Origin of the sequence: Shewanella sp. S23-S33 (assembly GCF_043359565.1) — a bacterium.
In the GTDB taxonomy this organism is placed as follows: domain Bacteria; phylum Pseudomonadota; class Gammaproteobacteria; order Enterobacterales; family Shewanellaceae; genus Shewanella; species Shewanella oncorhynchi.
The window spans coordinates 1-57,671 of sequence record NZ_JBHFFD010000076.1 but is presented as its reverse complement, the minus strand read 5'-3'; the positions used below and the strand labels follow the sequence as shown (position 1 = coordinate 57,671).

General features: G+C 47.1%; 50 protein-coding genes (1 of these 50 running past the window's edge). 38 read left to right on the top strand and 12 right to left on the bottom strand.

Features of this window, described 5'->3' with window-relative positions; all coding sequences use genetic code 11:
- The 3 genes from ACHA99_RS21830 to ACHA99_RS21820 all read left to right on the top strand — a co-directional run.
- Positions 1-780: the end of a hypothetical protein gene (locus ACHA99_RS21830; RefSeq protein WP_393944926.1), read on the top strand. 933 nt of this gene lie to the left of the window's left edge; only the last 780 of its 1,713 coding nucleotides appear in the window; the start codon falls outside the window, past its left edge; the stop codon is at positions 778-780.
- Between the two features lie 166 nt (positions 781-946).
- On the top strand, positions 947-1,819 hold the full coding sequence (locus ACHA99_RS21825; RefSeq protein ID WP_393944924.1) for an NTP transferase domain-containing protein: 873 nt from the start codon (positions 947-949) through the stop codon (positions 1,817-1,819).
- Positions 1,812-2,876 carry a phosphotransferase enzyme family protein gene (locus ACHA99_RS21820; RefSeq protein ID WP_393944922.1) on the top strand — a complete coding sequence of 355 codons (1,065 nt, stop codon included), beginning with the start codon at positions 1,812-1,814 and terminating at the stop codon, positions 2,874-2,876. Before ACHA99_RS21825 ends, ACHA99_RS21820 begins: the two co-directional genes overlap by 8 nt.
- Before the next feature lie 53 nt (positions 2,877-2,929).
- Here the strand turns inward: ACHA99_RS21820 and ACHA99_RS21815 are convergent, their stop codons facing one another.
- Positions 2,930-3,763, bottom strand: a complete 834-nt coding sequence (locus tag ACHA99_RS21815; RefSeq protein ID WP_393944920.1) for a sulfotransferase — start codon at positions 3,761-3,763, stop codon at positions 2,930-2,932.
- Between the two features lie 428 nt (positions 3,764-4,191).
- Between ACHA99_RS21815 and ACHA99_RS21810 the strand changes: the two genes are divergently transcribed.
- The 3 genes from ACHA99_RS21810 (at position 4,192) to ACHA99_RS21800 (ending at position 7,996) form a co-directional block, all read left to right on the top strand.
- The gene (locus ACHA99_RS21810) at positions 4,192-5,313 is read left to right on the top strand and encodes a Fic family protein (RefSeq protein WP_393944918.1); all 1,122 of its coding nucleotides are present in this window, start codon (positions 4,192-4,194) and stop codon (positions 5,311-5,313) included.
- Positions 5,314-5,810: 497 nt separating this feature from the next.
- The gene (locus ACHA99_RS21805) at positions 5,811-6,041 is read left to right on the top strand and encodes a helix-turn-helix domain-containing protein (RefSeq protein WP_076497128.1); all 231 of its coding nucleotides are present in this window, start codon (positions 5,811-5,813) and stop codon (positions 6,039-6,041) included.
- On the top strand, positions 6,038-7,996 hold the full coding sequence (locus ACHA99_RS21800) for a DUF2075 domain-containing protein (protein ID WP_113941102.1): 1,959 nt from the start codon (positions 6,038-6,040) through the stop codon (positions 7,994-7,996). The genes ACHA99_RS21805 and ACHA99_RS21800 overlap by 4 nt, the downstream gene beginning before the upstream one ends.
- A 141-nt stretch (positions 7,997-8,137) precedes the next feature.
- Here the strand turns inward: ACHA99_RS21800 and ACHA99_RS21795 are convergent, their stop codons facing one another.
- The gene (locus ACHA99_RS21795; RefSeq protein ID WP_393944915.1) at positions 8,138-9,049 is read right to left on the bottom strand and encodes a LysR family transcriptional regulator; all 912 of its coding nucleotides are present in this window, start codon (positions 9,047-9,049) and stop codon (positions 8,138-8,140) included.
- Positions 9,050-9,344: 295 nt separating this feature from the next.
- Between ACHA99_RS21795 and yjjG the strand changes: the two genes are divergently transcribed.
- Positions 9,345-10,025 carry a pyrimidine 5'-nucleotidase gene (yjjG, locus tag ACHA99_RS21790; RefSeq protein ID WP_131523988.1) on the top strand — a complete coding sequence of 227 codons (681 nt, stop codon included), beginning with the start codon at positions 9,345-9,347 and terminating at the stop codon, positions 10,023-10,025.
- A gap of 141 nt (positions 10,026-10,166) precedes the next feature.
- On the opposite strand, the gene ACHA99_RS21785 is transcribed toward yjjG, so the two are convergent.
- Complete coding sequence (locus ACHA99_RS21785) at positions 10,167-11,030, bottom strand: YicC/YloC family endoribonuclease (protein ID WP_393944913.1); 864 nt, start codon at positions 11,028-11,030, stop codon at positions 10,167-10,169.
- Positions 11,031-11,567: 537 nt separating this feature from the next.
- Here ACHA99_RS21785 and rph point away from each other — a divergent pair.
- Complete coding sequence (gene rph / locus ACHA99_RS21780; RefSeq protein WP_006079862.1) at positions 11,568-12,281, top strand: ribonuclease PH; 714 nt, start codon at positions 11,568-11,570, stop codon at positions 12,279-12,281.
- 176 nt (positions 12,282-12,457) lie between these two features.
- Positions 12,458-13,099 carry an orotate phosphoribosyltransferase gene (gene pyrE, locus ACHA99_RS21775; RefSeq protein WP_006079863.1) on the top strand — a complete coding sequence of 214 codons (642 nt, stop codon included), beginning with the start codon at positions 12,458-12,460 and terminating at the stop codon, positions 13,097-13,099.
- 219 nt (positions 13,100-13,318) lie between these two features.
- Here the strand turns inward: pyrE and folE are convergent, their stop codons facing one another.
- The 4 genes from folE to coaBC form a co-directional block, all read right to left on the bottom strand.
- Positions 13,319-13,969: a GTP cyclohydrolase I FolE gene (folE, locus tag ACHA99_RS21770; protein ID WP_006079864.1), complete on the bottom strand. Its 651-nt coding sequence runs from the start codon at positions 13,967-13,969 to the stop codon at positions 13,319-13,321.
- 371 nt (positions 13,970-14,340) lie between these two features.
- Positions 14,341-14,934: a nucleoid occlusion factor SlmA gene (gene slmA / locus ACHA99_RS21765; protein ID WP_113941097.1), complete on the bottom strand. Its 594-nt coding sequence runs from the start codon at positions 14,932-14,934 to the stop codon at positions 14,341-14,343.
- Between the two features lie 34 nt (positions 14,935-14,968).
- The gene (dut, locus tag ACHA99_RS21760; protein ID WP_105251173.1) at positions 14,969-15,427 is read right to left on the bottom strand and encodes a dUTP diphosphatase; all 459 of its coding nucleotides are present in this window, start codon (positions 15,425-15,427) and stop codon (positions 14,969-14,971) included.
- Positions 15,424-16,644 carry a bifunctional phosphopantothenoylcysteine decarboxylase/phosphopantothenate--cysteine ligase CoaBC gene (coaBC, locus tag ACHA99_RS21755; RefSeq protein ID WP_393945006.1) on the bottom strand — a complete coding sequence of 407 codons (1,221 nt, stop codon included), beginning with the start codon at positions 16,642-16,644 and terminating at the stop codon, positions 15,424-15,426. Before coaBC ends, dut begins: the two co-directional genes overlap by 4 nt.
- Positions 16,645-16,766: 122 nt before the next feature.
- On the opposite strand from coaBC, the gene radC reads away from it, so the two are divergent.
- The 5 genes from radC (at position 16,767) to ACHA99_RS21730 (ending at position 20,262) form a co-directional block, all read left to right on the top strand.
- The gene (gene radC / locus ACHA99_RS21750) at positions 16,767-17,444 is read left to right on the top strand and encodes a DNA repair protein RadC (protein WP_113941095.1); all 678 of its coding nucleotides are present in this window, start codon (positions 16,767-16,769) and stop codon (positions 17,442-17,444) included.
- A gap of 121 nt (positions 17,445-17,565) precedes the next feature.
- Positions 17,566-17,802: a 50S ribosomal protein L28 gene (gene rpmB, locus ACHA99_RS21745; protein ID WP_006079870.1), complete on the top strand. Its 237-nt coding sequence runs from the start codon at positions 17,566-17,568 to the stop codon at positions 17,800-17,802.
- 6 nt (positions 17,803-17,808) lie between these two features.
- Complete coding sequence (gene rpmG / locus ACHA99_RS21740) at positions 17,809-17,982, top strand: 50S ribosomal protein L33 (RefSeq protein ID WP_006079871.1); 174 nt, start codon at positions 17,809-17,811, stop codon at positions 17,980-17,982.
- A 322-nt stretch (positions 17,983-18,304) separates the two neighbouring features.
- The gene (gene argA, locus ACHA99_RS21735; RefSeq protein ID WP_105251176.1) at positions 18,305-19,624 is read left to right on the top strand and encodes an amino-acid N-acetyltransferase; all 1,320 of its coding nucleotides are present in this window, start codon (positions 18,305-18,307) and stop codon (positions 19,622-19,624) included.
- 119 nt (positions 19,625-19,743) lie between these two features.
- Positions 19,744-20,262, top strand: coding sequence for a PH domain-containing protein (locus ACHA99_RS21730; RefSeq protein WP_393944907.1), 519 nt, complete (start codon positions 19,744-19,746; stop codon positions 20,260-20,262).
- Between the two features lie 47 nt (positions 20,263-20,309).
- On the opposite strand, the gene rarD is transcribed toward ACHA99_RS21730, so the two are convergent.
- Positions 20,310-21,194, bottom strand: a complete 885-nt coding sequence (gene rarD / locus ACHA99_RS21725; RefSeq protein WP_393944905.1) for an EamA family transporter RarD — start codon at positions 21,192-21,194, stop codon at positions 20,310-20,312.
- A gap of 201 nt (positions 21,195-21,395) precedes the next feature.
- Positions 21,396-21,860 carry a thioesterase family protein gene (locus ACHA99_RS21720; RefSeq protein WP_131525639.1) on the bottom strand — a complete coding sequence of 155 codons (465 nt, stop codon included), beginning with the start codon at positions 21,858-21,860 and terminating at the stop codon, positions 21,396-21,398.
- A 287-nt stretch (positions 21,861-22,147) separates the two neighbouring features.
- Between ACHA99_RS21720 and recQ the strand changes: the two genes are divergently transcribed.
- Positions 22,148-23,971 carry a DNA helicase RecQ gene (gene recQ, locus ACHA99_RS21715; protein WP_393944903.1) on the top strand — a complete coding sequence of 608 codons (1,824 nt, stop codon included), beginning with the start codon at positions 22,148-22,150 and terminating at the stop codon, positions 23,969-23,971.
- Here recQ and ACHA99_RS21710 read toward each other — a convergent pair.
- Positions 23,953-25,734 (bottom strand): diguanylate cyclase domain-containing protein, encoded by a 1,782-nt coding sequence (locus ACHA99_RS21710; RefSeq protein ID WP_393944901.1) that lies wholly within the window; start codon positions 25,732-25,734, stop codon positions 23,953-23,955. The genes recQ and ACHA99_RS21710 overlap by 19 nt on opposite strands.
- A gap of 509 nt (positions 25,735-26,243) precedes the next feature.
- Between ACHA99_RS21710 and leuA the strand changes: the two genes are divergently transcribed.
- The 6 genes from leuA (at position 26,244) to glpK (ending at position 34,585) form a co-directional block, all read left to right on the top strand.
- The gene (gene leuA / locus ACHA99_RS21705; protein ID WP_113941087.1) at positions 26,244-27,812 is read left to right on the top strand and encodes a 2-isopropylmalate synthase; all 1,569 of its coding nucleotides are present in this window, start codon (positions 26,244-26,246) and stop codon (positions 27,810-27,812) included.
- Positions 27,813-27,882: 70 nt separating this feature from the next.
- Positions 27,883-28,977, top strand: coding sequence for a 3-isopropylmalate dehydrogenase (gene leuB, locus ACHA99_RS21700; protein ID WP_393944898.1), 1,095 nt, complete (start codon positions 27,883-27,885; stop codon positions 28,975-28,977).
- 23 nt (positions 28,978-29,000) lie between these two features.
- Entirely contained in the window at positions 29,001-30,401 is a 1,401-nt protein-coding gene (leuC, locus tag ACHA99_RS21695) for a 3-isopropylmalate dehydratase large subunit (RefSeq protein ID WP_393945004.1), read from the top strand.
- 27 nt (positions 30,402-30,428) lie between these two features.
- Positions 30,429-31,034, top strand: coding sequence for a 3-isopropylmalate dehydratase small subunit (gene leuD / locus ACHA99_RS21690; RefSeq protein WP_263174357.1), 606 nt, complete (start codon positions 30,429-30,431; stop codon positions 31,032-31,034).
- Between the two features lie 526 nt (positions 31,035-31,560).
- Complete coding sequence (locus ACHA99_RS21685; RefSeq protein ID WP_263164963.1) at positions 31,561-32,910, top strand: outer membrane protein transport protein; 1,350 nt, start codon at positions 31,561-31,563, stop codon at positions 32,908-32,910.
- A gap of 190 nt (positions 32,911-33,100) precedes the next feature.
- A complete protein-coding gene (gene glpK / locus ACHA99_RS21680) occupies positions 33,101-34,585 on the top strand; it encodes a glycerol kinase GlpK (RefSeq protein ID WP_393944896.1) in 1,485 nt (494 codons plus the stop codon).
- A gap of 170 nt (positions 34,586-34,755) precedes the next feature.
- Here the strand turns inward: glpK and ACHA99_RS21675 are convergent, their stop codons facing one another.
- Positions 34,756-35,091: a hypothetical protein gene (locus tag ACHA99_RS21675; RefSeq protein WP_173247350.1), complete on the bottom strand. Its 336-nt coding sequence runs from the start codon at positions 35,089-35,091 to the stop codon at positions 34,756-34,758.
- A gap of 663 nt (positions 35,092-35,754) precedes the next feature.
- On the opposite strand from ACHA99_RS21675, the gene mraZ reads away from it, so the two are divergent.
- The 15 genes from mraZ to lpxC all read left to right on the top strand — a co-directional run bounded on the left by mraZ (position 35,755) and on the right by lpxC (position 52,765).
- Positions 35,755-36,213 carry a division/cell wall cluster transcriptional repressor MraZ gene (gene mraZ, locus ACHA99_RS21670; protein WP_263140611.1) on the top strand — a complete coding sequence of 153 codons (459 nt, stop codon included), beginning with the start codon at positions 35,755-35,757 and terminating at the stop codon, positions 36,211-36,213.
- A gap of 31 nt (positions 36,214-36,244) precedes the next feature.
- Positions 36,245-37,186 carry a 16S rRNA (cytosine(1402)-N(4))-methyltransferase RsmH gene (gene rsmH / locus ACHA99_RS21665; protein ID WP_105251189.1) on the top strand — a complete coding sequence of 314 codons (942 nt, stop codon included), beginning with the start codon at positions 36,245-36,247 and terminating at the stop codon, positions 37,184-37,186.
- Between the two features lie 10 nt (positions 37,187-37,196).
- A complete protein-coding gene (ftsL, locus tag ACHA99_RS21660; RefSeq protein WP_263140609.1) occupies positions 37,197-37,511 on the top strand; it encodes a cell division protein FtsL in 315 nt (104 codons plus the stop codon).
- A 13-nt stretch (positions 37,512-37,524) separates the two neighbouring features.
- A complete protein-coding gene (locus ACHA99_RS21655) occupies positions 37,525-39,279 on the top strand; it encodes a penicillin-binding transpeptidase domain-containing protein (RefSeq protein ID WP_105251191.1) in 1,755 nt (584 codons plus the stop codon).
- A complete protein-coding gene (murE, locus tag ACHA99_RS21650; protein ID WP_393944892.1) occupies positions 39,276-40,778 on the top strand; it encodes a UDP-N-acetylmuramoyl-L-alanyl-D-glutamate--2,6-diaminopimelate ligase in 1,503 nt (500 codons plus the stop codon). The genes ACHA99_RS21655 and murE overlap by 4 nt, the downstream gene beginning before the upstream one ends.
- Positions 40,775-42,157 (top strand): UDP-N-acetylmuramoyl-tripeptide--D-alanyl-D-alanine ligase, encoded by a 1,383-nt coding sequence (gene murF, locus ACHA99_RS21645; protein ID WP_393944890.1) that lies wholly within the window; start codon positions 40,775-40,777, stop codon positions 42,155-42,157. The genes murE and murF overlap by 4 nt, the downstream gene beginning before the upstream one ends.
- Positions 42,158-43,240 (top strand): phospho-N-acetylmuramoyl-pentapeptide-transferase, encoded by a 1,083-nt coding sequence (gene mraY, locus ACHA99_RS21640; RefSeq protein WP_006079891.1) that lies wholly within the window; start codon positions 42,158-42,160, stop codon positions 43,238-43,240.
- Between the two features lie 6 nt (positions 43,241-43,246).
- Complete coding sequence (gene murD / locus ACHA99_RS21635) at positions 43,247-44,566, top strand: UDP-N-acetylmuramoyl-L-alanine--D-glutamate ligase (RefSeq protein WP_131525724.1); 1,320 nt, start codon at positions 43,247-43,249, stop codon at positions 44,564-44,566.
- A complete protein-coding gene (ftsW, locus tag ACHA99_RS21630) occupies positions 44,556-45,767 on the top strand; it encodes a cell division protein FtsW (protein ID WP_113941076.1) in 1,212 nt (403 codons plus the stop codon). The genes murD and ftsW overlap by 11 nt, the downstream gene beginning before the upstream one ends.
- Positions 45,767-46,855 carry an undecaprenyldiphospho-muramoylpentapeptide beta-N-acetylglucosaminyltransferase gene (gene murG / locus ACHA99_RS21625; protein ID WP_168826594.1) on the top strand — a complete coding sequence of 363 codons (1,089 nt, stop codon included), beginning with the start codon at positions 45,767-45,769 and terminating at the stop codon, positions 46,853-46,855. The genes ftsW and murG overlap by 1 nt, the downstream gene beginning before the upstream one ends.
- 2 nt (positions 46,856-46,857) lie before the next feature.
- Positions 46,858-48,324: a UDP-N-acetylmuramate--L-alanine ligase gene (gene murC / locus ACHA99_RS21620; RefSeq protein WP_105251197.1), complete on the top strand. Its 1,467-nt coding sequence runs from the start codon at positions 46,858-46,860 to the stop codon at positions 48,322-48,324.
- A 151-nt stretch (positions 48,325-48,475) separates the two neighbouring features.
- A complete protein-coding gene (locus ACHA99_RS21615) occupies positions 48,476-49,225 on the top strand; it encodes a cell division protein FtsQ/DivIB (RefSeq protein ID WP_168826587.1) in 750 nt (249 codons plus the stop codon).
- Complete coding sequence (gene ftsA / locus ACHA99_RS21610) at positions 49,206-50,441, top strand: cell division protein FtsA (RefSeq protein WP_006079897.1); 1,236 nt, start codon at positions 49,206-49,208, stop codon at positions 50,439-50,441. The genes ACHA99_RS21615 and ftsA overlap by 20 nt, the downstream gene beginning before the upstream one ends.
- 33 nt (positions 50,442-50,474) lie before the next feature.
- The gene (gene ftsZ / locus ACHA99_RS21605; RefSeq protein WP_106648312.1) at positions 50,475-51,662 is read left to right on the top strand and encodes a cell division protein FtsZ; all 1,188 of its coding nucleotides are present in this window, start codon (positions 50,475-50,477) and stop codon (positions 51,660-51,662) included.
- A 182-nt stretch (positions 51,663-51,844) separates the two neighbouring features.
- Positions 51,845-52,765, top strand: coding sequence for a UDP-3-O-acyl-N-acetylglucosamine deacetylase (gene lpxC / locus ACHA99_RS21600; protein ID WP_011845621.1), 921 nt, complete (start codon positions 51,845-51,847; stop codon positions 52,763-52,765).
- A gap of 12 nt (positions 52,766-52,777) precedes the next feature.
- Here the strand turns inward: lpxC and ACHA99_RS21595 are convergent, their stop codons facing one another.
- Positions 52,778-53,224 (bottom strand): DUF721 domain-containing protein, encoded by a 447-nt coding sequence (locus tag ACHA99_RS21595; protein ID WP_105251200.1) that lies wholly within the window; start codon positions 53,222-53,224, stop codon positions 52,778-52,780.
- Between the two features lie 27 nt (positions 53,225-53,251).
- Here ACHA99_RS21595 and ACHA99_RS21590 point away from each other — a divergent pair, with 27 nt between their 5' ends.
- Both ACHA99_RS21590 and secA read left to right on the top strand, forming a co-directional pair.
- Positions 53,252-54,151 (top strand): M23 family metallopeptidase, encoded by a 900-nt coding sequence (locus ACHA99_RS21590; protein ID WP_105251201.1) that lies wholly within the window; start codon positions 53,252-53,254, stop codon positions 54,149-54,151.
- A 60-nt stretch (positions 54,152-54,211) separates the two neighbouring features.
- Positions 54,212-56,938, top strand: a complete 2,727-nt coding sequence (secA, locus tag ACHA99_RS21585; protein ID WP_393945001.1) for a preprotein translocase subunit SecA — start codon at positions 54,212-54,214, stop codon at positions 56,936-56,938.
- Positions 56,939-57,671 lie beyond the last annotated feature (733 nt).

Sequence of the window (57,671 nt, the reverse complement as noted above, 5' to 3'; positions counted from 1 at the left end):
GTGGACAATGTTGATTTGAAACATGTCGACTTTACTGCGGCGCAATTAGATCCTGCCGAGCGTAGTGCTGAACCCGGTTGGCGTTTTACCGCCGAAGAAGATGACGAGCCTGACAGCTTTAACGATAGAGATCATGCCGAAGAAGTGCGTCAGCGCCGCGCCGAAGCAAAAGATTCTGGTTCGATGACTGAGCTATTTCGCGGTTTATTTGAGTTTTTGGCGCCACTAAAGCGTTTCTTGGTGTTGCCTAAGATTAAACTGCCGAAAGTGGAACGCCGTTATTGGCGCCCAGCAGGAATTGGCTGTGGTGTGGTGCTCTTGATTGCCTTGGTGTGGGGCCTTTGGCCAAATGGCGACGCAGAGACGGGTGATGGTGCAGAAGTTGTCACGGTTAACGCGATTGCGCCCTATGCGGGTGAGCGGGTGACGCTCGCGTTACCGGACGGTTTTTCTGTGGCGCTGGAGGATGATATCTTGATCATGCGTTGGCTCGGTGAGAAAGGTAAAGCACAAAACCTGTGGTCCTTAGCGACGGCAAAGGGAGATAAAACTTGCAGCGTCTTATCCTTTAACAATGGCACTGACTATCGCCCTGTGACTGTGGATCTGAAAGCGGATTCCGCTTCAGAGGCGCGATTCTCGCCACTCGATACTCAGGCCATCATTATTGACCTCGCCCGTCGAGGTAATATTAGCCTGTGTGGTTATAAGTTCAGTCTTAAGGGCAGCCAAGCGATATTGGAACAAAATCGCACCTTTGGCGATTATATTGCTCGTTAAAAAAGTCTGCAGCTAAGTCGATAAAAATTCTGCTTAAATGCTAGTCACAATTAGAGGGGTAGATTACACTTTTGCTCCTCTTTTTCTCAAACCGTACTTTAGGTTGTTTAGGTCGCTGCGGTTTGGGGAAACACCTTTAAATTTGAACTGAATATATCAATCCAGCATGAATACAGAATTGACCTTAGTCATTATGGCTGCGGGGCTAGGTAGTCGTTTCGGCGGCGATAAGCAATTGGCGGCACTCGGCCCCGCGGGTGAACCCATGTTGGTGCTATCAATCATGTCGGCCATTCGCAGTGGTTTTCAGCGTGCTGTGCTGGTGATCCGTCCAGAGTTAGAAAGTGAATTAACTGAGATCCTGACACGATTTTTGCCAGCCGATTTTGAATATCATTTTTGCTATCAAGTTTTAACGGATTTACCCGAAGCGGCGCAGTTGGCGGATCTTAGCCACAGGCTTAAACCTTGGGGCACGGCCCATGCACTCTGGAGTGCGCGCCATCTCGTTAAAGGGCCAATTGCTGTTATCAATGCCGATGATTTTTATGGTGATAGCGCTTTTGCTTCCTTAGCCAAAGGCTTAAGCACTAGGCCAACTGAGTGGATGATGGTGGCATATCCCATAGAACTCACGTTGTCGGAGCACGGTGGTGTTAACCGTGGTCTGTGTCAGGTTGAAAATGGTCAGCTTAAATCGGTCGCCGAATGGCTCAATATCGCCGAGCAAGCAGGCCACTTGATGGGTGATGGCCCGCAGGGTCACGCTAATTTGCCGGCGCACTCCTTGGTCTCTATGACATGCTGGGGCTTCTCCCCAAGCATATTTGATGTTATTAAACGTGAATTAACCGAATTTATCGGGCAACAGGGTCAACAACCTAAGTCTGAATGTTACTTGCCCGCCATAGTACAAGCGGGCATTGAGCAAGGTTTGCCTGTCTATGTCGATGTTGCCTGTGAGCCCTGGCTTGGCGTGACTTATCCGCAGGACACTGTCTGGGTAAAACAAAAATTAACGGAGTTATTGAGTGATTAAACTCATCAGGCAGTCAGTGTTGCCTCATTTTGGTATTGAAGCTGCCGAGGCAAAAATTTCTGCCCTCGGTAATGGCCACATCAATGACACCCTTTTGGTGCGCTGGCCTGCGGGCGAATTAGTATTGCAGCGAATTAATACTGAGGTATTTAAAACGCCCAACGCTTTGGTTAGCAATGCCGATAAAATTAGCCATCATTTATGCGCTAAGTCGTTGCAGCAACAATACGGCCTGAAAGTCGTTAGCCCTTGTTTAACCCAAGAGGGTGAATTGGCTATCGATTTAGGCGAGCAAGGATTTTGGCGCGCGATCAGTTACTTGCCTCATAGTCTCAGCATTGAAGTGGTTAAGTCGGAACAAGAAGCGGAAATGGCGGCTAAGGCCTTTGGGCATTTTGCCTCAGCCTTGAGTGATTTTGATGCGACAGAGCTTGAAGATGTGATCCCTCAATTTCACCATCTACCGGGACGCATGGCCTTACTAAAGCAGGCCGCTGAACTCGATAGTCAACATCGCTTAGCGCTCTGCCGTCATTGGGTCGATTACGCGTTATCTCAGCAGGCTTTGCTGGATGAACTTGCAGAAATATCGCCAAAGCTGCCGCTGCGAATTTGTCATAACGACACTAAAATCAATAACATGCTTTTTGATAAACGTGACATGTCCAGCATGGCGATTATCGATTTAGATACCTGTATGAAAGGTCATCTTATGTATGACTTTGGCGACATGGTACGCACTTTCTGCTCGCCAGAGGAGGAAGACTCTACGGCCTTGGATAAAGTCCAAGTGCGCCAAGATATCTTCGCCGCGATTTGCCGTGGCTACTTGAGCGAGTTGGGTGACGTATTAACGGAAGACGAAAAGCGCAGTCTATGGCTCGGCGCTCGGGTGATCTGTTTGATGATAGGTGTGCGTTTTTTAACGGATTATCTTAACGGTGATGTGTATTTCCACATCCACCGCGAAGGCCATAATCTAGATCGCGCCGCCAACCAGTTTACCTTGTACCAAAGCTTGCTCGACCAAGAGGCTGTGCTTAAAGCTAATTTTTAATTCAGCGCTTGGATATCTGTGCATTGGTATTTGTGTACTGATCCAATGCATTGTTAAAGCGTGTAGTCGAAAAACTTACGGCTTTGTGGGCCTGCGCTATTGGTGTTGACCTTGTTGGGGTGTTTATATTCGCCCCAACTTGCCACGTTGCGGCCCACGTTAAGTTTAGGGAAACTCAGCGGCTCGCTTAAACCTAATGCGACATCGCTATTCTCCGCGTTTGCTTCCATTCCCAAAAATTGCAGTAACTGACTTAAGCTTCCTGCATGGCTCACATCGATTGAAATAAAGTCTTCCCGCCCATTAAAGTAAGTGAACACTTCTTGCTGATGCTTTTGATAACAAGCAATTAAGTGCTCACTGCTGGCAGGTTCCGCCACTTTATCTATGGCGAAAGTATGCCTAAAACTGCGCTTTAATATTGGATGGAAGTGGCCCGTTTTTTCATCCAAATGGGGCGCCATTTTACCAAGTAACATCTGCATTGACGGCAACCAAGTATTGATATCGCGGTCGAGATAGACAAACACAGCCTCGGGAAATAATAAATCCAACTGCTGATAATCGCTGAAACAAGGCGTGTCAGACACTGCATCGGCCAGCATAAATGCCTGCTTAGTAAAGGCCATGTGCGCCACTTTTAGCCCTTGCTCCAATAGCGCCACACTCACACTCGTGGTGCCCGTGCGTGGCAAACCTATGATAAAGACCTTCTGCTTTTTCACCTTTATCTGTTCGTCACTGAGCGCATTCGACTGGGCTGGGTGCATTGTATCTGGCGTAGCAATCTGTGAATTACCAGTAGGTTGAACATTGCCGATACGCTGTGCATTAGCAGTACATTGTACGTGAGTAGAGGTTGGTGAATTGTTGGTGTTATCAGGCATAGGTTAGGCTCAGAATGTGTGTCAGCGGTGCGGTAAAGCCGTAAGTTATCACCTCGGCGTTTCATATTGGCGTGTCAAATCAGCGGCGGTATTATATCTCAGCGCGAAGGCTTTGTCGGTGGCTATACATATTTGTCGGTGCTATACATAAAAGTCACGCGCAACGCCAATGCACCACAGTAAAGGCGCCACTAAGTTGTATGATAGCTGCACTGTAGCTGCACAATAATAGCAAGTGGCTGACCGCAAGGCTTAGAAACAGAGCTCCCGGATTACCAACAAGGCTCATTTCCCTGCATTGCATAGCCATGTTGGTATTGATGAGGCGATTATTAGTGCTATTCGACTCATAAAGTGAGTCGAATAGGTTTGTTAATCGCCTCATTATTTGAGTAGAATAGGCTTGTTATTCGACTCATGGGGTAGATATGTGGATTTGGCAGCAAGCCGATTGGCCTAAGTTTCATTGGAACACCAGCAGCATTGATGCCTTGCTGCGTCAGGTCTATTTCAATCAGGGCCAGTTGCTTGGCAAGCAAATGCTAAGTCACGACGATAGCTTATTAACTTCAGACGCTGCACTCGACACCTTACTCGCTAACATTATCCATTCCAGTGCGATCGAAGGTGAAAAGCTCAATGCTGCTTCGGTACGCTCATCCTTAGCTAAAAAACTTGGCGTGACTGAAGATAAACCGTATCCGACAACAGCACAAACCGATGGTTTGGCTGACATTATGCTCGATGCCTTAAAAAATTTAGAGACTGAATTAACCCTTGAGCGGATATTAGGTTGGCATAAACAGTTATTTCCCCAGGGTTATACGCGGTTTAACCCTGTTATTAGCGGAGCGCTGCGTGGCGATACATCTATGCAGGTTGTCTCTGGCCGCATTGATAAACCAACAGTACATTTTGAGGCACCCTCTAGAGCGGCATTGGATGCTGAACTCTCGCAGTTTATCGAATGGTTTAATGCTTCACGGCAAGCGCAGGTTTTAGATCCGCTTATCCGTGCGGCGATAACACATCTTTGGTTTGTTACTCTTCATCCACTTGATGATGGTAATGGGCGCATCACGCGCTTATTGACTGATTTAGCTCTGGCGCAAGCGGAGAAACGCTCGATTCGTTTTTACGCTATGTCGGTCAGTATTCTTGCCCGTCGCCAAACCTACTATGACATTTTAGAGTCCACTCAAAGGGGTGATGTCGATATTACTCCTTGGTTAGTATGGTTTTTTGAAACCCTCAATGATTGCTTACTCAATGCGATGGCAGATGTGAGCAGAACGCTGTCGAAAACTCAGTATTGGCAAAGTGTCGACCAATCTCTATTGAGTCAAGAGCAAGCCAAAGTACTCAATCGCATGTTAGACGGCGATTTTGAACTAGGGATTAATAGTAGCCAGTATCAAAAAGTCGCGAAAGTGAGTCGCGCCACCGCCACCCGTCATCTTGCGCAAATGGTCGAACAGCACTTTTTAGTGAAAGCCGACGCCGGCGGCCGCAGTACGAGGTACTTATTGCCACTCAGTATGAAACGATAAAGGTTAGGCATGTTATCAAGCACTTGCATTCCAGTGACTCGGTGAATAGAAACCTAGGGTTTCTAAGTTTATGAACGAGAGCCATGGAAGGCGAACAGGCAGTTAAATAGGGAATGTTCAAGTCCCAGGATGCTCAACCGTGACGTCCTGTCACGGATGGTCACTTCCATGTTAGTGCCTAATCCTGTTAGCCTTCGCGCATATCTGTTAGCCAGTAGAACCAATCGCTTAATAGAAATTTGAGATAGATACTGGCTCAAAGCCGACGTCGGCGGCCGAAGTACAAGGTACTTATTGCCGAGTGGTTGGTAAGTAGATTGCGGAATTTGCCGTCTAAATGTAATCAGCGGCAACAATCATTTTGCATTTTGTGAGTGATTACCCTGTGCGATGTTATGTCCAAATCATTAAGTGCTAGGCATTTAATGTGACTCATAGTCCGTAGACGTATTGTCTACAAGTAAAGATCATCATGAAAACTCTTCAAAGGATTATTCATGGAAGATCATTTGCTTACCTCATTCGGTACTCATCTAAAAAGTTTGCGACTTGAGAGATCTTTTTCTCAGGAGCAGCTTGCATTAAAAGCTGACATGGACAGAACCTATGTCAGCGGCATTGAACGTGGGCAACGCAATGTTAGTTTGATTAATCTTTTTAAGCTTGCCAGTGCTTTAGATATCCCGGCGAAACAACTTCTTGATTTTACCGTTGAGGGATCATTATGACTCAACGAGCATTTTATTCGGCGAGTTTTAAAGATTTTCTATCTGCTGAGCCCGATGCGATTACCGGGCAGATATCACGTTTCCATACTCAGCATTTATTGCATGCACAAACTCGTGCTTGGTGTGCTGAAATTGAAGTTCTCAAACGCTCCTTGGCCGAGAGCGTTGAGCGAGAAGGGCATATTTTCATTGAGTTTATGATCCCACGAATGGGACGACGTGCGGATGTCGTGATGATATTTAAAGGAATTGTTTTTGTTGTAGAGTTTAAAGTTGGCGCAAAAGTATTTACCGCTGCAGATATGAGGCAAACTCATGGATACGCCTTAGATTTAAAGAACTTTCATCGCGGTAGTCATGATAAATATCTAGTCCCTCTGCTTGTCGCCACCAAAGCGACGAGCCAATCGAAAGATCCAGTATTCGCAGGCGATAATGTTGCTTCTACCTTGTGTATTTCACCCGGTGAATTGTTTCCAAGAATGCGCCTAATTGCTGAGCGGTTGAATCAACCTACTTTTGATTCAAACTTGTGGGCTGATTCTGGTTATTTGCCAACACCAACTATTATCGAAGCGGCGCAAGCGCTATATGCGCAGCATAAAGTCGAAGATATTGCTCGTAGTGAAGCCGACACTCAAAATCTTGGACAAACGAGCCAGCAATTACTTCAGTTGATTCACAATGCTCGGATCAATAAGCGAAAAATCATTTGTTTCGTTACCGGCGTTCCGGGTGCGGGCAAAACCCTTGTAGGGCTTAATATTGCGAGTGCGCATTCTAATGCTGACGAAAAGGAATATGCAGTATTTTTAAGCGGAAATGGCCCTTTAGTCTCTGTTTTGCAAGAAGCTCTGGCGCGAGATAGACGTGATCGCACTAAAGAGAAAATTGGCGATTGTCGACGACATACTGAGCAATTTATTCAGAATATCCATAAGTTTAGGGATGACTCGCTTACATCGAACAAACCCCCAGTAGAGCAAGTAGCTATCTTTGACGAAGCTCAGCGTGCTTGGAATGTTGAGCAGACTAGCAAATTCATGCAGACCAAGCGTAATCAAGCTGGATTCAATAAGTCTGAGCCAGAATATCTTATCGAAGTGATGGACCGCCATGAAGATTGGGCTGTAATTATTGCGTTGATCGGCGGTGGACAAGAAATCAACACCGGCGAGGTTGGGCTTTTTGGATGGTTGGATGCACTTGGCAACCGATTTACTCACTGGGATGCTTATTATTCTACGGATTTACTTAATGGTGAGTATGTGTCTACGGGTTTAACGACTCGCGACTTTTCAAAAGGTACTTTGTTACCTTGTTTACATTTGGCGACATCGATGCGTTCATTTCGAGCCGAAAAGTTGTCAAATTTTATCCACCATTTAGTTAATGGTAACAGTGGCATGGCTTTGAATGTTTTGGCGACTTTTAAGCAAAAATATCCAATTAAAGTTACCCGAGACTTAAAGGCTGCTAAATGTTGGATAAAATCTCAAGTGCGTGGGACTGAAACAATGGGAATGCTAGCCTCGTCAAATGGTATTCGATTAAAAGCTGAAGGCATTTTCGTCAAAAACAAAATTGAGCATAAAGATTGGTTTTTGGGGCCGATAGAGGATATTCGTTCTTCACATTTTCTTGAAGATGTCGCCACAGAGTTTGATGTTCAAGGGCTTGAGCTTGATTGGTGTTTGGTTGCTTGGGAGGCTGATTTTAGATTCGGTCATGCAGGTTTTGAGCATATGCAGTTTCGAGGCTCAAGCTGGGAACAACGACAACGGGAAGAAAAATGCAGGTATCTTGAAAATGCCTATCGAGTCTTACTGACGCGAGCGAGGCAAGGAATGGTGATTTTCGTCCCTAAAGGCGATGAGTTAGATATTACTAGAAAACCGGCTTTTTATGATTCGACTTATCAATTTCTAAAAGCGTGTGGAATCGAAGAGCTTTGAACTTTTGAGTGAGACACGAGCTAACTTTATTATCCTATTTGCAATATCAACTTTACCCATTGGATAGATAGAGTTGCTCCGCTTTTACAGGTATCGAGCATATCTCTCATTCAACATATGGGTAAAGTAGGGATGTAATTCCTAGTCGCTTACAAGTTGAAACTTATCTGAACTCGCCAGCTTCTCCATCAAAAACTCAATCAATACATTCACCTTAGTCGGCAAATGTTTTCGCTGTGGATAAACTGCATAAATGCCATGTTCGGGGAGGGGATGGTCTGCGAGCAAGGCTTGTAGGCGGCCTGCTTGTAAGTCGGCGTCGACCATGAAACGGGGCAGGTTGGCGATGCCTAGACCATCGAGTGTGGCTTGGTGGATGGCATCACTATTGTTGACTTGATAGTTACCGTTCGGCTGGATACGAGTGGGACCCTGCGGGCTTAAGAAGGTCCATTCAACACCATCACGAAAGTATGAGTAGAACAAACAGTTATGTTGGCTGAGTTGCTGCGGCGTGTGTGGTGCAGCGTGGCGAGCAAGATATTCGGGTGAGGCGCAAATCACACTTAAACAAGGGGCGATTTTACGGGCAATAAGGCTTGAATCTGGCAGATCGCCGATGCGAATTGCCAGATCAAATCCGCCAGCAATTAAATCGGTTGTCTTATCATCCATCTGCATTTGCAGCTGTATTTTTGGATAGCGGCGCAGAAATTCGGGGATCAAAGGGGCGATATACAGACGACCAAATACCATAGGGACGGTGATACGCAGATTGCCCTGAGGCGCTTGTTGTAGCTCAGAAATGGCGTCTAACCCTTCATCTGCGAGTTTAACGGCAGGACGAACATAGTCAAAATAGCGGGCGCCCGCTTCGGTAAGACTTAAGCTGCGAGTGGTACGGTGCAAAAGTTGAATACCCAGACTTTGTTCTAATAGGGTAATGCGTTTACTCACAGCCGATTTACTCAGGCCAAGCTTTTGACTTGCCAGCGAAAAGCTACCGCATTCCGCTACAGTGACAAAGATAGGTAGTGCTGAAAAGTGCTCCATGGTGTCCTTAGATTATCGCGTTCCCCTGCCATTATTGTTGATGATACCTCAACAGTCAGTTTTTATTATTGTGGTTATCATCGCCCTTGATGCAAGGTAGACTAATGCACTTGCTGATTGCGGGTGTCGACTGTGAAGCCTAGTTATTTTCGCGCTCATCGCTCATGTTTATCGCTTATCTTGATTACTGCTAGGTAGTTAGCCACAGTGTTGCCGCAATCGCCGATGTACCATTCTCGATGCCACTGAACGGCATGGGATGGGTCTTAGCTATTTTGTCAGAAAGAGAGTTCCTATGTCCCTGCCTTACCAATGGATTTTGTTCGATGCCGATGAAACCTTATTTTATTTCGATGCCTTAAAAGGGCTTAAATTGATGTTTAGTGAGTTTGGGGTCGATTTTACCCAAGCCGATTTTGATGAGTATCAGTTAGTTAACAAACCACTTTGGGTCGATTATCAAGATGGCAAGATAACTGCCGCTGAGTTGCAGACCATACGTTTCGAGCCTTGGGCTGCCAAATTATCTGTCACGGCGATGACGCTCAATAGTGCCTTTTTATCGGCAATGGCCGAAATTTGTTCGCCGCTACCCGGTGCCCGCGAGTTATTAGCCGCGCTCCAAGGTAAGGCAAAATTAGGCATCATCACTAACGGTTTCACTGAGCTACAAACCGTGCGATTAGAGCGTACAGGATTACAGCATCATTTTGATATTTTAGTGATTTCAGAAAAAGTCGGCATAGCCAAACCTGATGTGGGCATCTTCGAGCACGCCTTCGAACTCATGGGTCATCCTGAGCGCGATGCTGTGCTCATGGTCGGAGATAACCCGCATTCTGATATCCAAGGCGGCATCAATGCAGGTATTCATACTTGTTGGTATAACGTCCACGGCCACGATGTACCCGCCGGTATCGCCCCGCACTATCAAGTGAGCTCGCACCAAGAGCTGCAAAAAATCCTGTTACCGTAAACGATTGTTCACTGAGCCTAGCTCAGCACTTGATATTAGTGACTCAGAGTGAGTGCTTTAACTGATATTCCCTCAGTGCCATAAAATACAAACAGCCCTTACATTAAGGGCTTTTTGGTATCTAAAACGCGTTAAAAATCATTACTCAACGTTTTGGATCTGCTCGCGCATTTGCTCTATGAGCACTTTAAGTTCAACTGCGGCTGAGGTGATTTCAGTGCTGATGGATTTAGAGGCGAGTGTGTTCGATTCGCGGTTGAATTCTTGCATCATAAAATCTAAACGGCGACCTTCGCTGCCGCCTTTTTTGAGGATGCGGCGAGCTTCGGCCACATGGGCTTCGAGTCTGTCCATTTCTTCGGCGACATCTTGTTTCTGAGCCAGAAGCACCATTTCTTGCTCGATGCGGGCTGGGTCGAGTTCACCTTTGATTTCTGCAAGGCGGTTGGTGAGCTTTTCGCGTTGATACAGCATCACCGTTGGCATGTGCTCGCGTACGACCGCGATTTGCTCGCTGACTCCGTCTAAGCGGCTTAACAGCATGTCTTTGATGGCTTCGCCTTCACGGCCACGGGCTTCGATGAATTGATCTATGGCTGAGTCGAAGGCTGTCATCAGATCGGCGCCGATGGCATCCATATCTTGTTCACCGCTCGCGAGCACACCCGGCCAGCGCAGGATGTCGGTCAGATTGACATCGCCTTGTCCCGCTTCTTGCTTGAGCCAAGTGGCGGCGCCTAATAGCTGTTTTGCTAGCGCTTGATTCAACTGCAGCTCGTTACTGCTGTTGTCTGCCAGTTCGTAGCGCAAATTGACTTCCACTTTGCCGCGGCTTAAACGTTTACGAAGGCGGTCGCGCAGTACGGGTTCGAAGCTGCGGAATTGCTCGGGTAAACGTAGGTAAGTTTCGAGATAACGTTGATTGACTGAGCGAATTTCCCAGGAGGCAGTGCCCCATTGTGCTTTGTGCTCGATGCGAGCGTAGGCTGTCATGCTTTGGATCATGGGTTGTCCTAATGGTGTAATCGTCATAATGAGAGGCGATTATAGAGTCAATGGCTTTAGGATTAAAGGCATACAGTAAATATACCCAAGCTACCTGAAGATACGAGTTTCAGAGCGCCAAGGGTGCTTCAATTCAAGGCGCAGCAATGACTGAATGTCGGCTACCTTTTGAATTGATGCAACACGGAAGTGAAGTGCCCTAGGCGTTCCGTCCCGGCGGCTGATGTTAACCACGGGGTAACGCACTTTATGCTGCGTTGGTTATTTTTAACTTAGTCCACTAGGTCCGCAAATAACCGCAATCGCCATGGATGGTGTGAATGCCATTTATGCAGGAGCAATAAATGGCCTTGCCTAAAGTGCGTTAAACTCCCGCTGAATTCTGCATCTTCAGGTTGTTTGGGTATAAGGACACGGATTAGGCGTTTGAGTGTGATGAGTTTGCCAGAGAATCACCCTAAGCATGGCATCCTAAGGCTCAAGCCCTTATAATATGCAGCCAAAATCGGTCAATGACTCAGAATACAGGAATCTCGCATGCGTCCAAGTAACAGAACGCCAGCACAAACTCGTCCCATCACTATCACTCGCCAGTTTACGGCCCATGCCGAAGGTTCTGTGTTAGTGGAATTTGGCGAAACGAAAGTGCTTTGTACCGCCAGTTTTACTGAAGGTGTGCCACGTTTCCTTAAAGGTCAGGGTCAAGGCTGGGTAACGGCAGAATACGGCATGTTGCCACGTTCGACCCATAGTCGTATGGATCGTGAAGCTGCTCGCGGTAAGCAATCAGGTCGTACGCAAGAAATTCAACGTCTTATCGGTCGTGCCCTACGTGCTTGTGTGGATATGAAAGCTCTAGGCGAAAACACTATCGTGATCGATTGTGATGTGATCCAAGCTGACGGTGGCACGCGCACTGCTTCTATCACTGGCGCTTGTGTGGCCTTAGTGGATGCGCTGAACTGGGCACGCGGTAAAGGCATCATTAAATCTAACCCGCTTAAATTCCTTATCGCTGCTGTCAGCGTAGGTATTTATAAGGGTGAAGCGATCAGCGATCTAGAATATATCGAAGATAGTGCCGCTGAAACTGACATGAACGTGGTAATGACGGAAACGGGCAAGATCATCGAAATTCAAGGCACCGCCGAAGGCGAGCCATTCAGCCACGAAGAATTACTCGAACTGTTGGCATTGGCGAAGAACAGTATTCGTGAAATCGTCGATGTGCAGAAAGCCGCACTGAACTAATAGTGTGGTGATGAAAAAGCCCCGTCATGTTACAGAGTGCGGGGCTTTTTATTAGCTGCAACTTTTTATCTGCAGCAAGATGCTAGTGTTAGACAAGCCCTGTACCGAATTAAATGTTGCCTAATAAAACATTACCTAATAAAAACCAATAAAAGACAAAGCCGTAAGGAGATATTGTGAAAGCCTATCAACGTGAGTTTATTGAATTTGCCTTAGAACGTCAGGTGTTGCGATTTGGCGAATTTACCCTTAAATCGGGTCGTATCAGTCCTTATTTCTTCAATGCGGGTTTGTTCAATACTGGCCGTGACTTAGCGCGTTTAGGCCGTTTCTATGCCGCTGCGTTGGTGGATTCTGGCATTGATTACGATTTGCTGTTTGGCCCAGCTTACAAAGGCATTCCGATTGCGACCACTACGGCGGTTGCCCTGTGTGAACACCACGATATCGATATCCCTTACTGCTTTAACCGCAAAGAGAAAAAAGATCACGGCGAAGGTGGCAGCTTAGTCGGAAGCGAGCTGAAAGGCCGCGTTATGTTGGTAGACGACGTGATCACTGCCGGTACGGCAATTCGTGAGTCGATGGAAATCATCGAAGCCCATAAGGCACAATTAGCCGGTGTGTTGATCGCCTTAGATAGACAAGAGAAAGGCAAGGGCGAGTTATCGGCTATTCAAGAGGTTGAGCGTGATTTTGGCTGCGGCATAGTGGCGATCATTAAACTTGCCGACCTCATTAGCTATTTATCAGAAAAGCCTGGAATGGAAGTGCAACTTGCCGCCGTGAGCCAGTACCGCGAGCAATACGGCATTTAAATCGAGTGCTTAGCCGCTGGTATTGATCAAGTAGCGATCACTAACTTTGTGAAATCAGTTAATCAGCCAGCATTGATCTTAGCTAGGTTGAGAAAGGTTTGATTGAGTGGGTATGAAAACAAAAAACGCTGCAATTCTATAGAAGGAATCGCAGCGTTTTTTATTGAGCTGTATTGATTGATTTCGACACGTTTTAAATCACGTTAAGTTTCAATACTTTTATTTAGACTGGTGCAAAAACTCGGCGCGAGTTGCGGGGTTAGATTTGAAAATACCGCCCAGCGCTGTGGTGGTGGTTGAACTGGTGGAGTCCATCACGCCACGGGATTTTACGCAGTAATGCACGGCATCCATTTTAACGGCAACGTCTTTGGTTTCGAGCAAGGTTTGTAGCGCGACTAACACTTGCTGAGTCAAACGCTCTTGCACTTGTGGACGTTGGGCAAAGAAACGCACAATACGGTTAATCTTTGATAAACCAATGATTTTTTTGCGTGGTAGATAAGCTATGGTGGCAGTGCCATCGATCGTCACTAAATGGTGTTCGCAGGTGCTGGTGAGGCTAATGTCTTGCACTCGCACCATTTCATCGAAGCCCATCTTATTGTCGATAACCGTGATCTTAGGGAAGTTCGCATAATCTAAGCCGGAGAAGATTTCATCGACGTACATTTTAGCAATGCGGCGCGGCGTATCGGCAAGGCTATCGTCTGACAGATCCAATGACATTAATGTCAGGATTTCTTTCATATGATGTTCAATCTTGTCTTTACGTTCTTCACTGCTGTAAACGCTTGGGAGCATTGGGGTTTCAAGTCCACGTTCTAATAACGCGGCTTGTACTTTTACTGCTGCTTCACTTAATGCCATCTTATCCTCCACTACGTCGTAGCGGCTATAACAGAAAACCTATGCTGATCATCGCGTGGTACTTGGGCTGTTCAGCATCAGATACAAATTATTGTTATTCTCGCTAGGGCAAGAATAGGGGGAGGAGGATAGCGCGAATTGCAGACAATTCATACCGAAAAACGCGCATAGGCCACATGAAAAAGCCGATAGTCCTTATCGGATATCGGCTTTAAATTTGCCACTGCCAATCGAGTTTAGCCTAGCAGTGTCGGCAAGTTTGAGTCAATTCTAAAGTTTCAGATTGGTTTTTAGGAAACTGAGCATTCTTGCAAGAACGGAAATACTCAACATAAAGGACGATAGTTACCGTCCTTTATGTTGAAAAATCATTAGCTTTGTAAAAGTTGGTGCTGGATAAAACGCCACTGTTCATCGAAGTGTGTCGTCGGTTTGAGTTTGAATTCACTTCGTACAAATTGGGCGATGCGGCCTTCGGCAAAGGCTAACAGTAAATTGGCTAATATGGCTTCGTCTAAGTTGAAGCCTTTACCTTCTCGCAGGGTTTTTTCCCGTAAAATTTGCTTTAACTGGGTTTCAATTTTGGCAAATAAGTTACCAATACGACTTCGCAGGCGTTCATTTTCACCGAGTAGAGCATCACCGTTGAGAACGCGGGAAATTCCTGGGTTACGCTCGGCAAAGATCAGCAGCAGTTGCAGTACCAACTGGCAGCGCTTCATGGTGTCTTTTTCGTCATCCATGATTAAATTGATGCGCGACAATAACGACTCTTCGATAAATTCGATTAGGCCTTCGAACATCCGCGCTTTACTCGGGAAGTGGCGATACAGGGCGGCTTCCGATACACCGACTTCTGAGGCCAGTTTCGCTGTGGTGATCCTTTGTCCTGGGTTGGTTTCTAGCATCTGCGCTAGACATTGCAGAATGTGTTCACGACGATTAATTTTTGGGCTTACAGCCATTGCAGTATCCTTGGCTCAATAACGACTTAGGGGATTATTTAGTGCCTGAATGGCCAAATCCGCCTTCACCACGGTCTGAGCTGTCGAACTCATCAACGAGTTTGAATTGTGCTTGTACCACAGGAACAAACACCAGTTGCGCGAGACGATCGCCCATTTCTAAGGTGAATGGACTGTCACCACGATTCCAACAAGATACCATTAAGGGGCCTTGGTAATCTGAATCTATGAGTCCGACTAGATTCCCCAGTACGATACCGTGTTTATGGCCCAGGCCTGAGCGCGGTAAAATCACCGCTGCAAGTCCTGGGTCGGCCACATGAATGGCAATCCCCGTGGGAATGAGCACTGTTTCACCCGGTGCTATGGTTAAAGCCGTGTCTATCATGGCGCGAAGATCCATGCCTGCACTGCCTGCGGTGGCGTAAGCGGGCAAGGGAAATTCTGAGCCGATACGGGAGTCGAGAATTTTTAATTCAATCGGTGTTTTCATGTATTTGTTTTTTCTTTCACTATCAACGAAAGTAATTGCCGTGCCAACGTGAGTTTGTCAGTAGCAGGCAAATCTTGACTGCCGTGCGGCCAGAAAACACGCAGGGCATTAGCATCGGCATTAAAGCCTAGGCCAGCAATGGAAACGTCGTTTGCGGCGATCATGTTCAAGTTTTTACGTTTGAGCTTATCGCGCGCATAGGCTTCTACATCATGGGTTTCGGCGGCAAATCCCACCACAAAAGGACGGTTAGGTAAGCTCGCAACCGTGGCTAAGATATCAGGATTCCTCACTAGCGCAAGTTGCATTTCTTCGGTCGATTTTTTGATCTTACAGGTAGCAATATCGCTAATGCGGTAGTCTGCAACGGCGGCGCAGCCAATAAAAATATCTTTTTTATCAACGTTATCCATAACAGCATCGAGCATATTTTGCGCCGATTCAACATCAATACGTGTCACGCCTTCTGGGGTGCTGAGATTTACGGGGCCTGAGACTAAGGTGACTGCTGCACCCATATCTGCCGCGGCTTTAGCCAGTGCAAAGCCCATTTTTCCAGAACTGTGATTTGAAATGTATCTGACGGGATCAATTGCTTCACGGGTTGGTCCGGCGGTGATCAGCACCGACTGGCCTGCAAGAGGCAGCGCAGAGACTTCTTTTGTTGCAAAAAAATCACTGGCTAGCTCGGCAATTTCTAGCGGTTCGAGCATGCGTCCTGGACCCACTTCACCACAGGCCTGACTGCCACTGGCGGGTCCCCAAAGTGTAAAACCACGTGATGCGAGGCTAGTTAAATTCGCTTGCGTCGCCACATTGCGATACATCTGCTGATTCATTGCGGGGCACAGGGCAATTGGCGCCTCAGTGGCAAGACACGTGGTGGTGATTAGCTCATCGGCCATGCCTGCATTAATCCGCGCCAATAGGTTTGCGGTTGCAGGGGCTATGATGACGAGATCTGCCCAACGAGCAAGTTCTATATGGCCCATGGCTGCTTCTGCTGCGGGGTCGAGCAGGCTAGATGCCACTGGATGTCCAGACAACGCTTGCAGCGTCAGAGGCGTGATAAATTCCATCGCACTTTGGCTCATCACCACGCGCACATCAAAACCACGCTCTTTCAAGCGACGTACTAAATCAGCACTTTTATAGGCCGCAATACCGCCGCCAATGCCCAGCAGGACGTTTTTATTTGTCAGACTCACAGACATCATCCGAGATAGAAATAATGCCGGCAACAATATCACAAAGTAGTGAATTTTAGTGACTATCCCAGTTCAAAAAATCTCGTCCATACTCAGTAAAGTGAAAATATGTGAGATGACAGGGAGGTCATATGGGGATTAAAGATTGGCCTGAGGGCGAAGGTCCCAGAGATAAACTGTTACAAAAAGGAGCTGCGCATCTCTCCGATGCTGAATTACTGGCAGTATTGCTGCGTAACGGTTTAGCCGGATTAAACGCGGTTGACCTTGCTAGGTCGCTTATTTGCGAGTTTGGCGGCCTCAGAAACCTGCTCTGTGCCCCAAGAAATCAGGTGTGTCGACTTCCGGGCGTAGGACCTGTAAAATACGCCCAGCTTCAAGCTGCGGCCGAATTAGCGCGGCGTGTAGCGCAGGAAAATCTGCAAAGAGGTCAGGTTTTGACAAATCCCGATTTAACTCGGGACTATTTAATGCGACAATTGGCCGATCGCTCCTATGAAGTGTTCGCAGTTTTACTGCTGGATAGCCAGCATAGAGTGATTCAATTTGTCGAATTATTCCGCGGCACAATAGACTCAGCCTCAGTGTATCCACGTGAAGTGGTGAGCTTAGTGCTGGAGAAAAAGGCCGCAGCAGTTATAGTTTGTCATAATCATCCGTCTGGTATTGCCGAGCCCAGTCAGGCTGACCGACGAATAACTGAGCGATTAAAAAATGCGTTAGCAACCATAGACGTATCCTTGTTGGACCATATGGTTGTAGGTGATCGAGAGATAGTTTCTTTTGCAGAACGAGGCTGGATTAATTAATCTAACACTTGATCTTCACTCTGTGATCGTGTATAAAATGCGCCCTCTTTGTGCCTCGGGCGACGGCCATACGAGGCACATTAATGCTCGAGCGTTAAAATTGTTTTTGGAGAAGATTGACATGTCAAGAGTATGCCAAGTTACTGGCAAGAAGCCGATGGTTGGTAACAACCGTTCGCACGCAAAAAACGCGACCCGTCGTCGTTTTTTACCTAACCTACAAAACCACCGTTTTTGGTTAGAAGAAGAAAAGCGTTTCGTACAGTTACGTGTATCTACTAAAGGTATTCGTCTGATCGACAAAAAAGGTATCGAAGTTGTTGTTGCTGAACTTCGTGCTCGTGGCGAGAAGGTATAATAGATCATGGCTAAAGCTAAAGGTAATCGTGAGAAGATCAAATTAGTTTCTACAGCTAAGACTGGTCACTTCTACACAACTGAAAAAAACAAGCGTAACATGCCTGAAAAAATGGAAATCAAAAAATTTGATCCAGTTATTCGTCAGCACGTTATCTACAAAGAAGCCAAAATCAAGTAATCCTTGGTTAGTGTTTCGAGAAAAGCCCCTTATTTAAGGGGCTTTTTTTTGCATTTTTTTAGTGGCTAGTCATCAAGTTGAGATAATTGCCTCGCAAACTGATGCCGCTGAATCATCCCCTGTGAAGTTAAAAAAGTGTGAACACTTACTGAAAATATAAAATAGTGCAGTTCTAAGCACTTTAAATCATCAAATCTGCACTTTAGTGAGAATAAATTCTTTATATGTGAATTAAAATGCAATACCATACGCGAAAGTTAGCGATTCATTCCTGGTGTGTCATAGTGACGCTGCCAGCTCAAAAATGAGGTGTAAATAACGCGTGCGTACCACTGAACTGGTTGATGGATTTCGTCATTCTGCCCCCTATGTTAATGCCCACAGAGGTAAAACTTTTGTGGTCATGCTGGGTGGTGAAGCTTTGGCTCAAAATCAATTCCGCGCCATCTTAAATGATGTCGCCCTGCTGCACAGTTTAGGGATCAAAGTGGTGTTGGTATATGGCGCTAGGCCGCAGATTGATGCTGCATTAGCCGCCAACGGTATTGCGCCTGCCTACCACGACGGTGTGCGTATCACGGATGAAGATTCGCTCAAAGTGATTAAGCAAGTTGCGGGTGCACTGCAATTTGATATCACAGCGCGTTTATCCATGAGTTTAAGTAATACGCCGATGCAAGGTGCGCAAATTAACTTAGTGAGCGGCAACTTTGTGATTGCTCAACCACTGGGTGTGGATAATGGTGTGGACTTTTGTCTGAGTGGCAAAGTGCGTCGTATTGATGTGCAAGGCTTAAAACGTCAGTTAGATAATCACTGCATCGTATTGATGGGGCCGATTGCGGCTTCGGTTACTGGTGAAAGCTTTAATCTCACCGCCGAGGAAATCGCGACTCAAGTGGCAATTAAGCTCAAAGCCGACAAGATGATCGGCTTTAGCTCACAGAACGGTATTCTCGATCGTAATGGCGATGTGATTGCCGAGTTGATGCCAAATGATGCGCAAAACATCATGAACAAGCTGGCCGAGCAAGGGTCTGCTTGTGTTGGCACTATGGCGTTTCTCAAAGCCAGTATCGATGCTTGCCGCAATGGCGTACCGCGTTGTCATTTAGTTAGCTACCTCGAAGATGGCGCCTTGTTGCAGGAACTGTTTTCTCGCGAAGGGATAGGCACGCAAATCGTGACTGAGAGTGCCGAGCGTTTACGCTGTGCGTCGATCGCTGATATTGGCGGTGTACTGAACCTTATCCGTCCATTGGAGGAGCAAGGCATTCTGGTGCGTCGTAGCCGTGAGCAGCTTGAGATCGAAATCGAACAGTTCATGTTGATTGAACGCGATGGTTTAGTGATTGGTTGTGCTGCGCTCTATCCTTTTGAAGAGGACAATGCGGGTGAGTTTGCTTGTTTGGTGGTGCATCCTGATTATCGCGATGCCGATAGAGGGAGCTTACTGCTGAAGAACATTATCAATCAGGCCAGAAACCGTGGTTATTCACGATTGTTTGCATTGACAACTCGGAGCATTCACTGGTTCTTAGAGCATGGTTTTGTGATTGAAGATGTTGAAGCACTGCCGCAGAAGAAGAAGCAGTTGTATAACTATCAACGCCGCTCCAAAATTCTCGCGCTCGATCTTTAAGCCGTTCTAAATCAATCCAATCAATGCCAGCCTAGTACTCATATTAGCGCTGGCATTTTTATTGACATAATATGTCTTTATTGGCAGATTAAGACTTCACTGCACGGGAGATACTGCCAATGAGTCCTCAATTTTTTGAACTTGCCCCTTTAACCCAAACCTCTATCTTCAGCTTTATCGTCTTATTGCTCGGTTTAGCGGGTATCTTGCTGATGTTATGGCTAAAAAATATGCCTAAGATAGCGAAGTCGGCGAGTTTAGGTATATTACTGGTGATGATGGGCGGATTTTCTTGGGTCTTCTATCAATCGAATAGCGCCGAATTAGTGTTAACCGATACAGAGCTCACAGTGGATGTTCCCTTCTATAAAGTGCAGTTATCCCGCGCGGATTTATTGCCCGCCGAGGCACGCATAGTCGATTTGCAACAAGAGGCAGATTTAACGCCGAGCTTTAAAACCAACGGCATAGGCATGCCGGGCTTTCAATTGGGCTGGTTTAATCTACAGAGAAAAGGCAAGGCATTTTTGGCGATAACAGATAAATCGCAGTTAGTGTTAGTGCCAACGACTAAAGGCTACAGTTTATTACTGACAGTATCGCAAGGGAGTGAGTTTTTAGCACAGTTACAAAAGTAATCATCATATGTCATCACTTCTGCAACTGTGTATCGGCGTGATAATGCTTACGCCGTCTTGCGTTTATAGGCCATATCTAAGGTAAAGACGAGTAGCGCGCTCCAGATAAAGCCGAAGGTCACGCCTTTTTCGGCATCGAAGGGCTCATTGAACAGACTCACCGCGAGGATGAACATAATACTCGGGCCAATATATTGGAAAAAGCCGAGCATAGACAATGGAATACGTACTGCTGCCCCTGCAAAACACAGCAAAGGAATGGTAGTCACTATCCCAGCCGCCATTAACATCAGATTCAATTGCCAATCGTTAGTCAGCATGCTCGCCGTGGCAGTGTCTAAGGTTGCGACGAGATAAATCAGCGCTACCGGTAATAACACTGCGGTTTCGACCAATAATCCGGCCTTAGTATCCACATTGACCTTTTTTCGCAGCAGCGCATAGAAACCAAAGGTGCCCGCGAGTGCCAGTGAGACGATGGGAATTGAGCCAAAAGAGATTAACTGGATCAATACGCCAGCGCTGGCGAGTGAAACCGCAAACCATTGCAGTTTACGCAATCTTTCGCCTAGAAATAACATACCGAGTAAGACGTTGAGTAAAGGATTGATGAAGTAACCTAGGCTGGCATCGAGCATGTGATCGTTATTTACCGCCCAGATAAATAGTAGCCAGTTTCCCGCGATCAATATGGAAGTAATGGTGAGAACCATCAGCTGTTTAGGCTGTTTAAACAGTAAGCGTAAGCGTGAGAACCCGCCGATAAACTGCATAATCATCAGCATAAACACGAATGACCAAATCACCCGATGGAGCAAAATTTCGGTGGCGGAAACATGGTTGAGTAATTTGAAATATAAAGGCGCAAAACCCCACATACAGTAAGCACTGACGGCAAGTAGGATCCCTTTGCGGTATTCAAGATCTGGCATGAGACATCTTCGAAGAACAACAAGGTGGCGATTGTAGGTGTGTCTGACCGCTGACTCAAGGGCATCGCCGCGTTCTTTTGGTTACAGAATATCTCGATAAGAGATTGAATGGCCGATTAGAGCCAGTAAACATCTTGCTAATCAAGATGTTCACTGGCTTTGATCTTTAATACGGTAAATGAGTTATCTGCGGTGAAGCGGCTAGCCCACCATATAAGTCCCTGTTCCAAAAGCGATATGCGTGCCTTGCTCATTATGTAGTTCCATGCGGCATACTGAAACTCTATTACCCGCACGAATGACGCTGCCCGTGCCCGTAAAGGTGAGGCCGCGTCCCGGCCGCAGATAATCGACGCGCATATCAATCGTCCCTAAAGTTTGGAGGCGTTGTTGTAATTCTTCAATCGTCCAATCTTCACGGCTTGCGACCAGTCCTGCAAATGCGGTAAGTCCGCCGACCACATCTAGTACTGTAGCTGTGACACCGCCGTGGAGGATCTGTTGATGGATATTGCCAATAAGTTCTGGTTTCATATTGATGACCACTTCGACACCGTCGACATCGTAGCGTTTAATATCGAGCCCGAGCAGATTATGAAAAGGGACATGTTGATCAAAGACTTCTGCCACTCGGCTTAATATCTCGGCTTGGATTGGGTTTGTCATGGTTTCTCATCCTTGTCACTGAGTGACGGTATTAGGCGTAATTGGATTTGTTATCAACACTTAGATTAACAAAGTGCGGCTTAGAGCAATTAATCTACAGTGAAGCGTGCGCAGAATGCAACTTAAGCCAGATTGAAGATAAATTGGCTATGGGCATTATGGTTAGTTGAGGGAGGGCGATCTTAGTCGATGACATTTATCCAGAATGGGTTTACGACAAGATGGCGCAAGACAGGAGCGGTTCAGTCCTTTAGAATAGGCCCCCTCACTTTTGACATAGAAGATCCATGGAAAAGCTCGTACTCGACACGCATGATGATCCGCTCTCGCAACGCCTCGCACAGGTGTTTGGTTACCGTGACTTTAGGGACGGTCAGCGGGAGGTGATAGAACGTGTCTGCGGCGGGCAAGATTGCTTAGTGATCATGCCAACGGGCGGCGGTAAGAGTCTGTGTTATCAGTTACCCGCCTTGATGATGAATGGCATCACTATTGTTGTCTCCCCATTGATTTCTTTGATGAAAGATCAAGTCGATAGCTTGTTGCAAACCGGTGTTGCTGCGGCTTATCTGAATTCTTCTTTGCCACGCGAGCAGAGTGCCGAAGTATTAAGGCAGCTACGCCACGGTGAGTTAAAACTGCTTTATGTGTCACCTGAGCGCTTATTAACCGCTGATTTTATTGAGCGTATGCAGTCTCTCCAGCTGGCGATGTTTGCCATCGATGAGGCGCATTGTATCAGTCAGTGGGGTCATGATTTTCGCCCTGAATATGCGGCGCTCGGCCAGTTAAAGCAACTCTTCCCCTATGTGCCCATGATGGCGCTGACCGCAACAGCAGATCAGGCGACTCGACAGAGTATTTGTGAGCGGCTCGGTATTGACCCGTTCCGTTTACTTTCAAGTTTCGATCGGCCCAATATTCGCTATACAGTCGCCGAAAAGCTTAATGCAGCTAATCAGTTACGACATTTTTTAACGCAGCAGAATGGCACTAACGGCATTATTTATTGCAGCAGTCGCCGTCGTGTCGATGAAGTGGCTGACCGTTTATGCCTGCAAGGTTTTAATGCCAAGGCCTATCATGCGGGAATGACGCAGGAAGACCGTGGTGCAGTACAGGATAGTTTCCTTAAAGATCAAATTGATATTGTGGTTGCCACTGTGGCTTTTGGTATGGGGATTAATAAGTCGAATGTGCGCTTTGTAGTGCATTACGATATCCCGAAAAGTATCGAAGCCTATTATCAGGAAACGGGCCGAGCAGGACGTGATGGGCTCGATGCAGAAGCTTTTATGTTGTTCGATCCCGCCGATATTGGTCGGGTGCGACATTTGATTGAACAGTCCGAGCCAGGACCGCAGCAACAGGTCGAATTCCACAAACTTAATACTATGGCCGCCTTTGCCGAGGCACAGACCTGTCGCCGCCAAGTGTTGCTGCATTACTTTGATGAGAGCGCCCTAGAGCCCTGTGGCAACTGCGACATTTGCCTCGACCCGCCTAAGCGTTATAACGGCACCGAAGATGCACAGAAGGTGTTGTCATGTATTTTCCGTTTAGGCCAGCGTTTTGGTATCAATCATTTAATTGAAGTGATGCGCGGTTCGAAAGGCGCGCCGATAGTCGATCGAGGGCATGACAAACTCACGACTTGGGGGATTGGTAAAGACAAGAGCCATGAATATTGGCTGAGTGTGATCCGCCAACTCATTCATTTGGGACTGGCGAGTCAAGATGTGACTCGTGGCTCCTCTATTACCTTAAACCCATCGGCACGGCCTGTGCTCAAAGGGGAAGTGGCGCTAATGCTTGCTGAACCGCGTATTCAGTTAACAACCACAAAACGTAAGGCGAGTCAGTCTAAAGCACCGTTGAATTATGACCGTAAGTTGTTCGCACGGTTGAAGTTATTGCGTAGAACCATTGCCGAGCAGCAGGATGTGCCGCCGTATTTAGTCTTTAACGACGCTACCCTTGCAGAAATGGCAGCCATGATGCCAACGAGCGCGGGGGAAATGCTCGCCGTCAACGGGGTTGGCGAGCGTAAACTGAGTCGTTTCGGTGACGCTTTTCTCGATGAAATTACGGCTTATTTAGCGGGAGAATAATGGTTTGGATTATTCTCATTGATTTTAACCTTGCCCAATTGATTGATACTGGCTCGTTTGATTAAAGACTCTAACGTATCAAACTGTTGCATTGCCGCTATACCAATATTGACCTTACTTGAACCCTGCCAAGGCTGAATGCAAGCAACCAACTGACTAACGACTCTTTTAGCACCAGTTGCCGAGGTATGCGGCAGGATAATGACAATTTCATCCATCGAATATCGGATTAACTTATCTTGCTCCCGTAGTCTGTGTTGTAGCTCATCCTGTAAGAGAGGTAGGTCAACTTGACGGATCTGACTCGCATTAAACAATAATAAAGACAGTGGGTAATTACCTTGTTTGGCACTGTTTAATGCTGATGTGACTTGTTGGAGCAGCGTTTCCGCAGGTTCATTACCTTCAATATGTGGGGCACGATTATTCTGTTTATCAATCAAATACCAAATAGCTCCGCCCAATAATGCCATTGCGATTAAGAACAGTGTGCTATAGGCCCAATCGACATTTAGCTCTTGTAAGATTGAATCTTTTTCTGGTGCAGTGCTATTTGGCTCCTGCTGCAGATCTTGTTGATTTAGACGGGCCTTAAACTGCAATATCCGAGCATTATTCATTGCTTGATTGGTGAGCTCGGCCGCTCGATAGCGTTTGAGTAAGAAAGAATAGGCTTGTTTAAAATCCCCTTTTTCTAAGTAGTGATCGCTCATGATCCCGTAGAATCCTTTGAGATCTGAGTATTGCTTTAGGTTTTCAGCTTGCTCAATAGCGTGATTCATGAGGATTAAAGCGGCATCTTCTTGATGCTGAGCAAAACGAATTTGGGCGAGTAGGCGAGTTGAACGCATTGTAGCTAGTTGTTGATTTTGTTTTTTAAACGTATTAATCGCGATAGAAAGATATTCTTCGGCATTATCGATGCGGCCTTTATCGAGCGCGATTGAGGCTAAAATGGCATAACTGTATGCGAGTTCAAGTGGCGAACCTAGCTCAGGCAAAAGCGCTTTAGCTTGTTTTTCGAGTTTATCACTGTAATCAAACTCTTGATTATCAAGCGCTATCCGAGCTGCATTGCGTAAAATAAAGTGTAAAACCTTGCCCTTGGCATCCGAGCTTTGTAACGCTAGATTGGTGTAATACATGGCTTGGGGGAAATCATGGGTGGCATAAAGTAAATTTCCCATCGCGGCATACACATAGGCTTGTGGTGGCCAAATCCAATTTTGGGTTTGAGTATGAATATCCGGATAAATATCAATCGCGAGGCGTAAATCTTCGATAGCTGAGGAGAAGTTGTCTGTATTGGTATCGAGTTGGCCACGTAAGCGTAAGGCATCGACTAAGGCTTGTGGTTGCTGGTAACGTCGCGCTAGGTTAATGGCTGAATCAAGCAAAGGTAAGGCATTTTGAATATTGTTATAGCTAAGGTTGGCGTCGGCTTGGCAAATCAAAAAATAAGGTCGTACTTGATCTAGCTTAAGTTGTTTAGCGTTTGCTTCGCCTAATTGAGCGACGTTGATAGCGGCTTCATTTTCACCTATTTGTAGTAGGTTTTGGCATTTCAATACACTTAATCTGAGTCGATTGATATCTGAGCTTGCACTGGTCGCAAATTGTTTTTCTAACGCTGTTATTTGAGTGAGTGCTTTACTGGGATACTGGTAGACGAGTTCAGTGAGTTCATCTAATTGGTCTATAGCACTGGCCCCAAAGGGAAACAGCCATAACAACAGGCTCAGTACCAAGACGCGAAAATCCATTTTGTGCTCCATATAAAATGCGTAAGTTCTAATATCCCTAATCACTAAGGCGGGATTATAACTTTTCTTAATCGTTTTTTGCATAAAAAACTATTTTTTTCTAAGGGGAATAAGTTAACACATCCCAGTGATTTCTGAATCCAAACAGCCGGTTAATTCTGTGGAATCGATCACTAATTTGGGGATGAAACTCACCGTTATTAGCCTTAAGACAGGTTGAATGAGTGGAACATGAAAAAATTAGGGTTGACACTATCGGCTAGGCAAGTTAAATATTAACCGTCCTCAATAATTTAAACAGAATAAATATACAGATTAAATGAATATTATTAGCCGCAAACTCGACCTCCTCCTTCTCTCTCTCGCGGTTTATACGCGGAGGTCTTAGTGTTGCACGCTCGATAAAGAGGCAAAGCATTCACAAACCCCGCACCGATGTTGCGGGGTTTTTTGTATCTGAATACGGCAAAAATTAACTAACGAACGGTGACGTTCCATGGAGAAGCGAGATGTCTAACAGAGTCATAATATTTGATACTACCTTGCGTGATGGTGAGCAGGCGTTAGCCGCAAGTTTGTCGGTCAAAGAAAAATTACAGATCGCTATGGCGCTGGAACGTCTCGGTGTGGATGTGATGGAAGTGGGTTTTCCGGTTTCTTCACCCGGTGATTTTGAGTCAGTGCAGACCATAGCGCGTACCATCAAAAATAGCCGTGTTTGTGCCTTATCCCGTGCATTGGAAAAGGACATAGATGCAGCGGCGCAGGCCTTGTCTGTCGCAGATCAATTCCGTATCCATACCTTTATCTCGACCTCAACGATTCACGTTGAGAGCAAGTTGAAGCGTTCTTTCGATCAAGTGTTAGAGATGGCCGTAGGCGCAGTGAAGTATGCCCGCCGTTTTACTGATGACGTGGAGTTTTCCTGTGAGGATGCGGGGCGTACGCCCATCGATAATCTATGTCGTATGGTAGAAGCCGCTATTCGTGCGGGCGCGCGCACCATTAATATTCCCGATACGGTCGGTTACACAGTGCCCAGCGAGTTTGGCAATATCATTCAAACTTTGTTTAATCGGGTGCCGAATATCGACCAAGCGGTGATCTCAGTGCATTGCCACGATGACTTAGGTTTGTCTGTGGCTAACTCGATTACCGCTGTACAGCACGGTGCGCGTCAAATTGAATGTACGATCAATGGCATAGGTGAGCGTGCGGGTAACTGTTCACTGGAAGAGATCGCTATGATTTTAGCGACGCGTAAGGGCATGTTAGGGCTAGAAACGGGCATTAATGCCAAGGAAATTCATCGTACTTCTAATTTAGTCAGCCAGTTATGCAATATGCCAGTGCAGGCGAACAAGGCGATTGTCGGTGCCAATGCCTTTACCCATTCGTCGGGCATCCATCAGGATGGCATGTTAAAAGCACAAAATACCTATGAAATCATGACGCCAGAAAGCATAGGTTTGAATCGCAACAACTTGAATATGACCTCGCGCTCGGGTCGCCATGTGATCAAGCATCGCATGGAAGAAATGGGCTATAGCGAGCACGATTACAATATGGATACTCTGTATGAAGAGTTTCTAAAATTGGCAGATAAAAAAGGCCAAGTATTTGATTATGATTTAGAAGCCTTAGCCTTTATGGAAGCGCAGGCCGAAGAAGACAATCACTATCAATTGCAGCAATTAGTGGTGCAGTCTGACTCAACTGAAGGCGTTGCTACGGCGACTGTGCGTATCGAAGTGGGCGGCGAAATTAAAACCGAAGCCGCAACGGGTAATGGTCCTGTTGATGCTGCCTATAACGCGATTGCTCGCGCAACCGATCGTCGAATCGATATCATCAGCTACAAGCTAGGCGCTAAAGGCGTAGGTCAAAATGCCTTAGGCCAAGTGGATATTACCGCGGTTTACCACGAGCAAAACTTTCACGGCGTAGGTTTGGCAACCGATGTGGTTGAAGCCTCGGCACGCGCTTTAGTGCATGTGATGAACTTAACGTGCCGCGCAGATAAGGTTGCCGATTACAAACAAAGCATGCAAAAAAATCGAGAGCTAGGCGGCGTCTAGTCGCTAAAAGCATCCAAAGAATAGCAAGGTCGAGCATAGAGCATTCACATTTAAAGGAGTTGGCTGGCGTATGAGTTATCAAATAGCAGTATTAGCAGGGGATGGGATCGGTCCTGAAGTGATGGCAGAGGCGCGTAAAGTGCTGCGTGAGGTTGAAGCACGTTTCGATTTGAGTATCGAATACACTGAATTCGATGTTGGCGGTATTGCCATTGATAACCACGGTTGTCCCTTACCCGATGCCACGCTAAAGGGCTGTGAAGCGGCCGATGCGATCCTATTTGGCTCAGTAGGCGGCCCTAAGTGGGAAAAGTTACCGCCAAATGAGCAACCTGAGCGCGGTGCACTACTGCCCTTGCGTGGTCACTTCGAACTGTTTTGTAATCTGCGCCCAGCTAAATTGCATGATGGCTTAGAACATATGTCACCGCTGCGTAGCGATATATCTGCCCGTGGATTTGATGTTTTATGTGTACGCGAGTTAACTGGCGGCATTTATTTTGGTAAGCCAAAGGGTCGTCAAGGTGAAGGCGAAAATGAAGAAGCCTTCGATACCATGCGTTATAGCCGCCGCGAAATTAGCCGTATCGCCCGCATCGCCTTTGAAGCCGCCCGTGGTCGCCGTAAAAAAGTGACCTCAGTGGATAAAGCCAATGTGCTCGCCTGTTCAGTGTTATGGCGCCAAGTGGTTGAAGAAGTCGCGGTAGATTTCCCCGATGTCGAGCTTGAACACATTTATATCGATAATGCGACCATGCAGTTGCTACGTCGTCCCGATGAGTTCGATGTGATGCTATGTTCTAACCTGTTCGGCGACATTTTATCCGACGAAATCGCCATGTTAACGGGCTCTATGGGCTTGTTGTCATCGGCGAGCATGAACAGCACTGGCTTTGGTTTATTTGAACCAGCGGGTGGTAGTGCGCCAGATATCGCGGGCAAAGGCATTGCAAACCCTATCGCCCAAATTCAGTCGGCGGCATTAATGCTGCGCCACAGCTTAAAGCAAGAAGAAGCCGCCTGTGCGATTGAACGCGCCGTAAGCAAAGCATTAAATTCTGGCTACTTAACTGGTGAGCTATTGAGCAGCGACAAGCGTAGCCAAGCTAAATCAACCGCCGAGATGGGTGACTTTATCGCCAATGCTATAAAGGAAGGTGTGTAATGACGACTGTGCCAAAAAACGCAGTGGCAAAAACGCTGTATCAAAAAGTATGGGATGCCCACGTTGTAGCGACTCCTGAAGGTGAAGCGCCGATCATTTATGTCGACAGACATTTAGTCCATGAAGTGACTTCTCCCCAAGCATTCAGTGGCTTAAAAGTAGCAGGCCGCAAACTGCGAGCACCGGAAAAAACCTTTGCCACTATGGATCACAACACTTCGACCCGTAGCGCCAGCTTGGATGCCCTAAGCCCAATGGCGCGCGCACAGGTTGAAACCTTAGCGCAAAACTGTAAAGACTTTGGCGTGCGTTTATACGATATTCATCATCCTAATCAAGGGATTGTGCATGTGATGGGGCCAGAGTTGGGTATTACCTTGCCCGGCACTGTGATTGTCTGTGGTGATTCCCATACCGCGACCCATGGCGCCTTTGGCGCATTGGCATTTGGCATTGGCACATCGGAAGTTGAGCACGTTTTAGCAACGCAAACCCTGCGTCAGTTAAAAGCTAAGACCATGAAGATTGAAGTGCGTGGTCATGTTAGCGATGGCGTGACCGCCAAAGATATCGTACTCGCCATTATCGGCAAAATCGGCATGGATGGCGGCACGGGTTATGTGGTGGAGTTCTGCGGTGAGGCGATTGAAGCCCTGTCGATGGAAGGTCGCATGACAGTGTGCAATATGGCGATTGAAATGGGCGCTAAGGCTGGCATGGTCGCGCCGGATCAAACCACTTTCGATTATTTAGCAGGCCGTGAATTTGCACCTAAGGGAGAAGATTGGACTGAGGCAGTCGCTTACTGGAAAGCCATTAAAACCGATGACGGCGCCGTATTTGATGCTGTCGTTGAATTAGATGCCGCTGATATCGCACCGCAATTGACTTGGGGCACTAACCCCGGCCAAGTCGTAGCGATCGATGGCAAAGTGCCTAATCCTCTTGATGAAGCCAACCCAAGCACCCGTGCCAGTATGGAGAAGGCTTTAGAATACATTGGCCTGAGTGCGGGTACGCCTATGACAGATATCAACATCAACAAGGTATTTATCGGCTCTTGCACTAACTCACGGATTGAAGATTTACGCAGCGCCGCCGTACATGCCAAAGGTCGTAAAGTGGCGAGTGGCGTCACCGCGATTGTTGTACCAGGTTCTGGTCAAGTGAAAGCCCAAGCCGAAGCCGAAGGCTTAGATAAAATATTTATCGAAGCCGGGTTTGAGTGGCGTTTACCGGGTTGTTCCATGTGTTTAGCGATGAATGATGACAGATTAGAAGCGGGTGATCGCTGCGCTTCGACCAGTAATCGTAATTTCGAAGGTCGCCAAGGCCGTGGTAGTCGTACCCATTTGGTGAGCCCGGCGATGGCCGCCGCCGCTGCGGTGGCTGGGCATTTTGTCGATATTCGTAAACCTTACTAATTACCGTAAACCCAAGAGGAGAAGTTAATGCAACCTTTTACGACCCATACCGGGCTTGCGGTCATGATCGACAGCACCAATATCGATACGGATCAGATCATTCCGAAACAGTTTTTGTCTAAGGTGACGCGCGATGGTTTTGGCGTGCACTTATTTCATGACTGGCGTTATTTAGATGATGCGGGCGATGTGCCTAATCCTGAGTTTTCATTGAACCAGCCTCGTTATAAAGGCGCTTCAATTCTTTTGTCGCAGGAAAACTTTGGTTGTGGTTCAAGCCGCGAACATGCGCCTTGGGCGCTGGCGGACTTTGGTTTGCGCGCCATTATAGCGCCGAGTTTTGCCGATATTTTTTACGGCAACTCAATCAATAATGGCCTATTGCCTGTGGCGTTAACCCATGCGCAGGTGCGTCAGTTGATGGACGAAGTGGCGGCAGAAGAAGGCGCGCAAATCACGGTTGATCTCACAAGCTGTAAAGTGATTGCACCGTCAGGTGCTGAGTTTAGTTTTACGCTGGCAGAGTCGGCGAGACATAAGTTACTCAATGGGTTAGATGCTATTGGGCTGACCTTGTCCCATGCTGCGCAAATCAGTCAGTACGAAACTCAAATCCAAAGTTGGCGCCGCTAAACTTTCAGCGCACATTTGTACTCGTGTTGAGTCTATATTTATGCGCCTAGGTTAATACCTAGGCGTTTTTGTTTTAAATCTCAAAACACTCTTAATTTAATTAATTGTATTTTAAAGCATAAATTTTTATTGTCGTTTTGATACTAGAAAATTTTATTCTCTGCAGTGATTTATGCTGTATTTGTCGAGTTTAAATGATTTACAGGTGTTCCAAAGTTTTAATTTTTTATATTGTTGTTTAATATGGATATTTGTTTAATTCTTAATTTAAATATCACGACTGTTGTGAATGATTTTTGAGTGTTTAAAGGTGGTTTTTTGTTTTAATGGTGATGTATGTCACTAAATCTGTTTTAAAGTCTCATTTCTTCAGAGTTTCTGTCTGTTTTATCTCCTTTGGTTGCAAACATCTTCTGCATAAGTAAACTGCTGCGCATTCAATATGGAGTGTTTGCTCTATTTTGCCTGAACGCCGCAGTACTCATCTAAGTAGTACAGATAACAATAATATGATTAGAGAATAACAATGCAAAAACGTCTTCTGACTTTGGCTGTCACTGCAGCCTTGTTAAGTTCAACGACTCAACTCCATGCCGCGGGTTTTCAACTTGCGGAATACTCTGCTACAGGTTTAGGTCGCGCCTTTGCGGGTGAAGCCGCTATGGCGGATAACGCTTCGGCTCAAGGTCGAAATCCTGCAATGCTGACTTATTTAGAAGGACGTCAGTTGTCCGCGGGTGGCATTTACGTTATGCCAAACGTCGATGTGACTGGTGATGTCAGCCTTAGCTCACCGTTAATTGGTCCAAATCCTGTTGTTATGAAAGGTGGCGATGCACTGGATGTGGCCGATGACGCACTTGTGCCAAATTTTTATTATTCAAATCAGCTAAATGATCAATGGACTTGGGGCCTAGCGGTAAACTCTAATTATGGTCTAGCCACTGAATTACCCGCTACTCACGCAGCGGCTATTTTTGGTAATAAGACTTCGGTTACGACCGTTGAATTTAATCCAAACATCGCTTATCGCATCAATGATGCTGTCAGCGTAGGTGCTGGTGTACGGATCGTTTATGGTGAAGGCGAAATTGGTGCCTCATTACCAGGTTGGGTTGATGGTATCAAACCTGCTCTGCCGGCTCCTGTGCAGGCTATGTTACCTCCAGGTGGCACTGAGCTGAAAAGCATGAAGGGTGATGATGTGGGTTATGGCTGGCAGTTAGGTGCAAGCTGGCAAATTAATCCGGCTCACCGCTTGGGTTTTGCTTATCACAGCGGCGTGCAACTGGACTTGGATGGTCATGCGTCAGGAGTGCTGTACACTGGCGGCCAAGATGTGTCCATTGAAGGTTATTTACCGCTTGAATTGCCCGCCTTTGCAGAGATAGCTTCCCATCACCAATTGACCGATAACTGGGCCATGCATGCGAGCGTGAACTGGACCGATTGGAGCGTATTCGATCAACTAGTGGCTTATTTCCCTGGTGAAGTTAAGCCTAAGGGCGGCTTGGAGTCTGATTTAGTTAAAGAAGAGCACTTCGAAGATAACTGGCGCTTCGCGCTAGGGACTACTTATCAAGTGAATAACGACTGGTTAGTGCGTGCCGGTGTTGCTTTAGATAAAACGGCGGCAAATGACGAGTGGCGCACAACCACAATTCCAGACTCTGACCGTCTGTGGTTCTCTGTGGGTGCAGGTTATCAGGCAACTAAGAACCTGAACGTTGATTTTGCTGTGACTTATATTAAAGCGACTGGCGATGCGCCAATCAACGAACAGCAAAACCTATTGAACCTCGCGACTGTTAACTTTAACGGTGAAGCAAGCGGCGATGTATGGCTTGCGGGTATCCAAATGAGCTACAAGATGTAAGTTCAGTATGTTAAAAAAAGCCCTGAATCTTCAGGGCTTTTTTATGGCTATAGCATGGTGGCGTTATCTTGTTTTACGGCTTGCTTGCTGGTCACGGCGGTAAATTCCGAATATATTCACTGCATAAGTCGGTGGATCATGTTAATTCTCGCCAGCATAAAAAGGCGGAGAGTTCAGATAGGATAGTAGCGTGCAGAAAAAATACGTGGTGGCCTTAGATCAAGGTACGACCAGCTCAAGGGCGATAGTGTTCGATCACGACGCAAACATTGTCAGCGTGTCCCAGCGGGAATTTACCCAGTTGTACCCTAATCCGGGTTGGGTCGAGCATGATCCCATGGAGATTTGGGCAAGCCAAAGTTCAGTGTTAATTGAAGTATTGGCGCGTGCGGGTATTCACAGCGATGAAGTGGCCGCCATTGGCATTACCAATCAGCGGGAAACCACTGTTATATGGGAGAAGGCCACAGGTAAACCTATTTATAACGCGATAGTGTGGCAGTGCCGTCGCAGCGCTGAGATTTGTGAGCAACTCAAAGCTCAAGGGTTAGAAGAATATGTGCGTGAGAATACCGGTTTATTACTCGACCCTTATTTTTCAGGCACTAAGATCAAATGGATTCTAGATAATGTGCCCAATGCCCGTGAGCAAGCCAAGCGTGGCGAGTTGTTGTTCGGCACTATCGATACTTGGCTCGTGTGGAAGTTAACCGAGGGCAAGGTGCATGTCACCGATCCCACCAATGCTGCCCGTACTTTGCTATTCAATATCCATAGTCTGACTTGGGATAATAAGTTACTCGAAGCCTTAGATATTCCCTTGTCTATGTTGCCTGACGTTAAACCTTCCTGCAGCGTGTATGGTACGACACGGATTGCTGGCGAAGGCAGTGAAATCCAAGTTGCAGGAATGGCGGGCGATCAACAGGCTGCGCTTTTTGGTCAGTTATGTGTCGAGCCCGGCATGGCGAAGAATACCTACGGTACTGGTTGTTTTTTGTTGATGAATACAGGGACAAAAGCGGTGCGCTCAAACCATGGCTTATTGACTACAGTTGCCGTGGGGCCTAAGGGTGAAGTGAACTATGCCCTTGAAGGTTCAGTCTTTATGGGCGGCGCGACCATTCAATGGCTGCGAGATGAACTGGGGCTTATTCGTGATGCCAGTGATACCGAGTATTTTGCCTCTAAGGTCGCCGATACTAATGGCGTGTATCTGGTGCCCGCTTTTGTGGGACTCGGTGCGCCCTATTGGGATCCCAATGCCCGTGGTGCGCTATTTGGGCTGACGCGCGGGGCGAATCGTAATCATATTATTCGGGCAGCGTTGGAATCTATCGCTTACCAGAGTAAAGATTTACTTGATGCCATGACTAAAGACAGTGGCGTCAGCCTTAAGCGTTTAAAGGTGGATGGCGGCGCGGTCGCTAATGATTTTTTGATGCAATTTCAAGCCGACATTACCGATGTCGAAGTGTTAAGGCCAAGCGTTTGTGAGACAACCGCTTTAGGTGCGGCATTTTTAGCTGGGTTGGCAGTGGGCTTTTGGGAGAGTGTGATAGAGCTTGAGCACAAAGCCTGCATTGATAAGCATTTTATCCCTAATATCGATGCCCAGACTCGAGTACAGCTATACGAAGGTTGGCAGGACGCGGTGGCCAGAACTCGAACTTAAACAATACGCCTTGAGGCGGCATTGGTTTGAGATAAAACTTAATTTGAGGTATCGCATGATTCGAAATCTGGCCTGATTTCAGACATGCTCGATAGTGCTGCTAAAAGAGGCTAATAAAAAGGCGCTAATCCAATGGGATTGCGCCTTTTCCGTTTTATATCAGTACGGATTTATACTTCTACATCAATGATATGTTGGCTCGGTGGCTTCTTGATTTCTGCGGAATCATCGGTCACTTCAAGTACGACACCTTCTTTTAGTTTTAGCGTTTCGGTTTCATCCGATGCACGGCGTTTCTTATTTTTATTGTTATCTGATTCTTTGCGTCTTTCCCTAACTTTAGTATCGTGGCTTTCTAACGCTGGAGGTAACTGCGACTGCGGTGTTTCATGGCTATCGGGGGCATTTGCGCTTGCACTGCTGACTTGGTCAACAACCCGTTTAGGGTGAAACACGGCTTTTACTGGCTGTGCCAGCATGGCATAAATGCTATCCAATCCACTCATAACGCCTCCTTGTTATTACACCTCTTAATATGATATCGGCTGAAGTAGGTCAATATTTAGACTATACGCCGTTTAACTTGTTAAGGCGAATAAGGCGAGCCATTAGGTAGCTAGTGCGGGTATAAGGTGAATGTATAGGGAGAAAGTGGTTCTTTTTGTGGATTTTACGTGGGATTTTTGATCTTTCTCGCAATCGCGACATTAATATTCAGCCATTAGTAAAAAGATGAACGTCTTTATTTGGAATAAAAATTTAGATTTTTATGCTGATTTCAACTCTTTTTTGACTGTCGAATAAGGATGGACGTAAGTTTGTTTTGTTGCGTTTTTGAGTTTGACGTTATTTCTCGACCCGTAAAATCCCACAAATACAGAAATAATTCCCCATTTTTTTCATCGCAAGCACCTGAAAGCAAAAGGTTGCTGAATATATCGGCGCTATTTATTCCTGTTGTTTCCTCTGTTTAGTCAATCTCTAATGGTTTTTCTTGTCAAAAGTTTGTCGCGAGGTTAAGTGCTCAACATGCGGCTAACCCGCTTGCCGACTGGATTTATAAAAGGATCCCATCCCTTGACAATGCTTGTCGACTGTCCCTAAACTTAGCAGTTGTGGGAAATAGTGGATATTTGTGGATCAAAAATCAAAGGATAGGATGAATTAGCGTGTTTCGTGGAGCCAGTGCTATCAACTTAGATACAAAGGGACGGATCGCTATTCCAGTGCGATACCGCGAACCTTTGCAGCTTGAGCACCAAGGCCGCATCGTGATTACCGTCGATATCCAATCCTCCTGTTTACTCTTGTATCCCATTCACGAATGGGAATTGATCGAAGCTAAGTTGTTGAAGCTTTCAGATACCGATAAAACCCAGAGATCTTTAAAACGCCTGTTACTCGGCTACGCCCACGAAGTGGAGCTCGACAGTAATGGGCGCATATTACTGCCGCCACCGTTAAGGCAATATGCCAATTTAGATAAGCGCATCATGCTGGTGGGGCAATTGAATAAATTTGAGCTGTGGGATGAGCAATCTTGGCTGCAGCAAATTGATGAATGTCAGGAAACGATTCGAAGTGAGGATCTCGTTAATAATGAGCGCCTCGCGGATTTTTCACTTTAACGAGTCGTGATAACTAAATAAGAAGAGAGTAATGAGTCAAGAATTTGCCCATTTATCCGTACTGCTAGCAGAAACGGTTGGCGGTTTAAACATCAAAGACGATGGCATCTATATCGATGGCACGTTCGGCCGCGGTGGTCATTCAAGACAAGTATTACAACAACTCGGTGAACATGGTCGATTGATCGCCATCGACCGCGATCCTCAAGCGATTGAAGCGGCCAAACAATTTGCTGACGATCCACGCTTTCAAATCGTGCATGGTGGCTTTGGTCAATTAGCCGATTATGTCGAAGAGCTTGGGCTTGTGGGCAAAATTGATGGCGTATTACTCGATTTAGGTGTGTCTTCACCCCAGCTAGACGATGCTGAACGCGGTTTTAGTTTTTTGCGCGATGGTCCACTCGATATGCGTATGGATAACAGCCAAGGCCAAACGGCTGCGCAATGGTTGGCTCGTGCCGAAATTGAAGATATGGCTTGGGTATTTAAAACTTACGGTGAAGAGAAAAATGCTCGCCATATTGCCCGTTGTATTGCTGCCGATCGTGAGAAAACGCCGTTTTTACGTACTAAAGATTTAGCCGATTTAATTGCGCGTATCACTAAAAATAAAGAACGCAATAAACACCCTGCGACTCGGGTGTTTCAAGCGATCCGCATTTATATCAATAGTGAATTAGATCAAATTGATCAGGCTCTTGAAGGAGCCGTCAATGTGCTCGCTCCCCAAGGACGCTTGTCGGTCATCAGTTTTCATTCTTTAGAAGATCGTATCGTGAAGCGTTTTATTCGTCGTCATAGCCAAGGCGAAAGTGTACCGCACGGTTTTCCGGTTACTGAAGATCAAATTAACAAGTCGCGTAAGTTACGTGCCGTGGGCAAGGCGATTATGCCATCCGACGAAGAAATCGAACGCAATGCCAGAGCTCGCAGCTCAGTGTTACGCATTGCCGAGCGTTTAGATTACTAAGGGGCGCACTGTGAGTAAGCCCTCGATTAATCTGCCACGGATCGTTTTACATGATTTATGGCTGCACAAATGGATCTTGTTATTAGCCTTGCTTGTGCTGAGTAATGCGGTTGCCGTGGTTTATAGCAGCCATGTTAGCCGTCAACTGACAACCCAGTGGGACCAGTTACTGCAGGAGCGAGATAGATTAGATATTGAGTGGCGCAATTTATTATTAGAAGAGCAATCGCAGACTGAGCACAGTCGTATTACGCGTATTGCCTCTAAGGAACTCAACATGAGTCGTCCGTTACCCAGCGAAGAAGTTGTGGTAAAGGTGCCGTGAGTATAGGGAAGATATGACTAGGCAAGCGAAAATCAAACGGGTAAGCAAACCGCAAAAACCTCAATTGATCCACTGGCGTTTATACGTAGTGGTCGGGTTTGTGTGTGCGTTGTTTTGCAGCCTAGTGGGACGCGCAGCTTACATTCAAATTATCGAGCCCGACAAATTACGTCACGAAAGTGACATGCGAACATTGCGGACCACTAGTCGTGAAGTGCAGCGTGGCTTGATCACCGACCGTAATGGCGACATGTTGGCCGTGAGCGTACCTGTACGAGCCGTCTGGGCCGATCCAAAACAAGTCAATGATAGTAATGGTTTTGCCGATATGCGCCGCTGGCAAGCCTTAGCCGATGTGTTGCATGAGCCCCTCGAAGATTTGTTAGAGCGAGTGCGCAGTAACCCCACCAAACGCTTCACCTACTTGAAACGCCAAATTACCCCTGCGGTTGCGGACTATATTACTCAGCTTAAATTACCCGGTGTATTTCTAAAGTCTGAATCTCGCCGTTATTATCCTGGTGGTGAAATCACAGCTCAGTTAATCGGCATCACTAACATAGATGATGTTGGGATTGAAGGTGTTGAAAATGCTTACAATAGTTGGTTAACAGGTACGCCTTCCAAACAAAAAGTGCGTAAGTCACGCGATGGTCATGTCGTCGAGCGTCTGGATATAGTGCAGGAAGGTGAGAGCCCTAACGATCTCGTGCTGAGTATCGATCATAGGATCCAACAATTAGCCTATCGCGAACTAAAACGCACCACTGAGATGAACCAAGCGACTTCGGGTTCGATTGTCGTCCTCGACATTCACACGGGTGAAGTCTTGGCTATGGTGAATACGCCTTCGTATAACCCCAATGCGCGCGACAATCTGCAAACCTTCAGAATGCGTAACCGTGCTATGACAGATACCTTTGAGCCGGGTTCGACCATTAAGCCATTTGTGGTAGCCGCAGCGCTTGAAGCTGGCACAGTTAAATCGACCGATATTATTGCCACTTCACCGGGTTGGATGCGTTTAGGTGGTCGCCAAGTACGTGACCCCGCGAACTACGGCGATATGAGTTTGGCGCGTATTTTGGCTAAATCCAGTAACGTCGGCATCAGTAAATTGGCTTTGTCTATTCCGGTGCAGCAACTGCTCGGCACTTATCAATCCATGGGACTTGGCAGTTTTTCGGGAATTAACCTCACGGGTGAAAGCGCTGGCTTGATTCAAGATCGCCACCGTTGGTCAGACTTTGAACGTGCCACCTTGTCCTTCGGTTACGGCTTAACGGCAACAACACTTCAACTTGCGCGTATGTACGCCACCTTAGGCAATGGCGGCACTTTGTTCCCTGTCTCGATAATGAAACTGAAAAAGCCACCTGTCGGTGAGCGAGTCATTTCTGAAAATGTGGCCCACGATGTGATGCAAATGCTAGTCGGCGTAACGGAAAAAGGTGGCACTGGCACCTTAGCGCACATCGACGGTTATCCAGTTGCAGGTAAGTCTGGCACAAGTCGTAAGGCAGTTGCTGGTGGCTATGGTGATGATTATGTTGCTTTATTTGCGGGTGTTGCTCCTGCGAATAATCCTAGATTAGCGATAGTGGTGGTAGTGAACGAGCCTAAGGGCGATCTCTATTATGGTGGTTCAGTGGCGGGGCCTGCATTTGCCAAAGTCATGTCTGGCGCACTGCAAATGTTAAACGTTGAACCCATTACCGATAAAGAACAAGTGCAATTGGCGGGAATAGCCGCTGGGAGAGCAGAATGATGTTATTACGGGATTTGCTAGCGCCTTGGCTACATTATGCTGGCGCGCAGTCCTTCAATGATCTGACCTTAGATAGCCGCGCAATACGTCGCGGCGATGTGTTTTTGGCGCTGCCAGGACATAAGGTCGATGGCAGACAGTTTATTGAAAAAGCCTTAGATTTAGGTGCCGCAGGCGTATTAGTTCACACGGATGATGCTGACCAACATGGTAAAGTGTTGCTGGGCGATAATGCCGAGCACGGTGTGCAGATTTATTTCTTTCAGTTAAGTCGTCAGGTATCGGCAATTGCCGCCCAGCGTTATCCCTTAGCGCACAAGTCTGCCGTTATGCCATCCCTTGGGGTTATCGGTATTACTGGAACTAACGGTAAAACCTCTACGAGTCAACTCATTGCACAACTGGTGACTTCATTGGGGCGCAAAGCCGCCGTCATGGGCACCCTTGGTAATGGTCTCTGGGGGGCGTTAGTCGATAGCGGTAATACCACAGCCGATGCGATTACCTTAATGCGTCAGTTGCATGAGTTTGAAGCCCAAGGCGCGAGTGTCTGCGCCATGGAAGTGTCAAGTCACGGCTTAGTGCAAGGCCGCGTCGACGCAGTACCATTTGATGTTGCCGTGTTCACTAATCTGACACGCGATCACCTCGATTACCACGGCGATATGGAAAGCTATGCCGCCGCTAAACAAAGCCTATTTCGCTTCAGCACTTTAGGTCACGGTTTATTGAATCTCGACGATGCAGTTGGCGCGTCTTGGTTGACTGAGCTTAAGCCTGCGCCTGCGCAGATTTGGGGTTTTAGTATTGAAGGTCATCAAGGTGCGGCTTTTTATACCAAAAATGCCAAGTTTGACGATCAAGGTGTCAGTGCAACCTTAGTGTGGCCCGAGGGCGAGACTCAAATCCACTCGCCACTTCTTGGTGCCTTTAATCTCTCTAATTTACTCGCGGCGTTATCGGCCTTGTATCTGCAAGGTTTTGATATGAAAGCGTTAGCGGAGCAAGTGCAATATTTAACGCCCGTTGCAGGTCGTATGGAGCGTTTCACTACAGCGGATAACATCACTTTAGTGGTCGATTATGCCCATACACCCGATGCGATCGAACAAGCGTTAAACGCGCTACGTCGCCATTGTACCGGTGATTTATGGTGCGTGTTTGGTTGTGGCGGCGACCGTGATAAGGGCAAGCGTCCTTTGATGGGTCAAGCTGCTGAACAGTTTGCCGACCGCCTTATGGTGACCAGCGACAATGCACGCAGTGAAGACCCTGCGCAAATTATTACCGATATTATCCAAGGGCTTGCAACACCTGAACAGGCATTGACTGAGGTTGACCGTATCGCAGCGATTAAAGAGGTTGTGGCATTGGCTAAACCTGGCGATGTGATCTTGCTTGCGGGCAAGGGCCACGAAACTTACCAAGAGGTGGCAGGTGTGCGTCATGACTATGATGAACGCGCCCTGGCACGCCAGTTATCGGAGCAATCAAGATGATCCCTCTTTCTCTCGAGACTCTAAGTCAACACTTAGGCGTGCATCGAGTCGGTGACGACGTCACCATCCAAGATTTAAGCAGTGATAGCCGTAAAATCGGCGCTGCAACCCTGTTTGTTGCCTTAAAGGGTGAGCGCTTTGACGGCCATGATTTTGCAGCAACAGCTATTGCGAACGGCGCAGTGGCGTTAATGGTTGAGCGTGAGTTAGCTTTTGATGTCCCGCAGCTCATTGTGGCTGATTGTCAAAAGGCCATGGGCGCGATTGGTGCTTATGTTCGTGACCAGATCAATCCGATTTGTGTTGCTTTGACTGGCTCAAACGGCAAAACCAGCGTGAAGGAAATGATCGCGACTATTCTGTCGGCAAAGCATCAAATCCTCTATACCGCTGGCAATTTTAATAATGAGATTGGTGTGCCGCTCACTTTGCTGCGTTTAACGCCAGCGGATGAGTTTGGGATATTCGAGCTCGGCGCTAACCATAAAGGTGAAATCGATTACACCTCGGGACTTGTGCGTCCAAACGTCGCGCTGGTGAATAACGTCGGCAGCGCCCATTTAGAAGGATTTGGATCACAAGCAGGTGTCGCACAGGCGAAGTCAGAGATTTTTAATCATCTGCAGGCCGATGGCACTGCCATCATCAACGCCGATGATGCCTTTGCTGATTTTATGAGCGTTAAGGCAAGACCTTATAAGCAACTGAGCTTCTCCCAGCAAGATGGCGCTGCTAAACGTCATATCGACGTGATAGCGACAGGCCATAAGACTAATGCGGATGGTTGCTATCGTTTTATGCTCAATTATTTAGGTGAATCTTGCCAAGTGGTATTGCCGTTGGCGGGTCGTCATCAAGTGAGTAATGCACTCGCCGCTGCAAGTGTTTGTATTGCTTTGGGATTGAGTTTGACTGAAATATCAGAAGGCTTGAGCCAATTAACGCCAGTGAAAGGGCGAATGCAGCCGAGTCAATTGGGACGCGTGCGTCTAATCGACGATAGCTATAACGCAAATCCTGTCTCCGTTGGCGCGGCGATCGCTTGGTTAAAGGAAATTTCTGAAAATCGCTGTCTGGTACTGGGAGATTTAGGAGAATTAGGCGACAATGCGCCCCTTTTACACGCTGAACTAGGGCAACTGGCCAAGCAACAGGGGATTGATGCCTTGTTTTGTACCGGAACGTTAAGTCAGCACACGAGCCAAGCTTTCGGTGCGGAGCACTATGACAGTGTGGCGACGTTAGTAGAAAAACTTATAAAGCATATAAACCAGTTGCCGGGACAGGTAACGGTTCTCGTTAAAGGTTCACGTAGCGCCGCCATGGAGCGGGTCGTGGATGGCCTAACAGTAGCCTTCGGGCGTGGGGAGTTAGTGTAAATGCTGGTATATCTGGCCGAGTATTTAACCCGTTTTCATACCGGGTTTAACGTGTTTTCCTATGTGACATTTCGAGCCATTTTAGGCTTATTGACCGCATTGGTTTTTAGCTTATGGTTTGGCCCTAAACTGATTGAACGTTTGCAATTACTGCAAATTGGTCAGGTTGTGCGTAACGATGGTCCAGAATCACATTTTAGTAAGCGTGGCACGCCGACTATGGGGGGCTTGCTGATATTGGCTGCTATTTTCATCAGCGTGTTGCTGTGGGGCGATCTCGGTAGCCGCTATGTGTGGGTCATGCTGTTTGTGCTCGGCAGTTTCGGTTTGATCGGCTTTATCGACGATTACCGCAAAGTGGTGCGTAAAGACACTAAAGGTTTGATCGCGCGCTGGAAGTACATTCTGCAATCTTTGGCTGCGCTGCTTATTGCTTTTTTCCTGTATGCCACAGCGGCAAATCCAGGTGAAACCCAGTTAGTGGTGCCTTTCTTTAAAGACGTGATGCCGCAACTCGGCGCCGTATTTATCGTATTGGCATACTTCACGATAGTGGGTTCGAGTAATGCGGTGAACTTAACCGATGGTCTCGATGGTTTGGCGATTATGCCGACGGTAATGGTTGCGGCGGCGTTTGCCTTGATTGCTTATTTGTCGGGTCACGCTCAGTTTGCAAACTACTTACATATTCCGCATTTACCCGGTTCGGGTGAGTTAGTGATCGTCTGTACCGCCATTGTCGGTGCGGGTCTGGGCTTTTTATGGTTCAACACTTATCCCGCGCAAGTCTTCATGGGCGATGTGGGTTCACTGTCATTAGGTGCTGCATTGGGCACGATCGCAGTGCTTGTTCGCCAAGAAATTTTGTTAGTGATTATGGGCGGCGTGTTCGTGATGGAAACCCTGTCAGTCATTCTGCAGGTGGGTTCGTACAAGTTACGCGGCCAGCGTATTTTCCGCATGGCGCCGATCCACCATCACTATGAGTTAAAAGGCTGGCCTGAACCTCGAGTGATAGTGCGTTTTTGGATTATCTCGATATTCCTCGTCTTACTTGGCTTAGCCACGTTGAAGTTAAGGTAATTGGTTATGCAAAATCAGTATTCACACATAGTGTTAGGTTTAGGGGCAACGGGTTTGTCCGTGGTGCGCTATTTGTGTGGAAAGGGCATTACGCCATTGGTGATGGACAGTCGTCGGCAGCCTCCGGGCGCCGAAACGTTAGCGACGTCTTTTCCTGATGTGAAGCTGATTTCTGGCGGATTCGATTGCCGTTATCTTGTGCAAGCGACGCAGATCATTATCAGTCCAGGCATTGCCACTTATACCCCAGAGGTACGTGCCGCGGTGGATATGGGCATTGAGGTGATTGGCGATGTGGAGCTATTTGCCCGTGAAATTGCTGACCGTAAACCTTGTGTGATTGGCATTACTGGCTCTAACGGTAAATCGACCGTCACTACGCTGGTGGGCGAGATGGCAAGGGAAGCGGGTATTGCTGTTGCCGTCGGAGGTAATATCGGTGTGCCTGCGCTGGATTTACTGCATGAAAATGCGGACTTATTTGTGCTTGAGTTGTCGAGCTTTCAATTGGAAACCACCCACAGCCTTAAGTGTGTGGTGGCGACCTGTTTGAATATCAGCGAAGACCACATGGACAGATACAGTGACATTGATGCCTACCGCGAGGCTAAATTACGCTTATACAAACAAACCCGTGCCGTACTCTTTAATCGTGACGATAAACTGACCGTACCGCCAGAACCAATGAACCAAAACAGTTTTGGTTTAGCGGCGCCAGAAGCGGACGAATGGGGCATCAGCGATAGCAAGATTTATCACGGCAGCAGCGAAATAATGCCGATCACTGAAGTGTCGCTGATTGGCAGCCATAACCATGCCAACCTACTTGCGGCGATGGCGCTTGTGGATGTCGTCGGTGTCGATAAGCACGTTATGGCAAAAGTGGCGCGTACTTTTACTGGCTTATCCCATCGCTGTGAAGTGGTTGGTGTTAAGAATGGCGTGACCTATGTCAATGACTCTAAAGCGACAAATGTCGGTGCCACAGTCGCCGCGCTCGATGGCTTGAGTGACCACTTAGGCGATATTATTTTGATTGCTGGCGGTGACGGTAAAGGGGCTGATTTTAAGCCTTTAGCTGTGGCTTTAGCTAAAGTGACACACCTCATCACCTTAGGCCGCGATGGTAAAAAGATTGCTGCATTGAAAGACGGCTCGATAAGAGTCGACACTATGGCTGCTGCGGTAGCGAAAGCCGCTGAATTGGCAACCTCTGGTGATATCGTTTTATTATCGCCAGCCTGCGCCAGTTTAGATATGTACAGTAACTTCATGGCTCGAGGTGATGATTTTAGAAACCTCGTGGGACAACTTAATGGCGAGTGATGCAAGACAACTTAGCCTATTTGGGCGTTTGCGTTTAGCAATACCCAATTGGCAACGTGATACCGAAGTCCCGGGCGTGCAATTGTACGACCGTGCTTTGCTCGCTGCTGTGTTGTCTTTGATTAGCTTCGGCTTTGTAATGGTGATGTCAGCCTCTATGCCTGAAGCGCAAACGCTCACGGGGAACCCATTTTATTTTATGACTCGCCATGTGGGTTATTTAGTGGGTTGCTTATTCATTGCGGCATTTGTGCTAAGAGTAGAGATGCAGACTTGGCAGCGCTGGAGCCCCATGTTGTTGTTGATTGTGGGTTTGATGTTGTTAGCTGTATTGGTAGTTGGTACTACGGTAAACGGTGCGACGCGTTGGTTATCCATAGGCCCTATTCGCATCCAGGTGGCGGAAGTCGCTAAATTTGCCTTCGCCATCTATATGGCGGGTTACTTAGTGAGGCGTCATCAGGAAGTGCGCGAGAATGCTAAAGGCTTCTATAAGCCGATTGCAGTATTTGCGATTTATGCTGTGCTGATTTTGATGCAGCCCGACTTAGGTACTGTGGTGGTGCTATTTGTTGGAACGGTTGGTTTATTGTTTTTAGCCGGTGCGCGTTTACTCGATTTCTTTGCCTTGATTTTTGCGGGCGTATTGGCGTTTGTGGCCCTAGTGCTATTGGAACCGTATCGTATCCGCCGAGTGACCTCCTTTATGGATCCTTGGCAAGATCCCTTCGGTAGCGGTTACCAGTTGACTCAATCTTTGATGGCCTATGGTCGAGGTGATTGGTTTGGCCAAGGGCTAGGTAATAGTATTCAAAAATTAGAATATTTACCCGAAGCGCACACTGACTTTATTTTTGCCGTGATCGGGGAAGAATTGGGCTTTATCGGCATTATTGCCGTGTTATCTGTACTGCTATTTGTGGCGCTGAGATCGATTCGTTTAGGTAATTTGTGTTTAGCCATGGATAAGCCATTTGAAGGTTATTTAGGTTATGCCATCGGTATTTGGATTTGTTTCCAGACTGTGGTGAATGTCGGCGCGAGTATCGGCATGTTACCAACCAAAGGGCTGACATTACCTTTTATCAGTTACGGTGGTAGTAGTTTATGGGTCATGACTGCGGCAGCGATGATGTTGCTGCGCATTGATTACGAGCGGCGCATGACATTAGTTCAGGCCGTGCAAGGGAGATTGAAGTGATGACTCCAACAGGAAAACGTATTTTAGTCATGGCGGGTGGTACGGGAGGACATGTGTTCCCGGCACTGGCGGTGGCTAAGTATTTAGCTCAACAGGGTTGGCAAGTGCGTTGGTTAGGCACGGCCGATCGTATGGAGGCGCGTTTAGTGCCCCAGTATGGATTTGATATTGATTTCATTGATATCAAAGGTGTGCGCGGTAATGGTTTGATCCGAAAACTCGCGGCGCCCTTTAAAGTGGTGCGCTCAATATTGCAGGCTAAGGCCGTGATTGCTGAGTTTAAACCCGATGTTGTGCTTGGCATGGGCGGATTCGCCAGTGGCCCAGGTGGTGTGGCGGCAAGATTAGCCGGTATTCCATTGGTACTACATGAGCAAAATGCCATCCCAGGGATGACGAACAAGTTGTTGTCGCGGATTGCGACGCAAGTGTTATGTGCCTTTAAAAATACCTTTACCACAGTGAAGGCCAAGGTTGTTGGTAATCCGATTCGCCAAGAACTGATTGCCTTAGGTGCAGAACCTAAGCATGAGGCTGATGAAGCCTTAAAAGTGCTCGTGGTCGGTGGCAGTCTTGGCGCCAAAGTATTTAACGATCTTATGCCAGAAGCTGTCGCGATACTGAGTCAGCAGCAGTCAGTGACGGTTTGGCATCAAGTGGGTAAAGATAATCTTACGGGCGTGAAGGCGGCATATCAGCAACAAGGACAAGATGGTGGCGTGAATATCGCTGAGTTTATCGACGATATGGAAGCCGCCTATCGCTGGGCTGATGTGGTATTGTGCCGAGCTGGCGCCTTGACTGTGTCTGAGTTAGCGGCGGTGGGGCTACCGAGTATTCTGGTACCTTATCCCCATGCAGTGGATGATCATCAAACCCGTAACGCTCAAGTATTGGTTGAGGCTGGCGCAGCTTTCCTATTGCCACAGGCCATCTTGGACGTGAATAAACTGGCGAACAAATTACAGTTGCTCGCCAATGACAGAACAGAATTAGCCCGTATGGGCCAAAGAGCGAGAGACGTTGCGGTACTGGATGCGACAGAACAAGTTGCCGCAGTGTGCATCAGCCTTGCTGAGAAAGGATAAGCATGACTAAGACAGAAAGATACGCACAACTGAGAAGCATGATCCCAGAAATGCGCCGTATTAAGCGTATTCACTTCGTCGGCATTGGCGGCGCGGGCATGGGCGGGATCGCCGAAGTGTTAGTGAACGAAGGCTATCAGGTGAGTGGTTCGGATATTGCGCAAAATGCCGTGACCGACAGATTGTGTTTACTCGGAGCCAAGATCCAAATTGGTCATGCCGCGGAAAACGTGCAGCAAGTGGATGTGGTCGTCATATCAACCGCGATTAATCTGGAAAATCCAGAAATCCTTGCCGCTAAAGAATTACGTATTCCTATTGTACGTCGTGCTGAGATGTTAGCCGAGTTGATGCGTTATCGACATGGTGTGGCGATTGCGGGCACGCATGGTAAAACCACGACAACGAGTCTTATCGCCAGCGTTTATGGTCAAGCTGGGCGGGACCCAACCTTTGTGATTGGTGGTTTGCTCAACAGTGCCGGTACCAATGCCAGATTAGGCACCAGCCGTTATTTGATTGCCGAAGCCGATGAGAGTGATGCGAGCTTTTTGCATTTGCAGCCTATGGTCAGTGTGGTGACTAACATCGAAGCTGATCATATGGATACTTATGGCGGTGATTTTGAAAAACTGAAATCGACTTTTGTGGATTTTCTGCACAACTTGCCGTTCTACGGTGTTGCAGTGGTGTGCATTGATGATGCCGTCGTGCGTGAGATTCTGCCGCGTATTGGCCGTAAACACGTGACCTATGGTTTCAGTGACGATGCGGACGTGCAAGCACTTAATTTTAGCCAGCAAGGTCATCAGTGTCGTTTTACTGTTAGACGTAAAGCTAAAGAAGATCTCGATCTGGTGTTGAATTTACCGGGTCAACATAATGTGCTCAATGCGTTAGCGGCCATTGCGGTGGCGACTGAAGATGAAATCGACGATAACGCGATTACTCAGGCTCTAGTGGAGTTCCAAGGTATAGGACGTCGTTTCCAGCATTTAGGCAAATTCGCCACGCCGAAGGGCGAAGTCATGTTAGTGGATGATTATGGTCATCATCCCAGCGAAGTTGCGGCGACCATTAAAGCTGCGCGTGCAGGATGGCCTGATAGACGTTTGGTGATGGCGTATCAGCCGCACAGATACACTCGTACCCGTGATTTGTATGAGGATTTTGTGGAAGTATTATCGCAAGTGGATTGCTTATTGTTACTCGATATTTATAGTGCGGGTGAAGCGCCGATCACAGGTGCGGATGGTCGCGCATTATGCCGCTCAATTCGCTTGCGTGGTCAGCTAGATCCGATCTTTATCGCAAGCCCAGATCTGCTTGCAGAAGTGCTGCCCGATGTATTGCAGGACGGGGATTTATTACTCACCCAAGGTGCGGGTAATATTGGCGCCCTGTCACGACAGTTAGCGTCGTCTGGATTAGGGTTTGCTGTGGTGGAATTACCTGCGCAAGCAAGCTGATCTTTAGCGCTTGATCTGCGAGAAAAAGGAAATTTTGACCAAAGGATTTTGGTCTATATAATGGCCGGTTTTCTGTGGTTTTTAATGGGTGTCGTTAAAGGTGGGATGAAGCGTGTCTTGGAGTGATAAGAGGCGGCACTGGCGGGCAAGAATGTCACGGTTTAATTGGTATCAGTGGAGCGGGGCTGGATTTTTATTCTTCATCGTAGCCAGTTTTGTATTTGGTGGCTATCAGTTACATAAATTTTTGAATGATGCCAGCAACTTGCCGATTGAGGCCGTTGCCATCAAAGGTGAGCGGGTTTACACCACAGATAAAGATATACAAGTAGCACTACAGCATTTAATGCAGCGCAGTTTTTTTAGTGCTGACATTACCTTAGTGCAGCAGGCGTTAGAAGCTTTACCTTGGGTATATCGCGCATCGGTAAGGCGTGAGTGGCCAGCGAAACTCAGGGTGTATTTGCAAGAGCAACAACCCGCAGCCCATTGGAATGGTGACTTGTGGTTGAACGTGCATGGAGAAGTATTCGAAGCGCCATCGCACCCAGAACTTGAGCATTTACCGCAGTTATCTGGACCAAATGATATGGGCCTTGAGGTGTTGACTGTCTATGCACAGATCAACTCCCTACTAAAGATTAATGGCTTTACCTTAGCCAGTTTGAATTTAACGCCACGACATGCGTGGCACGCGACCCTTGGAAACGGTATCGTTTTAGATTTGGGTCGAGAAGATAAAATTGCACGGATACAACGATTTATTACTGTTTATCCGGTTTTGGCGAAACAAGAGAAATCCGTTGCCAGAGTAGATTTGCGCTACGACACAGGGTTGGCCGTAGGCTGGGGCGATGCACAAACAAGAGAGCCGATAATTAATGATCAAAAACCAAGATAGAAACCTTATCGTCGGATTGGACATAGGAACCTCTAAGGTCGCAGTGATCATAGGCGAAGTTCTGCCCGATGGCGAAATTAGCATAGTCGGCCTTGGTAACCATCCCTCAAGGGGAATGGATAAAGGTGGCGTGAACGATTTAGATTCGATAGTTCGCAGTGTGCAACGTGCGCTCGATCAAGCGGAATTAATGGCGGATTGCCAAGTGTCATCGGTTTACTTGAGTATTTCGGGTAAACACATCGCCTGCCAAAATGAAAACGGCATGGTATCGATCAACGATGAAGAAGTGACACAGGAAGATGTTGATAACGTGATCCATACGGCTCGCTCGGTGAAGATCCCGACCGAACGTCGCATTTTACACGTGCTGCCGCAGGAATATGCAATCGACGTTCAAGACGGTATTCGCAGCCCAATCGGTATGTCCGGTATGCGTATGGAGGCCAAGGTACACATAGTGACCTGCGCCAATGATATGGCGAAGAATATTACTAAGAGCGTTGAGCGTTGTGGCCTTAAGGTCGACGACTTAGTGTTCTCTGGGATTGCTTCAGCCGATGCTGTGTTGACCTTCGATGAGAAAGATTTAGGTGTGTGTATCGTCGATATCGGCGGTGGCACTACGGATATCGCGGTATATACCAATGGCGCCTTGCGTCATTGTGCGGTTGTACCGGTTGCTGGTAACCAAGTGACGAACGACATTGCGAAGATTTTCCGCACGCCATCGTCACATGCTGAACAAATTAAAGTGCAGTTCGCCTGTGCTCGCAGTTCTATGGTGAGCCGCGAAGACAGTATTGAAGTGCCATCGGTAGGTGGTCGTCCATCGCGGAGCATGTCACGTCACACGCTCGCCGAAGTGGTTGAACCAAGATACCAAGAGCTGTTTGAGCTTGTGCTTAAAGAGTTGAAAGACAGTGGGTTAGAAGATCAAATCGCCGCAGGTATTGTGCTCACAGGTGGCACAGCGTCGATTCAAGGTGTGGTCGATATTGCGGAAGCGACTTTTGGCATGCCAGTTCGCGTAGCGTCACCGCTACCGATCAAAGGTTTATATGAATACGTGGACCAGTCTATTTACTCCACTGGAGTCGGACTGCTTCATTACGGCGCACGACGGGTAATCGAACGTCAGTTCGAACGTCCTGAGCGCCAAGGGGTAACTAGCGCTTGGAATCGGGTCCAAAGCTGGTTTAAGGGCGAATTTTAATTTTCATAACGCAGGCAACACGGAGATCAGACAATGTTTGAGATCATGGATACTCACTCAGACGACGCGGTGATTAAAGTCATCGGCGTTGGCGGCGGCGGCGGTAACGCTGTCGAACATATGGTCAAACACAACATTGAAGGTGTTGAGTTTATCGTTACCAATACAGACGCTCAGGCCCTGAGAAAATCAGGCGCTGGCTCAACAATTCAATTAGGACGCGATGTCACTAAAGGTCTTGGAGCAGGGGCAAACCCAGATGTGGGTCGTGCTGCAGCTGAAGAAGACCGCGAAAACATTCGCGCGGCAATCAAAGGTTCTGACATGATCTTTATCGCAGCCGGTATGGGCGGTGGTACAGGTACAGGTGCTGCACCTGTTGTGGCTCAAATCGCACGTGAAGAAGGTATTCTCACCGTTGCGGTTGTGACTAAGCCTTTCCCATTCGAAGGGAAAAAACGTATGGCTTATGCTGAGCAAGGCATTGCCGAGCTGGCTAAGCACGTGGATTCGTTAATCACGATCCCGAACGAAAAATTATTAAAAGTATTGGGCCGTGGTACTTCTTTACTCGATGCGTTCGCCGCAGCGAATAACGTGTTACTTGGCGCGGTACAAGGCATTGCCGAGCTTATCACTCGTCCTGGTCTGATTAACGTCGACTTCGCCGATGTGAAGACTGTGATGTCTGAAATGGGTAATGCCATGATGGGTACAGGCGTCGCTCGCGGTGAAGACCGTGCCGAAGAAGCGGCTGAAGCTGCTGTTGCCAGCCCATTATTAGAAGACATCGACTTAGCCGGTGCGCGTGGTGTGTTAGTTAACATTACTGCGGGTATGGATATGAGTATCGAAGAATTCGAAACTGTCGGTAATCATGTTAAGGCTTATGCCTCTGACAACGCAACTGTCGTGGTTGGTGCTGTCATCGACCCTGAAATGAGTGATGAGTTGCGTGTAACGGTTGTTGCGACTGGTATTGGTGCTGAAAAGCGTCCAGATATCCAATTGGTTTCTAAACCTGCACCTCGTCCAGAGCCTGTAGTTGTTGAACCAAAAGTCGAAGCCTATGTCGAAGAAGCTGCACATGTGAACTATGCAGCGCCAAAAGGCAACGTGTTGCCAGCGGCTCCGCAGCCAGCTCCTACGCCTGCACCATCGACAAAGCATGAATTGGATTATCTTGATATTCCAGCATTTTTGCGTAAGCAAGCCGACTAGCGAGAGCGTTTGAGTCCAGCGTAATATGTGAGGTGTTGTTCGTTTTGGGCAATACCACAACATAGCTGCATTTGTGTGACATAATAAAGTTATGTTATTATGTTGAACCAGTGCGGCTCGATTTGCCGACGCTGAGTGTACAAATATTAGGCTTTATAATTGGCATATAAACGGGTAACTGAATGATATTTCAACGAACTGTTCAGAAAATGGTGAAAACAACTGGTGTCGGATTGCATTCTGGCAACAAGGTCACTTTGAGCATTATGCCCGCGCCCGTTAATTCAGGGATCGTACTCGTGCGCACCGATTTGAGTCCTGCCGTCGCCATCCCAGCGAAGGCGGAGCAAGTTCGTGAAACCACTATGTGTACGGCACTTGTCAATGACGAAGGTATTCGTATCTCGACCATTGAGCATTTATTTGCAGCACTTGCGGGTTTAGGCATAGATAATGCTGTAATCGAAGTGGACGCGCCTGAAATTCCTATTATGGATGGCAGTGCAAGCCCATTCGTCTTCTTGTTGCAGTCTGCTGGTATTAAAGAGCAGGCCGCGCCTAAGAAGTATTTAAAGATTAAGCGTCCTGTGCGCGTTGAAGATGGCGATAAATGGGCCGAGTTAAAACCGTTTAAAGGTTTTAGAGTCAATTTTAAAATTGATTTTGCGCATCCAGAAATCGCTCGTAGCCAACAGCATGTGGTGATGGACTTTTCAACTTCTGCTTTCGTGAAAGATATCAGCCGTGCCCGTACTTTTGGGTTTATGCGTGATATCGAATATTTGCGAGCCAACAACCTAGCGTTGGGCGGCAGCATGGAAAACGCTGTTGTACTTGATGAATATCGCGTCCTTAATCCCGACGGCCTGCGTTATGAGGACGAATTTGTTAAGCACAAAATTCTAGATGCGTTTGGTGATTTATATGTAGCTGGGCACGCTATTTTAGGTGAGTTCACTGCGTATAAAACCGGTCATGCGTTGAACAACCAATTGGTGCGTGCTTTACTCGCGCAACAAGATGCGTGGGAGTTGGTCAGCTTCGAAAAAGAAGCCGATGTCCCCGTCAGCTTTACCGTACCAGGTGGCGCTGTATTTGCTTAAAAAGCGATAAGATTATTTATTACGGCTGGCCAATGAGGCCAGCCGTTTTAGTTTTTCACCTAGTGAACCGCCAATATTTTCCGCTAATGCTGCAATGTGCTCTGCTGCTGCTGGGCTTAATTCTTTATGTCCCTGTTTAGGCTTTGCGTCATACATTGCTAATCTCGGGTTGACTTTAACTTCAATTGCGGTAAGGATTGGGAGCGTTTCTGCTTGAAGCTGGATTAATAGCTTCGGCTTTTGGAAATTAATTCGCGCAGCCCAGGCCGCCGAAGTGGTTTCAACCACAAGAACACCCTGGCGGAAATTAGCGACTTTTAGTTGCTCCGCAACAGGACCTGCAATAATCTGCTTCACATGCTGATCCAGATACATAAGTAGTTCCGCTTTCTCAGCAAGGTCGGGTAATTTTCCCGATTGATGCAGTAATTGGCTGAGATCTTGAGGGGGCTTTTTCATATGATAATAAGATGGCTGAATTAGGCTATGAGTGTAACAGTATTTATTCAAGGTCGGAATGGCGTCACGCGCTGGCAGCCCAGTAAACGCTGGTTGCTACTTCCAATACTATTGTTGGCCACTGGGTCCGGTATTTATCAACACAACTCCGCTCGATTTCAAGATCAGCAAGCCAGTGTCGATAACGATCGTCTCGTGCGCGAACAACAAAAGAAACAAGTCTTAGAGCTTAAAAGTGCTACTGAGTCTCAACTGGCTATGCTTGTGACTCATGTTGCACGTATGCAAGCCAAGATCACCCGTCTCGAAGCTTTAGGTCAACAGGTCGCCCAGCAGAATAAGTTGGATGAAGATTTTGATTTTTCATCCGAGGTTGGTGTGGGTGGTTTGAGCGAACTAGGCACTAACATCGAGCTCGGACAGCTTATCGACGATATGGATAAGTTGGCATCACGAATTGACAATAATAATGTTCAGCTTTCACTACTTGAAACAGTGTCATCTAACCACCATATAGATGATGAACGTTATATATCAGGTATCCCGCTCGATAAAGGTTGGTTATCGTCACCCTACGGATTACGTAATGACCCTTTCAACGGTCGCAGGTCTGTGCATAAGGGGATTGATTTTACCGGTCGAGAAGGAGCTAAAGTTGTTGCGACTGCTGCAGGCGTGGTGACTTTTGCTGGAAATATGTTCGGTTATGGCGAATTGGTTGAAATCGACCATGGTAACGGTTTGCATACGCGTTATGGCCATAATAAAGCTTTGTCAGTGACTGTAGGTGATGTGGTCGCAAAAGGCGATGCTATCGCCAGTATGGGAAGCACTGGGCGCTCAACTGGGGCTCATGTGCATTATGAAGTGTTGCGCGGCGGACAGCAGATAGATCCACAAAAGTTTGTCTACCGCAAAGCAAGTTAATTGAAACATTGGCTTCTAGTTTCCATCATGGACTTGGCCTACAGAGAATAAGTGATTCAGATGTTTGGTAAATTACTGACAAAAGTATTTGGTAGTCGCAACGACCGCACCCTTAAAGGGCTTCAAAAGATCGTTATTAGCATTAACGCATTAGAAGCTGATTATGAAAAATTAACCGATGAAGCATTAAAGGCGAAAACCGCAGAGTTCCGTGAGCGTTTAGCTGCTGGCGCTTCATTAGATAGCATCATGGCTGAAGCCTTTGCGACAGTGCGTGAAGCGTCTAAGCGTGTATTTGATATGCGTCATTTCGACGTACAGTTACTCGGCGGTATGGTACTCGACAGCAACCGTATTGCTGAAATGCGTACGGGTGAAGGTAAAACCTTAACGGCAACCTTACCCGCCTACTTAAACGCATTGACAGGCAAAGGCGTCCACGTGATTACAGTGAACGATTACTTGGCACGTCGTGATGCCGAGAATAACCGCCCACTGTTTGAGTTCCTTGGTTTAACCGTAGGAATCAACGTCGCAGGTATTGGCCAACATGAGAAGAAAGCCGCCTATAACGCCGATATCACTTACGGGACCAACAACGAGTTTGGTTTCGATTATCTGCGCGATAACATGGCGTTTTCACCGCAAGAACGAGTACAACGTCCGTTGCACTATGCCCTAATCGATGAAGTGGATTCAATCTTAATCGACGAAGCGCGTACGCCGCTGATCATTTCTGGCGCTGCCGAAGATAGCTCTGAGCTATACATCAAGATCAATACCTTGATACCTAATCTTATCCGTCAAGATAAAGAAGATACGGAAGAGTTTGTGGGTGAGGGCGACTACAGCATCGATGAAAAAGCCAAACAAGTGCATTTTACCGAACGTGGTCAAGAAAAAGTAGAAAACCTGTTGATCGAGCGCGGCATGTTAGCCGAAGGCGACTCACTCTATTCTGCAGCTAATATTTCCCTGTTACACCACGTCAACGCGGCGCTTCGTGCGCACACGCTGTTTGAACGTGATGTGGATTACATAGTACAAGACAACGAAGTCATCATAGTCGATGAACACACGGGTCGTACTATGCCAGGTCGTCGTTGGTCAGAAGGCTTACATCAAGCTGTCGAAGCCAAAGAAGGCGTACACATTCAAAACGAAAACCAAACATTAGCTTCGATCACTTTCCAGAACTACTTCCGTCAATACGAGAAGCTGGCAGGTATGACAGGTACAGCTGACACTGAAGCGTTTGAATTCCAACACATCTATGGATTAGACACAGTCGTTGTGCCGACTAACCGTCCAATGGTGCGTAAGGATATGGCGGATTTAGTTTATTTGACCGCCGATGAAAAATATCAAGCGATCATTAAAGACATTAAAGATTGCCGTGAACGTGGTCAGCCAGTATTGGTGGGTACAGTCTCAATCGAACAGTCTGAACTGTTAGCGCGCTTAATGGTGCAGGAAAAGATCCCGCACGAAGTTTTAAATGCTAAATTCCACGAACGAGAAGCTGAAATCGTCGCGCAAGCTGGCCGTACTGGTTCTGTGACTATTGCGACGAACATGGCAGGTCGTGGTACCGATATCGTGCTTGGCGGCAACTGGAACATGGAAATCGATGAACTCGATAATCCAACAGCAGAGCAAAAAGCTAAGATCAAAGCTGATTGGCAAATTCGTCATGATGAAGTCGTTGCTGCGGGTGGTTTACATATCCTAGGCACTGAACGTCACGAATCACGCCGTATCGATAACCAGTTACGTGGTCGTGCGGGTCGTCAAGGTGACGCGGGCTCATCACGCTTCTACTTGTCGATGGAAGATAGCTTAATGCGTATCTTCGCCTCGGATCGTGTCTCTGGCATGATGAAAAAGCTGGGTATGGAAGAAGGCGAAGCGATCGAGCATCCATGGGTGTCTCGCGCAATTGAAAACGCTCAACGTAAAGTTGAAGCCCGTAACTTCGATATCCGTAAGCAATTACTCGAATTTGATGACGTCGCTAACGATCAACGCCAAGTGGTTTACGCCCAGCGCAATGAGTTGATGGATGCGGAAAGTATTGAAGATACTATCCAAAACATCCAAGACGATGTAATTGGCGCGGTAATCGATCAATATATTCCGCCGCAATCAGTAGAAGAGCTGTGGGATATCCCGGGTTTAGAGCAACGTCTACACCAAGAATTTATGCTCAAATTACCTATCCAAGAATGGTTAGATAAAGAAGACGATTTGCATGAAGAGAGTCTGCGTGAGCGTATTATTACTGCTTGGGGCGATGCGTATAAGGCAAAAGAAGAAATGGTTGGCGCGCAAGTGCTACGCCAGTTCGAGAAAGCCGTTATGCTGCAAACGCTCGATGGTCTGTGGAAAGAACACTTAGCGGCGATGGACCATCTGCGTCAAGGTATCCACTTACGAGGTTACGCACAGAAGAATCCAAAGCAAGAATATAAGCGTGAGTCGTTTGAGTTATTCCAACAACTGCTGAACACCTTGAAACACGACGTCATCAGTGTGCTGTCGAAAGTACAAGTGCAAGCTCAGTCAGATGTGGAAGAAATGGAAGCGCGTCGTCGTGAAGAAGATGCCAAGATCCAGCGCGACTATCAACACGCAGCGGCAGAGTCGCTTGTTGGCGGTGGTGATGAGCATGAAGCTGTCATTGCGCAAGCACCGATGATCCGTGATGGTGACAAAGTGGGTCGCAACGATCCTTGTCCTTGTGGCTCTGGTCGTAAGTACAAACAATGCCACGGCAAGTTAAGTTAATCTGCTGACAGATTAAGCCTACTGAATAAGTAGAATAAAACGTACACTAAAGGCAACTTATCTAAGTTGCCTTTTTATTTCTTCATTAATTTAGAATTAAGCCTCACGTTTACTCCCATGTCATCCGGATTACATTCTTACTCTTCTTTATATAGCTAATCGTCGTTATTCCCCATTGAACATCATTTCATTCTTATCGATAGCCATTAAAGCAAAGCCATCGCTGTAGCAAATTTAACCGTTAAAACCCATTTTGTGGATAAGTCTGAGGATAAAGTGGGGGTATTGTGTGACTAACTGAAAGTATTAAAAAAAGATCCATTTTTCTCAAAAAAGCCCTTGCGGACTTTCTCAATCTCCCTATAATGCGCATCCACTGACACGGCAGACAGCGTAACGCAAGTTAAGCAAAGAAAGCCATGCAGTTCATCGGTTAGCGAGCTAAACGATGAGTGTTGAGAAAGTTGAAAAAACTACTTGACGCACTAACGGGAATGCGTAGAATACGCAGCCCTGACCCGCTGAAAACTCAGTGCCTGGTCAACGCTCTTTAACAATTTATCAAGCAAATCTGTGTGGACACTCACAGGTGTTGAGTTAATCGAAACTGCTTAACCTTCGGGTTGGCAGTCAAAAATTTAAATCAATGTAACAATGAGTGTTCATAGTAATATGTACAGTTTGTTTCTTTAGTTAGAAACAAATGACAGAATTCATTGAGCCGTTTGACGAA

Bases quoted from the DNA above. Each gene is read 5' to 3' on its own strand.
- ACHA99_RS21825 (WP_393944924.1), top strand. From the start codon at position 947: ATGAATACAGAATTGACCTTAGTCATTATGGCTGCGGGGCTAGGTAGT.
- ACHA99_RS21815 (WP_393944920.1), bottom strand. From the start codon at position 3,763: ATGCCTGATAACACCAACAATTCACCAACCTCTACTCACGTACAATGT.
- ACHA99_RS21810 (WP_393944918.1), top strand. From the start codon at position 4,192: ATGTGGATTTGGCAGCAAGCCGATTGGCCTAAGTTTCATTGGAACACC.
- ACHA99_RS21805 (WP_076497128.1), top strand. From the start codon at position 5,811: ATGGAAGATCATTTGCTTACCTCATTCGGTACTCATCTAAAAAGTTTG.
- ACHA99_RS21800 (WP_113941102.1), top strand. From the start codon at position 6,038: ATGACTCAACGAGCATTTTATTCGGCGAGTTTTAAAGATTTTCTATCT.
- ACHA99_RS21795 (WP_393944915.1), bottom strand. From the start codon at position 9,049: ATGGAGCACTTTTCAGCACTACCTATCTTTGTCACTGTAGCGGAATGC.
- yjjG (WP_131523988.1), top strand. From the start codon at position 9,345: ATGTCCCTGCCTTACCAATGGATTTTGTTCGATGCCGATGAAACCTTA.
- ACHA99_RS21785 (WP_393944913.1), bottom strand. From the start codon at position 11,030: ATGATCCAAAGCATGACAGCCTACGCTCGCATCGAGCACAAAGCACAA.
- rph (WP_006079862.1), top strand. From the start codon at position 11,568: ATGCGTCCAAGTAACAGAACGCCAGCACAAACTCGTCCCATCACTATC.
- folE (WP_006079864.1), bottom strand. From the start codon at position 13,969: ATGGCATTAAGTGAAGCAGCAGTAAAAGTACAAGCCGCGTTATTAGAA.
- slmA (WP_113941097.1), bottom strand. From the start codon at position 14,934: ATGGCTGTAAGCCCAAAAATTAATCGTCGTGAACACATTCTGCAATGT.
- dut (WP_105251173.1), bottom strand. From the start codon at position 15,427: ATGAAAACACCGATTGAATTAAAAATTCTCGACTCCCGTATCGGCTCA.
- coaBC (WP_393945006.1), bottom strand. From the start codon at position 16,644: ATGATGTCTGTGAGTCTGACAAATAAAAACGTCCTGCTGGGCATTGGC.
- radC (WP_113941095.1), top strand. From the start codon at position 16,767: ATGGGGATTAAAGATTGGCCTGAGGGCGAAGGTCCCAGAGATAAACTG.
- rpmB (WP_006079870.1), top strand. From the start codon at position 17,566: ATGTCAAGAGTATGCCAAGTTACTGGCAAGAAGCCGATGGTTGGTAAC.
- rpmG (WP_006079871.1), top strand. From the start codon at position 17,809: ATGGCTAAAGCTAAAGGTAATCGTGAGAAGATCAAATTAGTTTCTACA.
- ACHA99_RS21730 (WP_393944907.1), top strand. From the start codon at position 19,744: ATGAGTCCTCAATTTTTTGAACTTGCCCCTTTAACCCAAACCTCTATC.
- rarD (WP_393944905.1), bottom strand. From the start codon at position 21,194: ATGCCAGATCTTGAATACCGCAAAGGGATCCTACTTGCCGTCAGTGCT.
- ACHA99_RS21720 (WP_131525639.1), bottom strand. From the start codon at position 21,860: ATGACAAACCCAATCCAAGCCGAGATATTAAGCCGAGTGGCAGAAGTC.
- recQ (WP_393944903.1), top strand. From the start codon at position 22,148: ATGGAAAAGCTCGTACTCGACACGCATGATGATCCGCTCTCGCAACGC.
- ACHA99_RS21710 (WP_393944901.1), bottom strand. From the start codon at position 25,734: ATGGATTTTCGCGTCTTGGTACTGAGCCTGTTGTTATGGCTGTTTCCC.
- leuA (WP_113941087.1), top strand. From the start codon at position 26,244: ATGTCTAACAGAGTCATAATATTTGATACTACCTTGCGTGATGGTGAG.
- leuB (WP_393944898.1), top strand. From the start codon at position 27,883: ATGAGTTATCAAATAGCAGTATTAGCAGGGGATGGGATCGGTCCTGAA.
- leuD (WP_263174357.1), top strand. From the start codon at position 30,429: ATGCAACCTTTTACGACCCATACCGGGCTTGCGGTCATGATCGACAGC.
- ACHA99_RS21685 (WP_263164963.1), top strand. From the start codon at position 31,561: ATGCAAAAACGTCTTCTGACTTTGGCTGTCACTGCAGCCTTGTTAAGT.
- ACHA99_RS21675 (WP_173247350.1), bottom strand. From the start codon at position 35,091: ATGAGTGGATTGGATAGCATTTATGCCATGCTGGCACAGCCAGTAAAA.
- rsmH (WP_105251189.1), top strand. From the start codon at position 36,245: ATGAGTCAAGAATTTGCCCATTTATCCGTACTGCTAGCAGAAACGGTT.
- ACHA99_RS21655 (WP_105251191.1), top strand. From the start codon at position 37,525: ATGACTAGGCAAGCGAAAATCAAACGGGTAAGCAAACCGCAAAAACCT.
- murE (WP_393944892.1), top strand. From the start codon at position 39,276: ATGATGTTATTACGGGATTTGCTAGCGCCTTGGCTACATTATGCTGGC.
- murF (WP_393944890.1), top strand. From the start codon at position 40,775: ATGATCCCTCTTTCTCTCGAGACTCTAAGTCAACACTTAGGCGTGCAT.
- mraY (WP_006079891.1), top strand. From the start codon at position 42,158: ATGCTGGTATATCTGGCCGAGTATTTAACCCGTTTTCATACCGGGTTT.
- murD (WP_131525724.1), top strand. From the start codon at position 43,247: ATGCAAAATCAGTATTCACACATAGTGTTAGGTTTAGGGGCAACGGGT.
- ftsW (WP_113941076.1), top strand. From the start codon at position 44,556: ATGGCGAGTGATGCAAGACAACTTAGCCTATTTGGGCGTTTGCGTTTA.
- murG (WP_168826594.1), top strand. From the start codon at position 45,767: ATGACTCCAACAGGAAAACGTATTTTAGTCATGGCGGGTGGTACGGGA.
- murC (WP_105251197.1), top strand. From the start codon at position 46,858: ATGACTAAGACAGAAAGATACGCACAACTGAGAAGCATGATCCCAGAA.
- ACHA99_RS21615 (WP_168826587.1), top strand. From the start codon at position 48,476: ATGTCACGGTTTAATTGGTATCAGTGGAGCGGGGCTGGATTTTTATTC.
- ftsA (WP_006079897.1), top strand. From the start codon at position 49,206: ATGATCAAAAACCAAGATAGAAACCTTATCGTCGGATTGGACATAGGA.
- ftsZ (WP_106648312.1), top strand. From the start codon at position 50,475: ATGTTTGAGATCATGGATACTCACTCAGACGACGCGGTGATTAAAGTC.
- lpxC (WP_011845621.1), top strand. From the start codon at position 51,845: ATGATATTTCAACGAACTGTTCAGAAAATGGTGAAAACAACTGGTGTC.
- ACHA99_RS21595 (WP_105251200.1), bottom strand. From the start codon at position 53,224: ATGAAAAAGCCCCCTCAAGATCTCAGCCAATTACTGCATCAATCGGGA.
- ACHA99_RS21590 (WP_105251201.1), top strand. From the start codon at position 53,252: ATGAGTGTAACAGTATTTATTCAAGGTCGGAATGGCGTCACGCGCTGG.
- secA (WP_393945001.1), top strand. From the start codon at position 54,212: ATGTTTGGTAAATTACTGACAAAAGTATTTGGTAGTCGCAACGACCGC.